Below are 55,595 nucleotides of genomic sequence, written 5' to 3'. Positions count from 1 at the left end.
CCGCTAGCGGGGGAGCCAGGCGTCGGGGGAGGCGGCCATTTTGCGGACGTGGGGTGGGAGGCGGCCGCTGAGGACCTGGGCGAGGGTGGTCTCGTCCAGGACGCGGCGCAGGCTGGCGCGGGCGGCGACCCAGACCTCGGGGAGGTGCTCGGCGGCGCCGGCGTAGGCGGTCTCGTGCGGTCGCAGGCCGCGGACCTCGGCGAGCGGGCCGTCGACGGCGCGGATCACCGCGCCGAGGGTGATCGTGGTGGCCGGCTTCGCCAGGGTGTAGCCGCCCTCGGCGCCGCGGTGGCTGCGCACCAGGCCGGCGTGGCGCAGCTCGACCAGGATGGTCTCGACGAACTTGCGCGGCAGTCCCTGATGGTCGATCAGGACAGTGGCCTTGACCAGCTCCGGACCGTGGGCGGCCAGCTCCAGCATCGCCCGTACCGCGTAGTCCGCCTTGGCCGAAATCTGCACGGTCGATGTTAACAGCCGGGCGGTCCGCCCTCGGGTCCTGCCGCTCCGCCGGTCGCCCGCTACCCGGCTACGCGCCTGCGGATCTGCTCCAGGTCCTTCGCCGGCAGCGCGTCCGCGACCAGCAGCCGGGGGAGCAGTTCGGGTTCGAGGGTCATCGCGCGGAAGGAGAGGGCGATCGACACGTCGTGATCGGGCCGTTGCTGGATCTCGACCCGGTCACCGGCGCGGATCTCTCCGGGCTCGATCACGCGCAGGTACGCGCCGGGCACTGCGGCTTGGGTGAACCGCTTGATCCAGCCCTCGCGCTCCAGCCACCCCTGGAACGTCTGACAGGGGATCCGGGGGCAGGACACCTCCAGCACCAGCCGCGGTCCGATCCGCCAGCGCTCGCCGATCAGGGCGCCGTTGACGTCCACGCCGAGGGTGGTGAGGTTCTCGCCGAAGGCGCCGCCGGGCAGGTCCCGGTCCAACTCGGCCTCCCAGCTGTCGAGATCCTCCCGGGCATAGGCGTACACGGCCTGGTCGTCACCGCCGTGGTGCTTCACGTCGTACACCCGGTCGCCGGCCAGCCCGACCGCCCCGGTGCCCTTGGGGCCAGGGGCGGTGACCGCGACCGGGCCGTCCACGGGCCGCTTGTCGATCCCGGTGTCGTCGAGGCCCTTCCACGGATTGGGGCGGGGGCGGCCGACATTGACGGATAGCAGTTCCATGCGCGCGAGAGTACGGGCTGCGATAAGCCGCGTCGACACCATTTAGCTGCGCCTAGACTGCTCCGATGCTCTCTGATGCCGACGTCGCTGCCCTCTACGACCTGATGAACCCCTGGGATCCCGACCGTTTCCCCAGTGACGCCTTCTACGACCGGCTGGTCCTGGCTGCGGACTCGGTCCTGGACGTGGGCTGCGGGACGGGCTCCATGCTGCGGACGGCGCGCGAGTCCGGGCACCGCGGGCGGCTGGTCGGGATCGACCCCGACCGCGCGGCACTGGACCGGGCCCGGCGGTGCGCCGACGTCGAATGGGTACTGGGGACCGCCGCCGATGCCGCAGCCTGGGACGGTGAGTTCGAGCTGGCCACGATGGTCAGCCATGCGTTCCAGTGCCTGGTCGGCGACGAGGAGCTGCGGGCCTCGCTGACCGCGGTCCGGACCGCTCTGCGCGACGGCGGCCGGTTCGCGTTCGAGACCCGCCATCCGCAGGCCCGGGCCTGGGAGGACTGGAGCTCCGCCGACACCGGCGACGCCTCCGAGGTGGTGGACCCGAGCGGGCGGGTGCTGCGCTCCGCGCACCATGTCGAGTCGGTCGTCGGCGACGTGGTGACCTTCACGGAGACCACCAGCGACCTGGACGGCGCCGTCCTGCGGGTGGACCGCACCAGCCTGCGGTTCCTGGACGTCCCGGACCTCGCGGACTTCCTCCACGGGTCGGGTTTCGCGATCGAGTCCCAGTACGGCGACTGGCACGGCGGCCCGGTGACCGCGGCCAGCCGTGAGATCGTCACGATCGCGCGCCGGGTCTGAGGCCGCCGGCTCTGGCATGATCTCCCCCGTGGCCGGCCGGTTCACCGGCCGGTCGACCGGCCGGTCGCTCGGATCGAGGGGAGCTCCAGTGCAGCACTTCACCCGTCCTGAGGGGATGCCTCCGGTGAACGGCTACAGCCACGCGGTGGTCGCGTCCGGGACGCTGGTCGCCGTCTCCGGGCAGGTGCCGGTGGACGCGGACGGGAAGTCGGTGGGCGCGGACGACGCCGCGGCCCAGGTCCGGCAGGTGTTCCGCAACCTGCGGGCCGCGCTCGTGGCGGCCGGCGCCGGACTGGAGCATGCGGTCAAGCTGACGGTCTTCCTCACCGACCTGGCCGACCTCCCTGCCTTCCGCCAGGCCCGTGACGAGTTCCTCGACCCGCAGCGGCTGCCCGCCTGCTCGCTGGTCCAGGTCTCCGGCCTGGTCCACCCGGCGTTCAAGGTCGAGATCGACGCTCTCGCCGTCGTCCCCGCGGCGGACTGACCGCCCGGCCGCTCAGGCGCCGGCGTCCGCGGCCAGACCGTCGGCGACGGCGGCCACCGCGTCGTCGACCAGGCGGCGGCGGTCGTCCTCGGCGAGGCCGCGGATCGGGTCGTCGGGACAGGACAGGGGCAGGGCCAGTCCAGGACCCCGCCGTTCACACCCCGGTCGCGTAGCGCCAGAAGTCCCGCATGATCTCCGGCGGGATCGGGCTGCCCATCGACAGTTGGGTGAACAGCAGGGCGACCGTGCCGGTGGCGGGGGTGAGGTGCGCGGTCGTGCCGGTGCCGCCGACCCAGCCGTAGCGGCCGGGCACGATCCAGGGGTTGACCGGGTCGACGTCCACCGAGCCGCCGTAGCCCCAGCCCTGTCCCTCCAGGAACAGGTCCCCGGCCTTACGTTGACCCTGTGTCAGCTGATCGGTCGTCATCCGCCGTACCGCCGCTGCTGACAGCAGCCGCCGGTCTCCCACCGTCCCCTCGGCCAGCAGCATCCGGGCGAAGGCGAGCCAGTCGTCGACCGTGCCGACGAGGCCGCCGGCCGCGGACGGGAAGGCCGGCGGCCTGCTCCACTGGCCTTCGGGGGCGTCGGCGAGGACCGGAGTGCCGGCGGCGTCCGGCTGGTAGTAGCTGGTGAACCGGCCGAGCTTGGCAGGCGGCACCTCGAAGGCGGTGTCCGCCATGCCGAGCGGCTCGAACAGCCGCTCGGCCAGGAACTCGGGCAGGGACCGGCCGGTGACCCGGGCGATCAGCACGCCCTGCAGGTCCGAGCAGGTGTTGTAGAGCCAGGCCTGGCCCGGCTGGTGCAGCAGCGGGACCGCCGCCAGCTTCGCCATCCACTCGTCCGGGGCCGGTGCGGGCTGCGGAAACGGCGGTGCCGGTGGCACCTGGTTGAACAGCAGGGTGACCGCCGGCTGGCTGAAGTCGGAGGAGAAGCCGTACCCGGCGCGGGAGCTGAGCAGGTCCTCCACGGTGATCGGGCGGTTCGCCGGGACCACGTCGTCGACCGGGCTGTCCGGGGTGCGGACGACGGAGGGGGACGCCAGTTCGGGCAGCCAGGGTGCGATCGGGTCGTCCAGGCCGATCCGGCCCTCGTCGACCAGCACCATCACCGCTGCCGCGACGATCGGCTTGGTGATGGAGGCGATGCGGAAGATCGTGTCCCTGGCCATCGGGGCGCTGCCCTCGGCGTCGACCGAGCCGACCGCCGCCACTTCGATCCGGTCGCCACGGGCCACCAGGCCCACCGCACCGGGCGCCCGGCCCTCGCCGACATGGTCCTGCAGTACGCCGTTCAGATCGGTCATCGCTCAGCCTCGCCACTCTCGTCGGATGTGTCGGTCGGAGTGGGGACTGCCTCCGGCGCCGCGACTCATCGGTGTCCGCGGCCTGAATCGGCGGCGCCCACCGGCTCAGTGGCAGAGGTCCACCTGGCGGGACGCCAGCACCGCCGCAGCGGCAGACAGCAGCCGGCTGCGCGGCAGCTGTCCGCTCGCCACCGCGCCGACCACGGCCGTGGCGATGGCCGAGGTCTGCGCCTGGGTCTTCGAGCTGAGGTCGAACATCACCATGTCCGCCCCGGCCCGCAGCGCCTGCACGGCGGCCTGCGGAATGCTGTATCCGGCCGCCGAGACGGCGCCGGCGCTGAGCGAGTCGGTGAGGACCAGCCCGTGGAAGCCGAGCTGCCCCCGCAGGACGGTGGTGATCGCGGTGGGCGAGAGCCCTGCCGGGAGGGTGGTGAGGCCGGGGACGGTGTCGTTGGCCGCCATCACCGCGGGTGCGCCGGCGGCGATCGCGGCGTTGAACGGGGTCAGCCCGGTCCTGGACTCGGCGGCCCAGGGCACGGTCTTCGCCGGGCCGAAGTCGGAGTTGACCGAGGTTCCGCCGAGCCCCGGGAAGTGCTTCAGCACCGGGATGACGCCCGCGGAGCGCAGCCCGTCCATGAAGGCGACGGTGTCCCGGGCCGCGACGGCAGGATCCCCGCTGAAGGAGCGCAGCCCGTCCGGGTTGCCGTGGCCGGGGACGGTGGTCGCGCCGTCGACGTCGGCCACCGGGGCGAGGTCCATGTTGACCTGCGCCGCCGCCATCTTCGCGCCGACCTGCGCCGCCGCCTGCCGGATCTGGTCGGTGGTCCAGTGCGCCCCCATCCACCCCGGCCAGGGCAGCGAGCCGACCAGGTTGTCCATCCGCTGGATCCCCCCGCCCTCCTCGTCGGTCATCACCAGCAGCCCGGTCCGGCCGGGGACGTGCGACTTCAAGGCGGTGAGGTCGGCGCCCAGGCCGGACGGGGCGGAGGAGCCGAACAGCAGCACGCCGCCGGCGCCTGCGGCGACCTCGGGGGCGACGCTGCCGACGTCGTTCTCGTCCGCGGGCACGGCGATGGTCTGCATCGCCAGCCGCCGGTCGGACCAGCCCGCGAGCTGGGACGCGGTGCTGCAGGAGGCGGCGGACCGGGCGGACGGCGAGGCCGACGGCGCCGCTGCCGGGGCCCCCGCCGTCCCGGACGGCTTGGCGGGCGTCGACGACGGGGACGGGGCGGAGGCGGACGGGCTGCCCGTGCCGGCGGAGCCGGCGGCAGCAGGGGCGGAGGACCTGGAGTCCGCGCTGACGTGCTGGGCCGGGCTGCTCCCTGTTCCGCAGCCGGTCAGCACCAGCGCCGCGCAGGCGGTGAGCGCCCCGCCGCTCACCGCGGCCCGGCCCGCGACGGTGCGCAGACGCCGGGAACGTGGGGAGCGAGGGGACAAACCGGTGGATGTGGAGCTTTGGGACATACCTTCACGGTAATGGTCGAGACCGCCGAGAGGGCCCGACACGGCGGAAGGCCGCCACGTGCCTCCGGTCACGTTCCGCCGAGCAGGTCCGCCAGGACCCGGGCGTAGCGGCCCGCGGCGGCCGGTGCGGTCGGCAGGAACAGCTCTGGTTCGATCAGCTCCAGCTCCATCACCGCCGGGCCGTCCGGCAGCCGGACCAGGTCCACCCGCGCGTAGGCGGTCGCGGCCGGGGCGGCGGCCAGGGCGGTCCCGGCCACCGCCAGCTCGTCGGCGTCCGGCCGGTACGGCTGCACCGACCCGCCGTGGTGCAGATGGATCCGGTACTCCCCGGCCGCGGGGACCTTGCGCACGGCGTGGCTGAACACACCGTCGAAGAAGACCAGCGAGGTCTCCCCGCGGGCGAGCACGGACTCCGCGAACGGCTGCACCAGGGCGTCGCCGCGTCCGGTGAGCTCGGCCAGGTGGGCCGCGGAGGCGTCGTCGTCGGCCAGGGCGCGCAGCGCGCCGCGCGCCCCCGCCGACACGGCGGGCTTGAGCACCACCTCGCCGCCCCCGAACCCGCCGAGCGCGCCGGACCGCTCCGCGTCGGACGCGCCCTGCGGCACCAGCCGGGTCGGCACCACCGGGACGCCGGCCGCCGCCAGTTCGACCAGGTAGCCCTTGTGGCTGTTCCAGAGCAGCACCTCGACCGGATTGCGCAGCGCGGTCAGCTTCGCCGTCCGCTCGGCCCAGGCGGTGAACTCCTCGCGCCGGGCCCAGTAGCCCCAGGTGGTCCGCACCACGGCGAGGCCGAACCCGGCCCAGTCCAGCGGCTCGTCCCAGGGGTGGATCTCCGCGGTGACGCCGAGCCCGGCCAGTTCGTCGACCAGCAGGCCGTTCTCCGGCACCTCGCGGGGCATGGTCCGACCTGTCAGCAGTGCTATATCAACCATGCGGCCATCCTAGGGATCAGTGGTGTCACGGCAGGAGCGCCCGGATCACGTCCCGGATCCGTTGGCGCGGGTCCGGGTCCCCGGGCCCGCTGGTCATCAGCAGATGGTGGGTGGTGCCGGCCACGGCGAGGGCGACCGCGGGCGCCGACCAGCCGGGGTCGGCCGGCAGTCGGCCGGTCCGCTGCTCGGCGCGGAGATAGTCGGCCAGGGCCGCCTCGACGCTGTCGAAGCCGGGTTCGCCCCGCTCCCAGGCGTCGCGGATCCGCGCCGAGGCGCCGGGGCGGGTCAGCGCCAGTGCGGCGAGGGCGGGGCCGGGGGAGTCGAGCAGGGTCTCCGCCGCGGTCGCGAGGTTGTCCTCGACCGTCCCGGTCCCGGCCCGGCCCGGCAACGCCTCGACCTGGCGCGCGAGCAGGCCGAAGCGGTGCAGCACCAGCTGGGCCACGAAGTCGTCCAGGTCCGCGAAGTGCAGGTGCAGCACACCCTTGGCGCAGCCTGCCTCGCCGGTGACGGCCCGGGTGGTGAGCCCGCCGGGGCCCTCGCGGGCGAGGATGCGCTCGGCGGCGTCGAAGAGCCGCTCGCGCACTCCGGTGATGGCGACACCTCTCGGCGACATTCGGTGCTCCCTTGCCAGTATGGGCGGGCGCCCATACTCTGGAGATATGGGCGCGTGCCCATTCTAGGGCCCGTGCAGACCCGACCGCCAGGAGGCGATCTCCATGAGCGCGACAGCCAACACCGAACAGGACCGGGCCTGGAACGGCGACGAGGGGCGGTACTGGGCCGAGCACGACGACCGCTGGAACGCCGTCAACGGCGGCTTCAACGAACCGCTGCTGCGGGCGGCGGCCATCGGCCCCGGCGACCGGGTGCTCGACGTCGGCTGCGGGGCCGGTCAGACCAGCAGGCTGGCCGCCCGCCGGTCCGGAACGGGCCGGGTGCTCGGGCTGGACCTGTCGGAGCCGGAGCTGGAACGGGCCCGCGAGCGCGCCGCCCTGGAGGGGCTGGCCGCGTTGCGCTTCGAGCGCGGCGACGCCCAGGTCCATCCGCTCCCGACGGCCGGCTTCGACGTCGCGATGAGCCGGTTCGGCATCATGTTCTTCGCCGACCCGGTCGCCGCCTTCGGCAACATCGGCCGCGCGCTGCGTCCGGGCGGCCGGATCGCCCTGCTCGCGCTGGCCGACCCGGACCGGGTCGGCTGGGTGCAGGTGTTCTCCGCACTGCGGGCCGTCGGCCCGGTGCCGGACTTCTCGGTCGGCGCGCCGGGGATGTTCTCGCTGGCCGACCCGGAGACCTTCCGCCGCACCGTCGCCGACGCCGGCTTCGAGCAGGTCGGCACCACGCTGGTCGAGGCGCCGATGGACTTCGGCAAGGACGCCGAGGACGCGGCCGGCTTCCTGATGGGCTCCGGTCCGCTGCGGTACCTGGTGGAACAGGCCGGCGAGGATTCCGCCGCCGGGGTGCGCGCCGCCCTCACCGACGCCCTGCGTCCGCACCAGCAGCCGGACGGGGTGCTGCTGGACGGCGTTGCCTGGCTGCTCACCGCGGTGCGCGCGGGCTGACCGGAGGATGACCGGCAGTTGAGAGATCCCTTGATTTGACGCGATGTCACCTCGACCAGTGGTGTCAGACCGTACGCTGGTCCGGGCGATCGATACGCGGTGGCCAGGACACAGGGCGGGGGAGCCGAGTGGCCGAGGACAGCGACTGGATGGCGACGGCGACCGGTGCGGAGGCGGCGGGTGGCGGGCGACCGCCGTCCGCCGAACTGCACCCCGAGATAGCGCACCCGGCCCGGATCTACAACGCGCTGATCGGCGGCAAGGACAACTTCGCCGCCGATCGGCTGGTCGCCGCGCAGTTGACCGCCGCGGTTCCGGAGGCGGCCGCAGGGGCCCTGGCCAACCGGGCCTTCCTGGGCCGGGCGGTGCGCACCGCGGCCGCGCTCGGGGTGCGCCAGTTCCTGGACATCGGCACCGGCATCCCGACCGCCGGCAACACCCACGAGGTCGCCCAGTCCGTCGACCCCAGCGCGCGGATCGCCTACGTCGACAACGACCCGATCGTGCTGGCCCACGCCCGCGCGCTGATGAGCGGCTGCGGCCACGGCGCGACCAGTGTCACCCGGGCCGACCTGCGCGACACCGAGGCGGTGCTGGCCGCCCCCGGGGTACGGGACCTGCTGGACTTCTCCGAACCCGTGGCGCTGATGCTGGTGGCGATCCTGCACTTCGTCAGCGACGACGAGGACCCCTTCGGCATCGTCAAACGGCTGCTCGCCGCGCTGCCCACCGGCAGCCTGCTGGTGCTCAGCCACGGCAGCGGCGACCTGGTCACCCCGGAGCAGGCGGAGCTCGCCGAACGCAGCTACGACCCGGCCGCCGCCGGGATCCACCTGCGGACCAGGGACGACATCGCCCGCTTCTTCGACGGCCTGACCCTGCTGGAGCCCGGACTGGTGACCGCCCCGCGCTGGCGCCCCGACACGGCGCCCGGCCCGGACGCCGACCGGCTGGGCATCTACACCGGCGTGGCCCGGCTCTGACGGACAGGCACCTACGCACGGACAGGCACGGAAGGGCACGAACCCGCACGACCGGTCCGGACGCGGTTTGACCCCTTTGCCCGGCGGAGAGCAACATGATCCAGGAGACGGTCACGACACCAATCCAGGGGATCGTATGCGAGCGGCCCGCCGGGCGTGGGACGAGCTGTGGGACCGCTACAGCGCGTCCGACCCGGGCCTGATCCGGCTGCTCAACGCGCTCACCACGGTGGGCGCCATCCTGCTCACCCTCTCCGTGCTGGCCGGTCTGGGCGCCGCGGTCACACTGCTCGTGGCCGGGGCGATGAGCGGCATGGTGGCCTCGTTCGCGGTCAGCGACCCCACACCGCGGGAGCAGCGGACCACGCTGGCCCTCGGCTATCTGGTCGCGCTGGCGGTGGTCGGCCTCGGCGCCGAGCTCTACCGCTACCGGGTCGCCTCCGACCTGGTGTTCCTGGTGCTGATCTTCACGGCCGTCTACGTCCGCCGGTTCGGGCCGCGCGGCACCGGGACGGGACTGATCGGCTTCCAGCTGTTCTTCGTCTCCCAGTTCACCCGGACCACCCCGGCCGTGCTGCCGCAGATGTACGGGGCGATCACGGTCGCCTTCTGCTCGGCCGCGCTGGTCCGGTTCGGGCTGGTCAGGGCCACTCCGCAGCGCACCCTGCAACGGCTGCGGCGGGCCTTCCGGGCCCGTCTGGCCGACCTGGTGGACGCCCTGTCCGAGGTCGTCGGCGCCGCCCCCGGTTCCCGCGTCGAGGCCCAGGCGGCGCAGCGGCTGCACACCCGTACCGCCCGGCTGCACCAGTGCGCGCTGATGATCCAGGCCCGGCTGGAGAACGGCGCCGCCGACCCGCGCGGCGCCTCGCTGATCCAGCGCCGGGTGGCCGAGGCCGAGATCGCCGCCGAGCGGTTGAGCGTGCTGCTGCTGAGGGCGCTGCTGCAGCAGCCCCGGACCCAGGACATCACCCTGGGCCTGCATCTGCCGATGATGCTGCCGGTCGCGCCGGCGCCGGGAGCCGGCGACCGCCGGGACCGGCCGGAGGCGGTCGACGAGACCGGCCCGCTGCCGCGCGACCTGGGCGCGCTGCGCCGGCTGGTGGTACGTCAGCTGCCGGGCGAGCCCGTCGGGCCGGTCCCCGGCGACGCCACCGAACGGCTGCTGAAGTACCGCGACGGAGTCGGCCTGCCCGACGCCGAACCGGCCGACCAGGACGTCTACCGGGCCATGGGCGAGCTGGCCCGCGCGGTGCTCGGGCTGCGCCTGGTGCTGGACGCCTCCGCCGACCCCGAGCCCGACGACCCCCCGTCGCCCGACCCCGTTCCCGGGACCGGGCGGGGCGACGAGTCGGAGACCACGCGCTCCACCGAGGAGATGGAGGCCGAGGACCTCTCGCTCCAGGCCGACGAGGAGGGCGGCGAGGACCGGACCGGGCTCAGGCGTCCCACCACCCGGGCCGCCTTCCAGGTCACCGCGGGCTCCGCACTGGCGATCCTCGGCGGCGAACTGCTCTCCCCGCAGCGCTGGTACTGGGCCGTGCTCACCTGCTGGGTGGTGTTCCTGAACACCTCCTCCACCGGCGAGATCCTGGTGAAGGGCTACCGGCGGCTGGCCGGCACCATCGGCGGGGTGGTGGCCGGCATCGGCCTGGCCGAGCTGGTCGGCGGAAACACCTGGGTCGCGTTCGCCCTGGTCATCCTGTTCATCTTCGGCATGTTCTTCACCGCGCCGCTGTCCTACATGCTGATGTCGTTCTTCGTCACGGCCATGCTCGGACTGCTCTACACCCTGCTGCACACCTACAGCACCTCGGTACTGTTGCTGCGGATCGAGGAGACCCTGCTGGGGGCGGCCTGCGGGCTGATCGCCGCCGTGCTGATCCTGCCCACCGACACCCGCAGCCGCACCGACGACCTGCTGCTCGGTGTGTTCGAACGGCTGAGGGCCACCCTGTCGCTGAGCGTCGCGGCTCTGAGCGGTCACGCTCCGGAGGGCGAACTGCTGGACTCCGCACGTGAGTTGGACACCTCGCTGGACGCGCTGCGGGGCTCGCTGCAACCACTGACCCACCCGGCCAGCCCGCTGCGCAACCGCCGCCGACAGGCCCGCTACGTACTGGGCCTGCTGGAGACCTGCGCCTACCACGCCCGCAGCCTGGCCGCGACGGCCGGATTCGTCCCCACTGTGCTGAGCGGAGACCCCCGGCTGAAGGAGGTGGGCGAGCAACTCGACGCCAACCTCGCCGTCCTGGCGGAATTCGTCCGCAGCGAGGGCCGCACCCGCGGCCGGCTAACCAGCGCGGCGGCGGGCCTCAAGCCGACGGCGTCGCCCGCGCCGCCGGGACCGCGGGACGACGTGGTCACCGCGCGGGTGCTGCGCCACCTCCAGCGGCTGGACGAGAACATTCTGGCGCTGGGCCGTCCGCTGGGCCTCGGCACCGCGAGCGCGAGGCGCAGCGGAAGCGCCCAGCGCACCGGGGGCGCCCAGCGCACCCGGAGCTGATTTCGGGCAAGAGCCGCGCGCCCCCTCCCGTCGGGGCCGCCGGCTGCCGATAGTGGGGACATACGCGGTCGCCGCCCCGCTCTGCGAAGGAGTCCCGCCCATGGCCACCGAGACCTGGAGCCCGGCCCAACTCCCCGACCTCTACGGCAGGACCGCCGTGGTCACGGGCGCCTCCGGCGGGCTCGGCGCGGACACCGCCCGGGCGCTGGCCGGGGCCGGGGCCTCGGTCGTGCTGGCGGTGCGCGACCCGGCCAAGGGCCGGGCGGTCGCGGACCGGATCGACGGCGCGACCGAGGTGGGTGTCCTGGACCTCGGCGACCTGGCCTCGGTACGCGCCTTCGCCGGCGCCTGGAGCGGACCGCTGGACCTGCTGGTCAACAACGCCGGGATCATGGCCGTTCCGAAGGGCCGTACCGCTGACGGCTTCGAGCTGCACATCGGCACCAACCACCTGGGCCACTTCGCGCTCACCAACCTGCTGCTGCCGCACATCACCGGACGGGTCGTCACGGTCTCCTCCGGGCTGGCCCGGATCGGCCGGATCGACCTGGCCGACCTCAACTGGGAGCGCCGCGGCTACCGGCCGATGCGCGCCTACGGGCAGTCCAAGCTGGCCAACCTGCTGTTCACGCTGGAACTCCAGCGCCGGCTGGAGGCCTCCGGCAGCGCGGTACGGGCGTTCAGCGCCCACCCCGGCGTCGCCGCCACCGGGCTGACCCGCTCCATGGGCCGGGTGCAGTCGCTGTTCGTCGGGCTGGGCACCCGGCTGGTCGGCCAGCGCGAACCCGCGTACGGCGCGCTGCCCACCCTCTACGCCGCCACCCAGGACCTGCCCGGCGGCGCCTACATCGGCCCGGGCGGCCGTGGCGGCGAACGCCCGCGCGAGGAGCAGCCCACCCCGGCCGCAGCCGACCCGGACCTCGCCCACCGGCTCTGGGACCTCTCCGAGAAGCTGACCGGGGTGGTGTTCCCGGAATAGAACCTGCTCGCCACGCAGAAGACCCATAACGGTAGGCGTACGACATGTCCTGGCAGCGTTCCCGTAACGGGCGCAGTGCAGAGTGGTTCCCGGCGGCAGGCGCAGGAGTGAGGAGCGGCTCCCTGACTGCTTCGCAGTCGCCACGGACCGCAGTCGCTGCGGTCAGCCCTGTGCGGCTCCCGGGTGGGGGAGCCCCAGCGCAGACCGGTAGGGCCGGCCCCGGGTGGGGGACCGGCCCTATCGGCACGCCCTGTGCGGTTGCGGTCCCGGAGCCGCCGGCTACCGGCCCGGGCGGGTGGGGGTCAGCAGGCCGCGGTTGTACGCCTCGGCCACGGCGGCGGCGCGGTCGCCGACGCCGAGCTTGCCGTAGATGTTCAGCAGATGCGTCTTCACGGTGGCCTCGGTGATGAACAGCCCGGCCGCCGCCTGCCGGTTGGTCCTTCCGGCCGCCACCAGCTGCAGCACCTCCAGCTCGCGCTGGCTCAGCGGCCCGGCCTCGGGGGTGCGCACCCGGTTCATCAGCCGGGCGGCCACCGCCGGGGAGAGCACCGCCTGGCCGGCCGCGGCCGCCCGGACCGCCCGCAGCAGTTCCTCCCGGGGGGCGTCCTTGAGCAGGTAGCCGGTGGCGCCGGCCTCGATGGCGGGCAGCACATAGCTGTCGGTGTCATAGGTCGTCAGCACCAGGACGCGGACCGGGATGCCGCGCCGGGCCAGCTCGGTGATGGCGGTCAGGCCGTCCGTGCCGGGCATCCGAAGGTCCATCAGCACAACGTCAGGGACCAGCTCCTGGGCCAGCCGCACCGCCTCGGCGCCGTCCCCGGCCTCGCCCAGCACCTCGAAGCCGGGATCGGCGGCGAACATCCCGCTCAGCCCGTCCCGCACCACCGGGTGGTCGTCCACGATCAGCAGGCGGATCGGGGGTGCGGTGCGGTTCTCGGCGGGGCTCATGCGCGGACCTCCACAGGTACGACCGGGACGCAGGCGGAGACTCCGGTGCCCGCCCCCGGTTCCGATTCGATCTCCAGGTTTCCCTGCAGGGCCTCGATCCGCTGCCGCATGGCGACCAGGCCGAAGCCGCCCTGTGCGGTGTCGGCCGGATCGAGGTCCAGCCCGGCCGGGTCGAAGCCGACACCGTCGTCGCGTACGTCGAGGGCGACCTGCCGCCCCAGGTAGGACAGCGTTACCCCGACCCGGGACGCCCTGGCGTGCTTGGCGATGTTCGCCAGCGCCTCCTGTGCGGTGCGCAGCAGGGTCAGTTCGGCCTCCGGCGTCAGCGTCAGCGGGTCCCCGGTGGTGGTGACCACGGCGGTGACCCCGTTCAGCTCGGACCAGTGCCCGGCGACCTCGGCCAGCGCGCCGCTGAGCCGAGCGGTCTCCAGCGACTCCGGCCGCAGGGCGTCCACCGAGCGCCGGGCCTCGGTCAGGCTCTCCCGGGCCAGCCCGGTCGCGGCGGAGAGGTGCCGGCCGCGGGCCGTCAGGTCGCCCTCGGCCTCGGCGTGCTCGGCGGCCTGCAGCTGGGTGATGATGCCGGTGAGCCCCTGGGCCAGGGTGTCGTGGATCTCCCTGGCCATCCGCCGCCGCTCGTCGCGGACCCCGTCCTCCCGGGCCCGGGCCAGCAGCTGGGCGTGCAGGCCCTCGTTGTCGGCCAGAGTAGCCTCCAACCGGCGGTTGGCCGCGGCCAGTTCCTCCAGCGCGCGGCGGCGCTGCTCCGACTGCTCGCTGCTGCTCTGGTCGCTCCAGGCGAGTCCGCACATGGCCAGCACGTTCACTGCGACGATCAGCAGGTAGGCGATCACGCCCAGCGCGCTGCCTTTGGGGACGCCGGCCGCCTGCGCGGTCCCGGCCAGCACCGCCACCGCCCCCACTCCGACCAGCCGTCCCGGCCAGGGCAGCAGCACGAACGCGTACGGGTAGCCGATCAGGGCGAAGACCCCGAACGAGGCGTTCCGTGACACCAGAGCCCCCATGACCAGGACCAGTCCGGTGAAGAACACCGTCATCGTCCGGGGCCGATCGGTCCACTGCGGATGCAGGGTGAACATCCACAGGATCCAGGCCGCGGCCAGCCCGCACAGGGCCAGGTCGATCCGCAGCGCCCCGGCCGGCGGCCGGGCCGCCACGATCCGGAACACGGCCAGCACGGCCAGCACGACATACGGCCCCACGGTCAGCAGGGGGGACCAGCGCGGCTCACGCGGATAGGCCCGGGAGCCAGTCCTGGGACTGCTCATCCGGGCCCTCCGATCCGAGGTCTGACGCTGTGTGGACTGACGCTGTGTGGACTGACGCTGTGTGGACTGCGTGGACAATCTAACCGCCGATCAGACGCGGTCGGCGGCACTGTCGGAGAACAGCGAGCGCATCCGAGCCCCGTTGGCGACCGCGGCCACCCCGATCAGGACGAGTCCGCACACGGCCTGGTCGGCCTTCATCCACAGCGGGAACGGGCCGGGGGCGGCGATGATGGCGACGATCGCCACAACCGTGACCGCGGAGATGATCCGCAGCCTGCGGTACGCCCCGCGCGAGCCGCGCGCGGTCCGGGCGGCGAGTGCGGTGGTGACCATGGCACTGATCACCACGATGGTGCCGCGGATCCAGACCGCCGAGTTGACCACACCGCTGTGGTTGCGCAGCAGTGCGACGGCGGCCAGGGTGACCACGCTGACGGCCAGGTAGCCGCGGACCAGCAGGGTCAGCCGGCGCAGTGCGGTGCGGGTCTCCGGGTGGGCCAGCTCGGCGGAGTCGGGGATGGAGCGAGAGGCTGCGGCGTTCATGTCGATCCCTCGTTTCGGTGTCGGGCACTTCGGTGTCGATCGGATGCCTTCAGCCTGGCCTCGGCACCCCCGCCCGCACATCGACCGATCCCCCGGTGCAGCGGCTGATCCGTGCACCCCGTCAGCCGGTCGACCCCGCTCAACCGATCGGTTGAGCGACCGGGCGTCGGCGGCGGGCAACTGTGCGAAGCGTAGGCGGCGCATGCGGAACTGGATGCTTGCCCGTGGTCATTTTGATGACGACTTGGTGAACACATTCGCCGTGCTTTTACGGTCGGAAAGCCGTGCCGCCCGGCCGCAACTGGCCGATCTGTCCCCGCGGCGCCGGAACAGACGTGCGCAGTTGGGCAGTTGGGCTGGTCCGGGAGCTCTGGCAAACACCTTGCGCAGTCATCCGATACCGGCGAGAAGAGCGTGGAAAAAGGTGGTTTGCACCGCCGAAAAGCAGGCCCAGGTAACGACTTGACCTTGAACCGATGCATGCCCTACGTTCTGCATCCACTTGCATGATCGACATGTTCATGCACTGGTCGGAGTTGCGAGAGGAACGCTGTGAACTGGTACGTGGATGTTCTCAAGAATTACGTCGGCTTCGGCGGGCGGGCGCGTCGCAAGGAATACTGGATGTTCACGCTGATCAATCTGATCATTGTTGCTGTCCTCTTCGGGATCGATCTCGCCATCCACTCCCAGATCCCGTATTTCCTCTACGCCCTCGCCGTCCTGCTCCCGGCGCTGGCCGTGGCTTTTCGGCGTATGCACGACACCGGCCGGTCCGCGTGGTGGTTCTTCATAGGGCTGGTGCCGCTCATCGGCAGCATCGTCATCCTGGTCTTCCTGGCCTCTGACGGTCAGGCCGGGGAGAACAAGTACGGAGCGAACCCCAAGCTCAACCCTGCGGTGAGCTGAACCGGAAGCTGCATCACGCACTGCCTGAGAAGCCCGTCCGCGACAGCGGACGGGCTTCGCCCTTTTCGTCGGTCCTAAAAGGTCGAGTAATTCTGCCAGGCGGTCGTCTCCGGTGAAGACCCTGCATGAGGATCTCACCGGCCAGCAGCTCTGCGCGCACGCCCTCCGGCGGTTCGAAGGTTTCCCAGATGCGCGCCACCCCTCCGACGGTCTCGATACTATCGCCGTTGCTCGGGGGCGGAGCGCACATCGACGCAGGCGGCCAGTACGGCGTCGGCGACGGTGCTGAGGTGGTGCGAGCCCTCGCGGCCACGGGGGAGGACGTCGGTCAGGTAGCCGAAGACCAGGCGCCGGGTCGGATCGGCCCAGCCGATGCAGCAGCTGCTGCCGTTGTGGCCGAAGGTCTCCGGCGTGCTCAGCCGCCCCATCACCGGCCGTCCGCCGGGATACGTGCCGAGGCCGCCGAGCTGGAATCCCTGCGCCCAGCGCACCGGCCGCTTGATGCGGAGGTCGATCTCGCCCTCGGCGGTCGAGCGCCGCCGGGCCTCCAGCACGGTCGCCGGATCCAGGACGCGCACCCCGTCGCGCACGCCCCCGTCCAGCAGCACCTGGTAGAACCGGGCCAGGTCGCGGGCGGTGGTGGAGACCCCGGCGGCCGGGATCACCGCGCGGCGGGTCGCCCTGCGGTTGACGATCCCCTGGGTGATCCTCCCGGCCGAACCGCTGCCGCGCAGCGGCACATGACGGTGCCACAGCTCGTCCGGCAGCCCCAGGTGCAGATCGGCGAGCCCGAGCGGGTCGAGGAACTCCCGGCGCAGCAGCTGGTCCGGTGGCGCTCCGGCCACCCGGCGGACCACCTCGCCCAGGATGAAGCCGTAGGCGATGGGCTGGTAGGCGGGGGCGCTGCCGGGGGCCCGCTGCAGTCCGGCCCGTTCCAGGGCCCGCAGTGACCGGTCCCAGTCCGCCATCACCAGGGCGTCGACCAGCATGCCGCGGGCCGAGGACAGTCCCGAGCGGTGCTGCAGCACCTGCCGCACGGTGACGCCGTCCTTGCCCCGGGCGCCGAAGCCGGGCCAGCTGCGGGCCACCGGGTCGTCCAGCGACAGCTCGCCGCGCTGCGCCAGCAGATGGACCAGCAGGGCGATGAAGGGCTTGGTGGCGGAGAAGGTCCAGAACAGGGCGTCGGGGGCGCAGCCGAAGCTGCGGTCCAGCAGCACCCGGCCGTCCTTGAGCACCACCAGCTGCGCGGTACCGCCGCGTGAGCGGACCAGCTCCAGCGCCGCGGCGAGGCGGTCCGGCGCCACGCCCAACTCCTGTGGCGGGCACTCCGTCCAGTCGAACACGGGCCCATGCTAACGCGGGCGGAGCAGCCGCCGACCGGCGCCGGGAACCGCGCGGCCGGCCATGCGGACGCCGCGCCCGCGAACCCCCGTTACGCGAGCTCCGCGGGGAACCCGCCGGTCGCGACGGGGCTCCACCGTTCCGGGGTGATCCGGACCAGGGCTTTGCCCTGCTTCAGCATGGCCGCACGGTACTCGTCCCAGTCCGGGTGCTCACCCGCGATGCAGCGGTAGTAGTCCACCAGCGGTTCGACGTCCTCGGTCGCGTCGATCACCTCGGCGCTGCCGTCGACCTGGACCCAGGGGCCATCGAAGTCCTCGGAGAGCACCACGATCGAGGCCCTCGGGTCGCGCCGGGCGTTCTTCGCCTTGGCCCGCTGCGGATACGTCGAGACGACGATGCGTCCCTCCTGGTCCACCCCGCAGGACACCGGAGAGGCTTGCGGGCCCCCGTCCGCGCGGGTGGTGATCAGCAGCCCGCGGTGGCGCGGACGCAGGAAGTCGAGCAGGGCCTCGCGGTCGACCGCGGTGTTGGTGGCGATTCGTCGGGTCATGCCCCACAGTCTAGAAGCGCCGCCGGTCCGGAACCGCCGCACCGGAAGCGCCGCAGTCTAAGGTCGTGGCGAGGAGACCGGAAAGATCGTCAGGGGAGCGGCGGAGATGGCGAAGAAGGCGAAGCGCGGCGGGCAGGGCACTCCGGCGACGGTGGCGCTGGATGCGGCGGGGGTGCCCTTCACCGTCCACGCCTACGAGCACGACCCGGCCGCCGCCTCCTACGGCGAGGAGGCCGCCGAGGCGATGGGGATGAGCCAGGACCGGGTCTTCAAGACCCTGCTCGCCGAGGTGGACGGGGTGCTCACCGTCGCCGTGGTCCCGGTGGCCGCCAAGCTCGACCTCAAGGCCCTGGCCGCCGCCGTCGGTGGCAAGCACGCCGCGATGGCCGAACCGCTCGCCGCGGAGCGGGCCACCGGCTACGTCCTCGGCGGGATCTCGCCGCTGGGGCAGCGCCGCCGGCTGCGCACCGTGGTGGACGACAGCGCGCTGGCCCACGACACCGTCTACGTCTCGGCCGGACGCCGCGGCCTGGAGGTGGAGCTGGCCGCCGCCGATCTGGTGGCGCTCACCTCGGCGGTCGCCGCCCCGGTCGCGCGGCGCAAGCAGGGCTGATCCGGGTCGGCCGTTACTCCCCGCGCCGCCCGCCCGGCTACCGTGAGTGCATGCACTCCACCTACCTACGCTGCCGCGACTTCGTGCGCAGGCACCCGTACTGGGCCGACGGGGCGCTGGCTGTGGTGCTGTACCTGATCACCATCCTGTGGCCGATCTCCGACCACCACCCCGAGGAGTGGTCGGACATGGACCCCTCCCTGGTGCTCATGATCGCCGGGATTCCGGTCTTCGCCCCGCTGGCCTGGCGCCGCCGCTACCCGGTGGCGGTGCTGGGCGCTTCCGCGCTGGGCACCTTGGGCTTCATGATCGTGGGCCCGGTGCGCGGCCCGATCCTGCTGGGCTCGGCCCTGGCCGTCTACACGGTCTCCTCCGTGGTCGAGCGCAGGCTGGCGCTCGGCATCGGCGCGATCACGGTGCTGATCCTCGGCGGCACCAGCATGCGGCTCTCGGTCGAGGCCTGGGACGAACCGGTCAACGCCATAGCCTTCGTCTGGACCGCGCTGGCGATCGCGGTCGGCGAGGCGGTGCGCAACCGAAGGGCCTTCGTGGCCGCGATAGAGGAGCGTGCCCGCAGGGCCGAGCACACCCGCGAGGAGGAGGCCCGCCGCCGGGTCGCCGAGGAGCGGATGCGGATCGCCCGTGAGCTGCACGACATCGTCGGGCACCACATCGCCCTGATCAACGTCCAGGCCGGGGTCGCCTCGCACCTGCTCACCAGCAGCCCGGACCAGGCCCGGCAGGCGCTGGCCCACGTCAGGGAGGCCGGACGCTCCGCGCTGGCCGAGCTGAGCGCCACGGTGACGGTGCTGCGCCAGGGCGACGAGACCGACGACGACGCCCCGCACGAGCCGACGCCCGGTCTGGACCGGCTGCCGGAGCTGCTGGACAGCTTCGACCGGGCCGGCCTGCGGGTCAGCAGACGGGACGAGGGCCAGCCCAGGAGCCTGCCGGCCACCGTGGACCTCACCGCCTACCGGGTGGTCCAGGAGTCGCTGACCAATGTCCGCAAGCACGCCGGGACCTCGGTGGCCCGGCTGCACCTCGCCTACCGCAGGGACCTGTTGCACATCGAGGTCGAGGACGACGGCCCGGGGCCCGGCGATCCCGGTCCCGGCACCGGCCACGGGCTGATCGGGATGCGCGAGCGGGCCGCGTCGGTGGGCGGCAGTTTCCGCGCCGGCCGAGGCCCCGACGGCGGCTTCCGGGTCAGCGTGGACCTGCCGCTGCCCCGCTCCGCGGTCGGCCGCAGGGCCGGAGGCGCCGGTGCCGCCGCGCCGTTCAGCAACAGCAGCCATGGAGCGACATGACGATCAAGGTACTGCTCGCCGACGACCAGGTCCTGGTCCGGGCCGGACTCAAGGTGCTGGTCGACTCGGCACCCGACCTGGAGGTGGTGGCCGAGGCCGCGACCGGCCGCCAGGCCGTCGCACTGGCCCGCGAGGCCCGCGCCGACGTGGTCCTGATGGACATCCGGATGCCCGACATGGACGGCCTGGCCGCGACCCGGGCGATCACCGCCGACGAGGACCTGGCCGGAGTCCGGGTGCTGGTGCTGACCACCTTCGAGGTCAACGAGTACGTCTTCCAGGCGTTGCGGGCCGGCGCCAGCGGGTTCCTGGGCAAGGGCACCGAGCCGGAGGACCTGCTGGACGCGATCCGGGTGGTGGCGAGGGGCGAGGCGCTGCTGTCGCCGGTGGCGACGCAGGGGCTGATCGCCCGCTTCCTGGAGCAGCCGGACCGCAGGCCCACCCCCAGCCCGGCCACGTTGTCGGCACTGACCGAGCGGGAGCGGGAAATCGTCGCGCTGGTGGCCCGGGGCGGCTCCAACGACGACATCGCCGAGGAGCTGGCTGTCAGCCCGCTCACCGTGAAGACCCACGTGAGCCGGGCCCTGCTGAAGCTGGGGGCGCGGGATCGGGCCCAACTGGTGGTGCTGGCATACGAGTCGGGGCTGGTCCGGCCGGGGGAGCGGTAGCCCTTTCGGCCGCCGACCGTAGGTGGCTGGTCGCGCAGGTCCCCGCGCCCCTGAGCGAGTGCAACTGGCCCGCTTGCAATCAGCTGGGGGCGCGGGGACCTGCGCGACCAGCCGTGCAACCGCCGCAGTCCGAAAACTAGCTCAGCACCCGCCGGGCGAACGCTCTCACGTCGGCGTCGGGGTCCTGAACCGCTGCGTCGGCCAACGCCGCCGCCAGCGCAGGCTGACGCCCGGCCCGGGGTACCGCCGCGATCACTGCGGCCTTGCGGACGTCCGGGTGGGCGTCGGCCAGGAGCCCCAGCAGGGCCGCCGAGCCGGCGTCGCCCTCCACCCGCGCCATAGCCGCCGCCGCGCCCTTCCGTACCTGCCAGGCGGCGTCGCCCACGGCGGCCAGCGCCGCCGACGACAATGCCGGGCTGCTGCCGCCGGGCATGCTCCCCGCGGCCTCCAGCGCCGCAGCCCGGACCAGTGGGTCGTCGTCCCCGCTCAGCCGGACGAGTTCTGCGGCGGTCTCGGCGAGCCGGGGTCGGGAGATCCGGCCGAGCCCCTGGGCCAGTGCGATCCGCACCTCGCGGACCGGGTCGCCGACGGCGGCCCGTAGGACGTCCACGGCGTCCAGGGAGACCAGCGCCCGTACCGCCTGCACCCGCACCGATGCCTCCGGGTCGTCCAGCCCGGCGGCGAAAACGGCGGCCGAGCCCAACCGCAACGCGCGCAGCAGGTCCAGGGCGGTTGCCCGGACCACCGGGTCGGCCGAGGCCAGGGCCGCCAGCAGCGGGGCCTCCAACGGGGACGGGGAACCGGGTTCGGCGGCCAGCACCTCCACCAGCTCGCGGAGTCCGGCCGCGGCGGTGCCCCGCACCTCGGCGTCCGGGTCGGCCAGGGCCCGGGCCAGCTCAGGGCCCGTGCCCTCGGGGACGGACTCGGTGAGCACGGACACGGCGGTCCGCCGGACCGCGGGGTCCGGGTCGGCCAGATAGCGGCGCAGCCGGTCGAGGTCCGGCTGCGACTCGGCCAGCCCCAGCAGTTCCAGCAGCCTGGGGCCGGCGGCAGCGGCCGGCCCCGCTGCCGCGGTCGGCTGTGCCACCGGGGTGAACGGGCGCGGCGCCGCGCCGATCGATCCGGCCACCGCCACCTGCTCGCCGTGCACCTCGCCGATCAGCTCCACCGGCAGCCCGGGATCGGGCTCGAAGCCCTCCACCGGGACCAGGTACGGGGAGACCGGCCGCAGCAGGAACTCCATCGCGCCGTCGCCGCTGCGCTTGCGCAGGTTGAGGTGGCGCAGCCAGTCCTTGTCGTCGCGCTCGGGGACGTCCAGGCGCTGGTGGTAGAGGCCCCAGCGGCTCTCCTCGCGGGCCAATGAGGAGCGGGCCGCCATCTCCGCGCAGTCCCGGATGAAGCCGACCTCGGCGCAGCGCATCAGCTCGTGCGGGGTGGTGGCGCCCATCGCGGCGATCTCGCCGCGCATCCGCTCGAAGTGCTCCAGCGCCAGCGACAGCCGGGCGCCGGTCTTGGGCGGAGCCACGTAGTCGTTGACGAAGCGCCGGAGCTTGTACTCGACCTGGGGCTGCGGCGGCCCCTCCGGGTTCAGCAGTGGACGGTAGACCAGCTCGTGGGCGGCCCGCAGCTGCTCCTGCGACAGCTCGGCCGACCGGGCCGGGCGGTCGGGGTCCGCGGCCCGTGCAGCGGCGGTACGGGCCGCGTCGGCGCCGGCCAAGTCGCCGTAGACGAAGGCGCCGATCATGTAGTTGTGGGGGACGCAGGCCAGGTCGCCGGCCGCGTAGAGGCCCGGCACGGTGGTCCTGGCATGTTCGTCCACCCAGACCCCGGAGGCCGAGTGGCCGCCGCACAGGCCGATCTCGGAGATGTGCATCTCCACGTCGTGGGTGCGGTAGTCGTGCCCGCGACCGGCGTGGAAGGTGCCGCGGGTGGGGCGCTCGGTGGAGTGCAGGATGCCCTCGAGCGCGGCCACCGACTCCTCCGGGAGGTGGCTCAGTTTGAGGTAGACCGGACCGCGGGCGGAGTCCACCTCGGCGGCGAACTCCGCCATCATCTGGCCGGACCAGTAGTCCGAGTCGACAAAGCGCTCGCCCTCCCGGTTGACCTGGTATCCGCCGAAGGGGTTGGCGACGTAGGCGCAGGCGGGACCGTTGTAGTCCTTGATCAGCGGGTTGACCTGGAAGCACTCGATGCCGCTGAGCTCCGCCCCGGCGTGGTAGGCCATCGAGTGGCCGTCCCCGGCGTTGGTGGGATTCTCGTAGGTGCCGTAGAGATAGCCGCTGGCGGGCAGGCCCAGCCGCCCGGCGGCCCCGGTGGCCAGGATCACCGCGCCGGCCCGGACCACGGTGAACTGCCCGGTGCGGGTGTGGAAGCCGGCCGCGCCGACGGCGCGGCCCGACTCCGGGTCGGTGAGCACCCGCACCGGCATCACCCGGTTCTCGATGGTGATCCGCTCGCGCATGTGCCGCTGCCGCAGCACTCGGTAGAGCACCTTCTTGACGTCCTTGCCCTCCGGCATCGGCAGTACATAGCTGCCGGAGCGGTGCACCTGGCGCACCGCGTACTCGCCGTGCTCGTCCTTCTCGAACTTCACCCCGTAGCGCTCCAGCCGTTGCACCATGGCGAAGCCCAGTTCGGCGGTCTGCCGCACGGTGCGCTGGTTGACCACGCCGTCGTTGGCGCGGGTGATCTCGGCGATGTAGTCCTCCGGGGTGGCCCGGCCGGGCACCACCGCGTTGTTGACCCCGTCCATGCCCATGGCCAGCGCCCCGGAGTGGCGGACATGGGCCTTCTCCAGCAGCAGGACCTGGGCGCCGTGCTCGGCTGCGGTGAGGGCGGCCATGGTGCCCGCCGTGCCGCCGCCGATCACCAGCACGTCGCAGCTCAGCTCGGCCGCGTCGGCCAGTGCGGGGACGGCCATGGCGATGCCGGCCGGGGGAGTGCTGGGCACGGTGAATTCCCTTCGGAGCAAGGCATGTTGACGATAAGTTAGGAGAATGCGGTCAGGACTGCCGCAGTGAGGCGAGGATCTGCTCACGCAGGGACAGGGTCTCCGGCAGCGCTGCGGCGTCCGGGTCCCGCGGGCTCGGGACGTCCAGGGTGCGGACCGGGCCGCCGCCCAGCAGTGCCACCCGGTCGCCCAGCAGCAGCGCCTCGTCCACGTCGTGGGTGACGAAGACGACGGTGGCCCTGGTCTCGCCGAGCACATCGACCAGCAGCAGCTGCATCTCGCCCCTGGTCCTGGCGTCCAGGGCGCCGAAGGGCTCGTCCATCAGCACCGCCCTGGGGGAGCCGACCAGCGCCCGGGCCAGCTGCACCCGCTGGCGCTGGCCGCCGGAGAGCCGCTGCGGCAGGTCGCGGGCGCGGTCCGGCAGTCCGACCCGGGCCAGCCAGCCGGCGGCCTGGTCTCGGCGCTCGGCCCGGCCCAGGCCCCGGATGGCGAGCGGGAGTTCGACATTGCCGCGGACGCTGCGCCAGGGCAGCAGGCCGTCCTCCTGGAAGACCAGGGCCCGGTCGGCGTCGGGGCCGGTGATCGCCGCGCCGTCGGCGGTGGCCTCTCCGGACAGCGTCGGGAGCAGCCCGGCCAGGGTGCGCAGCAGGGTCGACTTGCCGCAGCCGGACCGGCCGACCACGGTCAGCAGTTCGCCCGGGCGGACGTCGAGGTCGACGCCGCGCAGCACGGGTGCGCCGGGGCGGCCCAGCTCGGCCCGGCGCAGACCGAGGGCAAGCCCGGGGCGCGGGTCGGTGACCGGAGCGGAGGCGGCGGTCAGGGTGTCCATGCGGTGCTCCGTTCGGTGCGGGGCGGCAGCCAGCGGGTGAGGCGGCGCCCGACGAGTTCGACCGCCCCGGCGGTGATCCGGCCGAGCAGCCCGATGCTGACCATGCCGACCAGGACTCCCGGGTAGTCGACGACGGTGTAGTCCTGCCAGGTGCGGTAGCCGATGCCGTACTGGCCGGAGAGCATCTCGGCCGAGATGACGCAGATCCAGGCCACGCCCATGCCGACCGAAAGCCCGCCGAGGATGCCTGGCAGCGCACCGGGCAGCACCACCTGGGCCAGCACCCGCAGCCGGCCGCCGCCCAGGGTGAGCACCGCCTCCTCCCAGACCGGCGACAGCGCCCGCACCGCGTGCCGGGTGCTGACCACGACCGGGAAGTAGGCGGCGGTGGCGGTGATGAAGACGATGCCCTGCTCGGTCCCGGGGAACAACAGGATCGCCACTGGGACCAGGGCGATCGCCGGGATCGGCCGTAGCAGCTCCAGCACCGGTCCGAGCAGGTCCTCGGCGGTCCTGGACCGCGCCACCAGCACCCCGGTGGCGGTGCCGAGCACGGCGGCGAGCAGGAAGCCGAGCAGAATCCGGCGCAGGCTGTCGCCCAGGTCCTCCCAGTACAGCGCGGTGCCGACCTGCTGCCGCAGCGAGTCGGCGACCTGCAGGGTGGTCGGCAGCTGGGAGAAGTCCAGCCAGAGCCGCACCTGCAGTCCGGTCAGCAGCTGCCACAGTCCGAGCGCGGCCAGCACCGAGCCGGTGCGCAGCAGTCGTCGCCGCCATCCGAGTCGGCGACCGGCGGCGCCCGGCGCCGGTGCGGGCCCGCTCTCGGGCCGGTTGGTCCGGGAACCGCCTGCGGCGTCCAGGGTCTGCACGGTCATCAGGCACCCGCCAGGGCCTGCTGGTAGCCGACGGTGCGGCTGCCCGGGTGGGTGGCGGACCACTGCTGCGCGGCGGCGGGGGTGGTGAACGGCAGCCATCGGGCGGTCGCGGCGGCCGAGGGGTTCTCCACCCAGGCGTCGTCCTCGGCGAACCAGCGGGTGCCGGTGGCCGCGTCCGGGACGTAGGCGGCGCGTACGGACCTGCCCACGGCCTGCTGCTGCCTGAGGTACTTCAGCAGGCAGGTCGGGGTGGTGAAGGGCACGGTGGCCCCGGCCCCGGCCCCGGCCGGCCACGCCTCGCTGGCCGTCGCCGGGTCGTCGGCGGAGCCGCCGCAGACCGGGTCGGTGCCGCTGATCGGCGCCGGGTTGGCGGTCCGGGCGACGGCGGCCTGGTAGCCGGAGCCCAGCGCCTGCTTCAGGAAGCTGTCGTTGACGAAGCCGTCCACGTCGACGTCCTTGACCGAGCCCTCGCTGCGCAGCACCGGGACGTCCTGCTTCAGCGCGGCCAGCAGCTGCGGCTTCAGCGTCGTGTCGAAGCTGACCAGGCCGCCGGCACCGTTGTAGAGGTAGACCACCTCGGGCGGCAGCCCGGTGGCCTTGGCCACCGACTCCGCTGCGGCCAGCGGGTGGGCGTGCAGATAGTCGGTGGCCTGGATCTGGGCCTTCAGGAAGGTGTCGACCAGGTCGCTGTGGGACTTGGCGAAGTTGCTGCGCACGGTGACGCCGTGGAAGGTGGGGATGTCCAGCGCTGAGCCGTCGTAGACCAGCTTGGCCTGCTTCTGGAAGACCAGCAGCCCAGGCCAGGCAACGAACTGCGCCAGCGCGTCGGCGGAGCCGGCCTGCAGGGCCGAGGCGCCCACCGCAGGCTGCTGGTTGAGCTTGCTGATACCGGAGTTCGGGTCGACGCCGATCCGCTGCAGCGCCTGCACCAGGGTGCCGTCGGCGGCCGAGCCGATGCTGGTGGAGACCTTGTGCCCGGCCAGCGAGGCCGGCCCGGTGAGCGGGGAGTCGGGTTTGGCGACCACCATGTTGAGGGCGCCGCGCAGGTTGTAGCCGGTGACCGAGACCAGCTCGGTCGGCTGCTTCAACTGCTTGCCCCTGGCCGCGTTGAGCAGCAGCGGGTAGTCGCCCATCGAACCGATGTCGATCTTTCCGGCGACCATGCCCGCGGTGATCGGCGCGCCGGTGGAGTAGTCCTGCCAGTCGACCTTGTAGCTGACCCCGGTCCGTCTGCCCAGCGCGGCCAGGTCCTGCTCGAAGTAGCCGAGGGAGCGCAGTAGGGTCCCGGCGGTGACCGTGTTGATGGTCCGCGACTGGTAGCCGACGGTAATGGTGACGGTGTGGGCGGAGCCTGCGGCCGCCTGCCCCCCGCAGGCGGACAGCGGAATCAGGAGCAGGGCGGCGGCCGTGGCGGCCAGGTGTCCGGTCTTCATCGGTGGTCCCCTCAGCGCAGCAGGTAGGGCATGTTGACGGTGACGGCGCCGGTGGGGCAGCGCAGGGCGCAGGGGCCGCAGTACCAGCACTCGTCCACGTGCATGTGGGCCTTTCCGGTGTCCGGGTCGATGGCCAGGGAATCCAGCGGGCAGACGTCCACGCAGAGCGTGCAGCCGGTGATGCAGAGGGACTCGTCGATGGTCACGGGCACATCGGAGCGCTGCGGGACAAGGGGCATGAGGGTCTCCCGGGCGTGGCTGTACATGGCAGGGGCGGGACGGGGGAACGGACGGGGAGTCAGGCCCGGGACGGGTCGTCCCGGTGCAGCACCCCGGTCATGGCGATGCGGTCGCCGCGGAACCGGATGAACTCCAGGTCCACCGGACGGCCGTCGTCGAGACGGGTGAGCCGCTCCAGCATCAGCAGGGCGGCTCCGCACGGAGCCTCCAGCACCGCCGCGGAGTGCGCGTCGGCGCTGACGGCCTCCAGGGTGATCTCGGCGGAGCCCAGGGCACGGCCGCTGAACCGCTCCAGCAGCCGGAACACGTCGGTGTGCTCCAGGTCGGCCTCCAGCAGCGGCAGGCCGAGGTCGATGGGGACATAGGTCAGGTCCAGCGACAGCGGCAGACCGTCCAGCCGGCGCAGCCGCTCCACGTAGAGCACCTCGGTGCCCGGCGTCAGCCCGAGCCGGTGGGCCACCGGCCCTGGCGCGGCCACCGGCGCGGCGGTGCGCACCTCGTTGGTGACCCGGCCGTGCCGGTGCAGCGTCTCGGCCAGACCCATCAGCCGGTCCAGTCCGTGCGGCACCTTGGCGCAGCGGACCACGGTGCCCAGCCCCGGCACCCGTTCCACCAGCGCCTCGTCGCGCAGCAGGTCCAGCGCCTGGCGCACGGTGTTCCTGGACGCCCCGTACTCGGTGGCGAGCCGATCCTCGTGCGGGAGCGCCCCGGTGCCGAAGGCGCCGGAGAGCACCTGCCGCCGCAGTAGGTCGGCCAGCTGCCTGGCCCGGTCGGCCCGCAGCCGGCGTCCGGCCGCGGCGGCCACCGCGCTGCGGCGGGGGAACTCGACGGGGGCTGCCATCGGGGTCTCCTCTCGCCGCGGTCCGGATGCCCGGTGTCTGCCGTCTGCTGTTGGCGAGGACCCTAGCGACGCATCGGCCACTGTGGTGTTGCGGCAGTGTTGCGCCATCGGGCGGCCCCGGCCCCACTGCTCCGACCTGCTGATTCGTCAGCGGGGCGACAGAGATCCGCCACCGAGCCGTCCAGGGATTGAAACGCAGGGCCGGGGTGACAGAGGCCACATGTCCAGCCGGCGGTCGGTCTTGCCAAAAAGTGGTCGGGCCGTGGCAGACTGATGACACAAGTTACGACGTTTGCGCACTCCGGGGTCGGTGTAATTCCGAACCGGCGGTTACAGTCCGCGACCCGGCCGCTTCCAGCGGTCGGTTGACCAGGTGAAACTCCTGGACCGACGGTGAAAGTCCGGATGGGAGGCAGTGCGCTGCGGGCGTCGGGCTCGTGCTGCGCACCAGTGCAGGCGTCCGGGGTTCTCCCGGTTCCTCCACTGCCTCCCGCGCCGCCCCTGCCCGTTGCTTCTGCCCGCATTCTCTCCCTCAGTGCCCCCGGAGCCCGCGCCAGACAGCGCGAGGAGGAACCGGTGGGCATTTTCTTTGTCGATCAGCTGTTCTCCGTGGACGTCCGCGCGCTGCGCCTGCCGGTCCGTGTCGAGGAGAGCTGACAATGTTCACGGGAATCATCGAAGAGCTGGGTGAGGTCCTCTCGGTGGAGGACCTGGGGGACTCCTCGCGCATTCGCCTGCGCGGCCCGGTGACCACCCAGGACGCCCGCGAGGGCCAGTCCATCGCCGTCAACGGCGTCTGCCTCACCGTCCTCGACACCGACGCTCAACTCGCTTCCGCGCCAGGCGAGTTCAGCGCCGATGTGATGGCCGAGACGCTGCACAGGTCCAGCCTGGGGGCGCTGGCGCCGGGCTCCCGGGTGAACCTGGAGCGCGCCATGGCGCTGGGCGCCCGGCTGGGCGGCCACCTGGTCCAGGGGCATGTGGACGGCACCGCGGTGCTGCTCTCCCGCAGCCCCGGCGAGTCCGGCGCCGACGGCGCCCCGCAGTGGGAGGTGCTGCGCTTCAGCCTCCCCGCCGCGCTCTCCCGCTACTTGGTGGACAAGGGTTCGATCACCGTGGACGGCGTCAGCCTGACCGTGGTCGAGGCCGCCGCCGACAGCTTCACCGTCAGCCTGATCCCGGCCACGCTCAGCCACACCACGCTGGGCGCCAAGGAGATCGGCGAAACGGTCAACCTGGAGGTGGACGTGCTCGCCAAGTACGTGGAGCGGCTGCTGGGCGACCGGGTCGTGAATCAGGCGACCCCGCAGGGTGACCCGGCATGAGCAGCTTGATCGACGACCTCAACAGCCAGGCGTTCGTCGTGTTCGGCGAGCACATCAAGTGGTCCGACATGATCGGCAACCTGCTCGGGCTGGGCGCGCTGGCCCTCGGCTGGCGCCGCTCGGTGCTGAGCTGGCCGGTGCAACTGCTGTCCGGCCTGGTGCTGGTCGCCGCGTACGCCTCGGCGCACCTCAGCGGCGGTGTGGGCAAGCAGGCCGTGGTCATCGTGGTGTCGCTGTGGGGCTGGCTGCAGTGGCAGCGCGGCCGGCGCGACAGCGGCGACCTGGTGATCCGCTTCGCGACCTGGACCGAGCGGGCCTGGCTGGTGGTCGGGACCGCCGTCGGCACCATCGGCATCGCCCTGCTGTTCCAGGCCTACAACCTGTCCTGGTCCCCCTGGGAGGACGCCTACCTGTTCACCGGCACCCTGGCGGCGATGGTCGCCCAGGGCCGGGGCTGGGTGGAGTTCTGGTTCGCCTGGCTCGCGGTGGACCTGGTCGGCGTGCCGCTGGCCTTCAACAGCGGGTTGGCCTTCTCCGGCCTGATCTACGTCGTCTACTTCGTCCTCGTCATCGCCGGCATGCGGTCCTGGTGGCTGCGCACCCGGACTCCGCAGCAGCCGACCCCGGTCCTGGAAGGGGCAACAGCATGAGTGCCACCACGGAACTGACCCTGCACCACGGCGAGCTCTACGAGGACCTGACGCTGGACTCGGTCGAGTTCGCCATCAAGGAGATCGCCGCCGGCCGCCCGGTGGTGGTCGTCGACGACGAGGACCGGGAGAACGAGGGCGACATCGTCTTCGCCGCCAGCGCGGCCACCCCGGAGGTGATGGCCTTCACCGTCCGCTACAGCTCCGGCGTGGTGTGCGTGCCGATGACCGGGAGCGAGCTGGACCGGCTGCACCTGCCGCCGATGACCGCCGTCAACGAGGACCGCAAGGGCACCGCCTACGCGGTCTCGGTGGACGCCAGGGACGGGGTCAGCACCGGCATCTCGGCCGCCGACCGGGCCCGCACCGTGCGGCTGCTGGCCACCGCGGGCACCCGGCCCGGCGACCTGACCCGCCCCGGCCACGTCTTCCCACTGCGCGCCAAGGACGGCGGCGTGCTGGAGCGCCCCGGCCACACCGAGGCGGCGGTCGACCTGGCCCGGCTGGCCGGGCTGCCGCCGGCCGGCGGCATCGCCGAGGTGGTCAACGACGACGGCACCATGGCGCGGCTGCCCGACCTGGTCCCGTTCGCCCGCCGGCACGGCCTGGCGATCATCTCCATCGAGGACCTGATCGCCTACCGGCGCCGGACCGAGCGCACGGTCACCCGCGACTCGGCCACCGCGCTGCCCACCGCCCACGGCGACTTCACCGCGCTCGGCTACCGCAGCGAGCCCGACGGCATCGAGCACATCGCCCTGGTCGCCGGCGGTCTCGGCCCGGACGGACGGCTGCCGGACGGTGAGGACGTGCTGGTCCGGGTCCACTCCGAGTGCCTGACCGGTGATGTCTTCGGCTCGCAGCGCTGCGACTGCGGCCCGCAGCTGAACGCCGCGCTCGACCGGATAAGCGCCGAGGGCCGCGGGGTGCTGATCTACCTGCGCGGGCACGAGGGCCGCGGCATCGGGCTGCTGCCCAAGCTGCGCGCCTACCAGCTCCAGGAGGCGGGCCGGGACACCGTCGACGCCAACCTGGACCTCGGCCTGCCGGCCGACGCCCGCGACTACGCGGCCGCCGCGCGGATGCTGGAGGACCTGGGGGTGGGCTCGCTGCGGCTGCTCACCAACAACCCGGACAAGCACACCGCGCTGGAGGGCTTCGGACTGACCGTCAGCGGCCGTGAGGCCGTGGCGATCCAGGCCGGGGAGCACAATCTGCGGTATCTCACCACCAAGCGCGACCGGATGGGGCACGAGCTGCCCTGGCTCGCGTAACAGCCGTATCCCCACCAACCACACGCAACAGAGGAGCACCAGGAACATGAGCGGCGAGGGCGCACCCGTACTGAAGGTCCAGGACAGCCGTGGGCTGCGGGTCGCGGTGATCGCGTCGCTGTGGCACGAGAGGGTCATGGACGGCCTGATCGACGGCGCACAGCGGGCCCTGAAGGAGGCCGGCGTCGAGGAGCCGGCGCTGTACCGGGTCCCCGGCAGCTACGAGCTGCCAGTGGTGGCCAGGGGCCTGGCCGCGCGCGGCTACCACGCGGTGGTCGCCCTGGGCGTCGTCATCAGGGGCGGCACCCCCCACTTCGACTATGTGTGCGAGGCGGCGACGATGGGCCTCACCCAGGTCTCCGTGGACACCGGCGTCCCCATCGGCTTCGGCCTGCTGACCTGCGACGACGACCAGCAGGCGCTGGACCGCGCCGGGCTGCCCGGGTCCAAGGAGGACAAGGGCTACGAGGCGGCCACCGCGGCCCTGGCGACGGCGGCGCTGCTGCGCGAGATCAACACGGTGAAGCACTGATCCGGAGCAGATGCGCGTCGGTCGGATGATGTCATCCGGGGTTGGCCGTCCGTTCCCTGGACGGCGGAGCGGAGCGGTCGGCCGACCCCGTAGGGTGGAGCCCATCATGGCGCAGAAGACATTCGAGGAGCTCTTCACCGAGCTCCAGCAGAAGGCCGTATCCGGCGAGCCGGGCTCGCGTACCGCGGAGCTGGTGGGCCTGGGCGTGCACGCGATCGGCAAGAAGGTGGTCGAGGAGGCCGCCGAGGTGTGGATGGCGGCCGAGCACGAGTCCGACGAGCGGACCGCTGAGGAGATCTCCCAGCTGCTCTACCACCTGCAGGTGATGATGGTCGCCCGCGGCCTCACCCTGCAGGACGTCTACGCCCATCTGTAACCCCCGCCCTTGAGCAGTACGGGAGCGGGGCACCGAGCACATCCGGTGCCCCGCTTCTTGTATGTCCGGAACCGAAGAACCCACTGATCCGAAAGGCACCGTTCCCATGCTGCGTATCGCCGTTCCCAACAAGGGGTCCCTCTCCGAGCCGGCGTCCGCGATGCTGCATGAGGCGGGCTACCGGCAGCGCAAGGACTCCAAGGAACTCGTCCTGGTCGACCCGGAGAACCAGGTCGAGTTCTTCTTCCTGCGCCCCCGCGACATCGCCATCTACGTCGGCTCGGGCCGTCTCGACATCGGCATCACCGGCCGCGACCTGCTGCTGGACTCCGGCGCGGACGCCGAGGAGGTGCTGGCGCTGGGCTTCGCCGGTTCGACGTTCCGCTTCGCCGGACCGGCCGGGGTGGCCACCGGCGTCAAGGACCTGGAGGGCCGCCGGATCGCCACCTCCTACACCGGCCTGGTCGCCCAGCACCTCGCCGACAACGGGGTCACCCCCGGCGCGCTCACCAAGCTGGACGGCGCGGTCGAGACCGCCGTGCAGCTCGGCGTCGCCGATGTGATCGCCGACGTGGTGGAGACCGGCACCAGCCTGCGCAACGCCGGCATGGAGGTGTTCGGTGAGCCGATCCTGGTCTCCGACGCCGTGGTGATCCGGCCCACCGGCGCGGGCGAGGACCCGCGCGCCGAGCAGTTCCTGCGGCGTCTGCAGGGTGTGCTGGTGGCCCGTCGATACGTGATGATGGACTACGACATCCGTGCCGAGCACGTCGCGGAAGCGGTCGCGCTCACCCCCGGCCTGGAGTCGCCCACGGTCTCGCCGCTGCACAGCGAGGGCTGGGTCGCCGTGCGGTCGATGGTGCTCCGCAAGGAGGCTCAGCGCATCATGGACGACCTGTGGGCCATCGGCGCCCGCGCCATCCTGGTCACCAACATCCACGCCTGCCGGCTCTAGGCCCGGCCCGGCAGGCGCAGCCCCGTCCGGTCGCATCGAGGGGGTCCGTATGACCGCCCACCCCAGCCGCACCCTGGAGATCCCGCCCCGACTGCCCACCGTCTGGCGGCCGGTGCTGACCCGAGTGGTGCTGCTGGGGCTGGCGTTGCTCAGCCTGGGATTCTTCTGCACGGTCGCCGCGCTCGGCCCGGACGACTGGCACCGCCACGACCGGGTCGGGCTGGCCGGCTGCGGACTGCTGTTCGCCCTGGTCCTCGTGGTGCTGGCGCGGCCGGCGGCCAGGGCCGACCCGCAGGGCCTGACCGTGGTCAACTTCGTCCGCCGGCGCCGACTCGACTGGGCCGAGATCCTCGGCGTCAACCTGCGCCGCGGCGACCCGTGGGTGCTGCTGGACCTCTCCGACGGCAGCACCCTGGCGGTGGTGGCGATCCAGCCGGGCTCCGGGCTGCGCCAGGCCGTGCGGGCCGCCCGGGAGCTGCGGGCCTGCGTCGACCTCTACGGGACCGCCCGTCGCGTCGAATAGGTGCGCACCGCTCGATCGGGCATCCTTGTTGCACGCATCCGCGTTGCACCCATCCGCGTTGTACCCATCCGACCGCTCGCAAGCCTGGAGACGATCCCTCCCCGATGGAACCCCCCAGTACGTACGCCCCTACGGCCGTTGACAACCGAAGGGGCGCAACGCTGTGACCTCCGCCTGGCTGCTGCTGGGCGTGGCCCTGCTGCTGATCCTCGCCAACGGCCTCTTCGTCGCCGCCGAGTTCGCCCTGGTCACTGTGGACCGCGGGGAGGTCTCCCGGGCCGCGGCGGGCGGTGACCGCAGGGCGCAGGGCGTCCAGCGGTCACTGCGGACCCTCTCCTTCGAGCTGTCCGGCGCCCAGCTCGGCATCACCGTCACCTCGCTGCTGGTCGGCATGCTGGCCAACCCGTCGCTGGCCGAGCTGCTCGGCCCGCCGCTGCGCGCGATCGGCCTGCCGGGCGGCGCGGTGCGCCCCACCGCCGCGGTGGTCGGCCTGCTGCTGGCGACCGTGGTGCAGATGGTCGTCGGCGAGCTGGTCCCGAAGAACTGGGCCATCTCCCGCCCGGTGCAGGTCGCCCGGGCCGTCGCCGGACCGCAGCGGCTGTTCTCCATCGTCTGCCGGCCCGTCATCCTGCTGCTCAACGGCGCCGCCAACCGGCTGGTCCGGGCCATGGGCATGGAGCCGGCCGAGGAGCTGGCCTCCGCCCGCAGCGCCGAGGAGCTGGTGGCGCTGGCCCGGCACTCGGCCAGCGAGGGCGCGCTGGAGGAGGACACCGCCGACCTGTTCGTGCGCACCCTGGGCCTGGGCGAGCTGACCGCCGAGAGCGTGATGACCCCGCGGGTCGACGTCGCCGCGCTGCAGGAGTCGGCCACCGCCGCCGACGTGCTCAACCTCACCAGGATCACCGGGCAGTCCCGCTTCCCCGTGTACCAGCACAGCATCGACGAGGTCACCGGCATCGTCACGCTCAAGGACGCGCTGGCGGTCCCGGTCGAGCGCCGCCCGGACACCCCGGTGGCCGGACTGATGGCGGCCCCGCTGCTGGTCCCCGAGACGCTCCCGGCCGAGCGGCTGCTGGAGCTGCTGCGCAGGCAGCACCCGATGGCCGTGGTGGTCGACGAGTACGGCGGCACCGCCGGGGTGGCCACCCTGGAGGACGTGGTCGAGGAGATGGTCGGCGAGGTGCTGGACGAGCACGACACCGGCGAGCACCCGGAGCTGCGCCCGCTGCCGCCGGTCGACGGTCACCCCGCCTGGGAGGTCGACGGCCGCTGCCGGGTGGACCAGCTGGAGGGGATCGGCCTGGCCGCCCCCGGGGGCCCCTACGAGACCATCGCCGGTCTGGTCGCCGACCTGCTGGGACGGCTGCCGGAGCAGGGCGACAGTGCGGAGCTGCCGGGCTGGCGGCTCAGTGTGCTGGGCATGGACCGGCACCGCACCGAGGCGGTGCTGCTGGTCCGCACCGGCGACGGCACCGAGTGGACCGGCCGCAGGCGGGAGGAGCAGCGATGAGCGGCGTACTGCAGATCGGCTTCTCCATCCTGCTGCTGCTCGGCAACGCCTTCTTCGTCGGCGCCGAGTTCGCCCTGGTCTCGGTGCGCCGCAGCCAGGTCCAGCCGCTGGCCGAGGCCGGCGACCGGCGGGCCCGCACCGTGGTGTACGCGCTGGAGCATGTCTCGGCGATGATGGCGGCGGCCCAACTGGGCATCACCGTCTGCTCGCTGCTGCTGGGCGCGCTCGCCGAACCGGTGATCGCCCACCTGCTGGAGGGCCCCTTCCACACCCTGGGCGTGCCGGACGGGCTGACCCACCCGCTGGCCTACGTCATCGCGCTGGCCGTGGTGGTGTTCCTGCACATGGTGGTCGGCGAGATGGTGCCCAAGAACATCGCCCTGGCCGGTCCCGAGCGGGCCGCGCTGTGGCTGGGGCCGCCGCTGGCCGGGCTGGCCCGGCTGCTGCGCCCGGTGATCCGCTTCCTGAACGCCTTCGCCAACCTGCTGCTGCGGCTGCTCGGGGTCGAGGCCAAGGACGAGGTCGAATCGGTGTTCACCAGCGAGCAGTTGGCGCATCTGCTGCAGGACTCGCGCGAGGCCGGACTGCTGGGCCGCACCGCGCAGGAGCGGCTGGAGGACGCCCTGGAGCTGGGCCGCCGGCCGGTCAGCGAGGTGCTGATGGAGCCGGACCGGGTGGTCACCGTGGACTCCGGGGTGACCGCGCGGCACCTGGAGGAGCTGGCGGTGCGCACCGGCTTCTCCCGCTTCCCGGTGGTCGGCGGCGGTGCGGCCGGCGGCGGTGCGGTTGACGACGGTGCGGCCGGCGGCGGTGCAGTCGACGGGGGTGCCGCGTTCCTGGGATACCTGCACGTCAAGGACGCGCTGGAGCTGGAGGACCGGGAGGCGCCGGTGCCCCGGGAGCTGTGGCGTCCGCTGATCACGCTGTCGGACCGCACCCCGCTGGACGACGCGCTCGCCGCTATGCGCCGGGCCACCTCGCACCTGGCCGGCGTGGTCGGCCGGGACGGGACGCCGCTGGGGCTGGTCACGATGGAGGACGTGCTGGAGGAACTGGTCGGCGAGGTCAGGGTCTGACGGACCGACAAGCTCAACTTGCACTCAAATGTGCTGCCACCCTGCCACGGGGTGGTGAATGATCAGTTCATCGGTACGGGGGAAAGGAACGTCATGAGTGACCGAAGGCTGGAAGTGGACGGGGTGTCCAAGCGCTACGGGGACACCGTCGCGCTGAGCGGGATGACCTTCGAGGTGAGGGCCGGGGAGATCTTCGGCTTCGTCGGCAGCAACGGCGCCGGCAAGACCACCACCATGCGGATCGCGCTGGGCGTGCTCGCGGCGGACGCGGGCGAGGTGCGCTGGGACGGCACGCCGGTGACGCTGGAGACCCGCAGCAGGATCGGCTACATGCCGGAGGAGCGCGGCCTCTACCCGCGGATGAAGGTCGGCGAGCAGTTGGAGTACCTGGCCAGGCTGCACGGCCTGACCAGGGTCGACGCGGTGCGGGCCACCGCCGAGTGGACCGAGCGGCTCGGCGTGGCCGGCCGTCTGGGCGACGAGGTGCAGAAGCTCAGCCTCGGTAACCAGCAGCGGGTTCAGCTGGCCGCGGCGCTGGTGCACCACCCGGAGATCCTGGTGCTGGACGAGCCCTTCTCCGGGCTGGACCCGGTCGCGGTGGACGTGATGAGCGAGGTGCTGCGGGAGAAGTGCGCCGACGGCGTCCCGGTGATCTTCTCCAGCCACCAGCTGGACCTGGTCGAACGGATCTCCGACCGGGTCGGCATCGTCCGGGCCGGCCGTATGGTCGCCGTCGGCACCGTGGCCGAACTGCGGTCCGGTGGGACCGAGGAACTGGTCGTCGAGGCCCCGCAGGCCGCTCAGGGCTGGGCGGACGCGCTGCCCGGCGTCACCGTGCTCACCCAGGACGGCGGCCGGACGGTGCTGAGCCTGGGCACGGACGCCGACGACCAGGCGGTGCTGCGCGCCGCGCTGGCCACCGGGCCGGTACGGGAGTTCGCGCGTCGGCAGCCGTCGCTGACGGAGCTGTTCCGGCATGTGGTCAGTGCGCAGGACAAGCCCGAGGAGGCGGCGGCATGACGACCCCCGACAAGCTGAGGATCGGGTCGCGCGAGGCGATCAGGCTGGTGGCGGTGCGCGAGATCACCGTCCGGATCCGCAGCAAGGCCTTCCTGGTCCTGCTGGCGATCACCGCGGCCGCCGCCGTCGCCATCCCGCTGATCTCCCACTACGCCAACCTCTCCAGCGGCCCCACCAGGATCGCCGTGGTGCAGCAGGACGCCTCGCTCGCCCCCGCCCTGCAGGCCACCGCGGCGCAGTTGGGCCAGAAGGTCACCGTCAGCACCGTCGCCGACCGGGCGACCGGGGTGGACCAGGTGAGGAGCGGCGACGTCGCCGTGCTGGCCGAGAGCGGTCCGCAGGGGATCCGGGCCACGGTGAAGAAGAGCCTCAGCACCCCGCTGAACCAGCTCTTCCAGGTGGTGGACCAGCAGGCGGCGCTGAACGCCCAGATCACCAAGCTGGGCGGCGATCCGGCCACGGTCGGCCAGGCCGTGGCCTCGGCCAAGGTTCAGGTCACCGAGTTGCAGCCGGCCAAGGCGCGGAACGGGCAGCGGCTCACCATCGCCATCGTCGCGGCCCTGCTGCTCTACATGACGCTGATGTTCGTCGGGCAGTCGGTGGCCCAAGGGGTGGTCGAGGAGAAGTCCAGCCGGGTGGTCGAGCTGCTGCTCTCCACGTTGCGCCCGTGGCAGCTGCTGGCCGGCAAGGTGTTCGGCACCGGGCTGTTGGGGCTGATCCAGATGCTGGTCCCGGCGGTGCTCGGGGTGGGCGTGGGCCTGTTCACCGGGGCGCTCAGCCTGTCGCTGGGCAGCTCGATCGGCACCGTGGCCTGGGCGCTGGCCTGGTACGGGGTCGGCTTCGCGCTCTACGCGCTGGTGTTCGCCGCGTTGGGAGCCACGGTCTCCCGGCAGGAGGACGTCGGCGGGTTGGTGCTGCCGGCCACCGCGCCGCTGATCCTGGCCTGGGTGGTGGGGATCTCGGTGGTGCCCTCCAACCCGGAGAGTTCGCTGGTGGAGTGGCTGTCCATGGTCCCGCCGTGCGCGCCGGTGCTGATGCCCATGCGGATCGCGATGGGGGTCGCTCCGCTGTGGGAGATGCTGCTGTCGCTGGTACTGGCGCTGGCCTTCAGCGGGGTGCTGCTGCGGTTCGCGGGGCGGATCTATCGCAATGCGGTGCTGCGGAGCGGGGCCCGGATTCCGTTGCGGGAAGCGTTGAAAGCGGCGTAGGAGGAGCCTCCGGGGAGGGTTGCGTCCGGGGGCGGGGGAGTTGCGGTGGCGGGTGGCCGGCCGCGCAGTTCCCCGCGCCCCTAGGGGTCTGCGGCTGGCTCAGTTGCACGTGCTGGGGGCGCGGGGAACTGCGCGACAAACCGTGCAACGCCCGCACCCTCAGCTCCGCCCCTCGATGAGCTCGCCGTAAGCCTGCAACACATCGGGAAGCCGCAGGGTGGCCAGGTCCTGGCGGGTGGGCGGGTCCGCCAGGACCGACAGGCGCAGGTCGCGGTAGGCGCAGGACTTCTCGTAGAGGGTGCGCATGAAGCGGCCGTTGCCCAGTTCGTCGATCCAGCCCTCGCGGACCACATGGGCGCAGATGGAGCGCAGCTCCTCCAGCGCTTCCTCGTCCCAGAAGTCGCCGTCGCTCTCGGCCAGCGCCTGGCCGATCGCGGCCAGCTCGACCGGGCGGTAGCTGGGGAAGTCCACCCGGCTGGTGAACCGGGAGTTCAGGCCGGGGTTGGCGGCCAGCAGCCGGTTCATCCCCTCCGGGTAGCCGGCCAGGATCACCACCAGCCGGTCCCGGTTGTCCTCGGCGCGCTTCAGCAGCACCTGCAACGCCTCGTCGCCGTAGGCGTCGCCCTTGCTGTAGCCGGAGTTGGCGAGGCTGTAGGCCTCGTCGATGAACAGCACGCCGTCCAGGGCGGAGTCGATCAGCTCATTGGCCTTCACCGCCGTCTGGCCGAGGAATTCGCCGACCAGGTCCGCCCGTTGGGCCTCCACCAGATGGTCGCCGGAGAGCAGCCCCAGGGCGTAGAAGACCCGGCCGAGGATGCGCGCCACCGTGGTCTTGCCGGTGCCGGAGGGGCCGGAGAAGACGAAGTGGCGCTTGGGCGGCTGCACCGGAAGGCCCTGGTCGGACCGGAGCTGGGCCATCCGCAGCTGCGCCGACAGGGCCAGCACCTGGCGCTTGACCGGTTCCATGCCGACCATCCGGTCCAGCTCGGCCAGCGCCGCCTCCAGCCGCGGACGGTCCGGCTGGGCCATCGTCCCCGGCGGCAGCGGGGTGGTGGACTGGGCCGCCCGGTGCCGGGCGCCGGCCTCGGCGTCGCGGTCCTCCCGTCCGTCCTGATCGTCCCCGCGCCGCTCGGGGCCCTGCGGGCCGAGCGGGTCCGTCGGCGGCTGACCGGCTCCGTCGCCGGGGTCGCCGCTGCCGAACCCGCTGCCGCCGAAGCCGTCGCCGCCCAGTTCGCCGCCGCCCAGTTCGCCGCCGCCGAGGTCGCTCTCGCCGAAGCCCCCGTCGACGCCCTCGTCCCCGTCCAGCAGGCCGGCCGAGTACGGGCCGTCGAGCGGGTCGGCGCCCGAGCCGTCCAGGCCGGCCACCACCTCGGGGCCCTCGGCGTAGGCGTCGAAGAAGGCGGCCTCGAACGCCTGGTCGCCCCCGGACGGGCCCGGCTGTCCGGAGCCGCCGCCGCTGGCGTGCCGGGGGCGCTGCGGGGTGGGCGGGGCCGGGGCCTCCAGCAGGGCCGGATCCACCCCGTCCTCGGCGGTGATCGCGGCCAGTCTCGCGGTGGTGTCCATGAACCCCGGGTCGACCCGGTGCACCGCCCGGTACAGCGACAGGGCGGCGGCGCTGCGTCCGCCGCCCTCGTACGCGCGGGCCAGCCAGTACCGCAGCTCCTTGCGCTGCGGCTGTTCCGAGCGGCAACGGGCCAGCGAACCGGAGAGCGGCAGCTCGGCCTGGCCGCACATGTCCAGCCGGACCCTGGCCATCCCGCCGAAGAGGCCGGCTTCGATTCCCAGGAGGGGATCGTCCAGCAGCCCGTCGGTGTCCCGGATCAGCTGCTCCCAGTCCTTCAGCAGATAGGAGCGGCAGGCGTGCAGGAACCGCACCGAGCGGTCCCGCTCCCGGGGCGGGCAGTCGGCGAGAGCCTGCTCCAGTTCGGTCAGGTGCCGGCCGTCGAGCCAGTGCGAGGCATGGGCCAGGGCGAGGTCCCTGGCGTCCTCCAGCACCGGTTGCACCCACCAGCCGAGCCAGTACCAGGAGCTGAGCGGGCGGCGGTGCAGCCGGCGCTGCTCGCCGAAGCGGTCCCGGTGGCGGTGCATGGCCAGCAGGGCGGCCGAGGTCTCGGAGCGCAGGGCGTGCAGCCCGAGCCAGGCGTCGGCCATCCCGGGGTCGATCCGCACGGCGGCGCGGAACTCCTCCTCGGCGCGGGTGTAGGCCCCTGCGATGTAGGCGTCCATGGCGCGAAGCCACGCTCGGTCGGCCAGGCTGCGGGAACGCCTGCCGTCAGTGTCCTCAGTCCCCACCGGTCAGTCCCCCTGCTGTGCGCGGCTGTGCCGGTCACCGAGCGCGGGCCGCGGGCCCTCCCCCCTTTGGAAGACCCATACGGTCAAAGCTCCATGACGATCCGTCGGCGCGTCCAGGTCGCGTCGGCGCCTGTGGGCATCGTACCGGTGGTGTGCTGATCCGGAAGGGTGCCGGAACGGTCGGCGGGGGTTTCCTGTGGCTCAAAACGCTCTGCGCGGCGGCGCCGGATCACTCTGAGTGATCTTTTCAGGGGGATGGGCGGCCGGGGGCGGAAAGACCAATCGCCAACCCTACTGAGCTGCTCGGAAGCCACGGGGGAACGGCTTCCGAGCAACCCAGCAGGGCTGGCGATCATGTTCGGCGACAACCGTCGGGGGAACGGTCGGTGCTCACTGTCAAGGGGCGCAGAGGGGTTGAGCTCTGCGTTGAGAAGAACGTAGTTGCTGTCGAGGCAGCAGGTCAAGAGCCTGTGGAGGCGCCGGCCGGGCCCTGTGCGGCTGTCCCGGCGCCGGGACGGCCGCGGTCGGCCGCAGGTGAATTGGCTGGGAGTCAGGCCATGGCCCCCCGGCTCGCATGATTACCGAACGTTACCGACCGCTCGGTATGGGTTCGGCCGTGGCGACATGTCGACGCCGTCGACCAGCAGGTCGGCGAAGGGGCGGCTCGGATCGGCCGAGAAGTGCGCTGTCTCGGCCTTCCGCCACTCGCGCCAGAAGCCGGCCAGTGCCGGGCCGTCCCTGGCCTCGCCCCGGGCGTGGGCGGCGGCGGCCGGCAGGTCCATCCAGAGCAGCCGGGCCAGCCGCGGGCGCAGCGCCCGCCGTCCGGCACCCACTCCTTCGACCAGCACCACCGGGGCTGCCGGGACCACCCGCTCCTCGGCGAAGCGGCGCGCGGTCCAGTCGTAGGCGCGGAACCGGGCGGTCTCCCCGCGGGAGAGCGGCAGCAGTACCCCGTCGACCAGCCGCACCGTCCACTCGAACAGCTGCTCGTGGGTGGCCAGGTCGTCCAGATGGACGATCGGGGCGCCACCCAGGGCCCGGGTCAGCAGGGCGGCGAAGGTGGTCTTGCCGGAGCCCGCGTGTCCGTCCACGGCCACCAGGCGCACCGGTCCGCAGGACGGCGGCAGGTCGCGCAGCTGTTCGGCGAGTGCGGCGAGGCTCGTGGGGACGGCGTGGCTGCCGTGGGGGTGGTGTGGCATGGCTGGTCAAGCCTACGGGGCGGTGCTGGTGACGGCGGCCCGGGAATGGGGCATACTCACCACGCCACATAGGTTAGCGAGCGTTCACTGAGACCCGGCGGACGCGGCCGATGACGATCGGCGGACCCCCACGACCCCGGGGGCGTCCGGTCGCGGAGTGCAGGATGCAGGAGGCACGATCCCACCATGAGTCAGCCGATCCGTCCGCTGAAGTCGATGGACCGTCAGCTCCCCAGCGAGGAGGCCGCCGACCTGCTGGCGCTGACCCGTGAGCTCGTCGAGCGCGAGCTGGCCCCCAGGGCCGCCGAGGAGGAGGCCGAGGGCCGCTTCCCGCGCGAGGCCATGCGGCTGCTGGGCCGGTCCGGACTGCTCGGCCTGCCCTACCCGGAGGAGTACGGCGGCGGCGAGCAGCCCTACGAGGTGTACCTCCAGGTGCTGGAGGAGCTGGCCGCCGGACGGCTCACCGTCGGCATGGGCGTCAGCGTGCACACCCTGGCCTGCCACGCCCTGGCCACCTTCGGCAGCGAGCGGCAGAAGCAGCAGTGGCTGCCGGAACTGCTGGGCGGCGAGTTGCTCGGCGCCTACTGCCTCTCCGAGCCGCAGTCGGGCTCGGACGCCGCCGCGCTGACCACCCGCGCGGTGCGCGAGGGCGGGGACGGCGACGACGCGCACTACAGCGTCACCGGGACCAAGGCCTGGATCACCCACGGCGGGGTCGCCGACTTCTACAGCACCATGGTCCGCACCGGCGGCCCCGGTCCGACCGGCATCAGCGTGCTGCTGGTCCCCGCGGACACCCCCGGCGTCGCCGCGGACGCCCCCGAGCGCAAGATGGGCCTCAAGGGCTCGCCGACCGCCCAGGTCCGCTTCGAGGCGGCCCGGGTGCCCGCCGAGCGGCTGATCGGCGCCGAGGGGCAGGGCTTCTCGATCGCCCTGTCCGCGCTGGACTCCGGCCGGCTGGGCATCGCCGCCTGCGCGGTGGGAGTGGCCAGGGCCGCCCTGGACTACGCCGTGGAGTACGCCAGGACCAGGACCCAGTTCGGCAGGCCCATCGCCGAGTTCCAGGGGCTGTCCTTCATGCTCGCGGACATGGCGACGGCGGTGGAGGCCGGACGGGCGCTCTACCTGTCGGCGGCCCGGCGCCGGGACGCCGGGCTGGCCTTCGGCAAGGAGGCCGCGATGGCCAAGCTGTTCTGCACCGACGCCGCGATGCGGGTCACCACCGACGCGGTCCAGGTGCTCGGCGGCTACGGCTACACCGCCGACCACCCGGTCGAGCGCTATATGCGCGAGGCGAAGGTGCTGCAGATCCTGGAGGGCACCAACCAGATCCAGCGTGTGGTGATCGGGCGCAAGCTGACCGGCGGCTGAGCCCGGCGGGCGGGCTCAGCGGTACGGGGCCGCAGCGGTGCGGGGTCCCCGGCGGTGCCGGGTCCCCGCGACGGTCTCAGTGGTGGCGGCGCTGGGCCGGGATGCGGATCCGCACCGGGCGCGATCCGGGGCCGCCGACGTGGGAGAAGGGCTGGCGGCGCCAGTCCAGCTCCGGCGGCAGTGCCAGCAGGGCCTCCAGCGAGGGCTCCGGGTCGAAGTCCGGCTCGTCCTCGAGGTCGTCGGCGTCGTCCACGGGGCGGCCCGAGCCGGCGCAGACGGCGGGGGAGAAGGGGTGCCAGGCGGTCGGCAGCGTCGCGTGCTGCGGGAACCGCTCCTCGTCGCCGAGCAGCGCGATCGGGCGGTCGCACTCGGGGCAGCGGAGCCGCAGGATGTCCCAGGTCTCGCCCTCGCCCGGGTCGACCCCCGGCAACTCCTCGGCCTCGGCCAGGACGGGCGCCGGTTCCACGGCAGGACGCAGCTCATCAGTGGCAGACATGTGATCCCCCTCGATGAAGGAAGGCGACGGCCCGGCTGTGAGCGGGGCTTCGATCGCCGACTGGTGCACTCCCCCCACATCTCGTGCGCCGGTGGAACGGAGCACCGACGGAACCACGGAGGAGTCACTGCCAGGACTTCCCACCGGAATCGGCTGCTAATCCTGCGGGCGCCCATCCCTGACACAGCCTCATGTGGCCTTCGTCACACCGGACCCGTCGAGCCCGTCGGCGTTCACCCCCCGGTTCGGATAGCCTCGCGTCTCGTGGAGGAACTGGATCGTCAGATCGTGCAGCTGCTCGTCGCCGACGGGCGGATGAGCTACACCGACCTGGGCAAGGCCACCGGCCTGTCCACCTCGGCCGTGCACCAGCGGGTGCGCCGCCTGGAGCAGCGCGGAGTCATCCGCGGCTACGCCGCGCTGGTGGACCCGGAGGCGGTCGGCCTGCCGCTGACCGCCTTCATCTCGGTGAAGCCGTTCGACCCCAGCGCGCCCGACGACGTCCCGGAGCGGTTGGCCGCCCTGGAGGAGATCGAGGCCTGCCACAGCGTGGCAGGCGACGAGAACTACATCCTCAAGATCCGGGTCTCCGCCCCCGGCGACCTGGAGCACCTGCTGGCCCGGATCCGGTCCGCGGCCGGCGTCTCCACCCGCACCACCGTGGTGCTCAGCACCCCCTACGAGGCCCGCCCGCCGCGGCTGGGGTAGCGGACCGGGGCAGCGGACAAGCCGCACATCCCGGTCGGGCAGACTGGTGCCCATGCACCCTGCCCCCGCCCTCCCCGCCCCCGAAGAGCCCGCCGTACGTACCGTTCTGCTGCGCGGCGGCGACGTCTACACCCCGGCCGACCCGTTCGCCACCGCGCTGCTGGTGCAGGACGGGCAGGTCGCCTGGGTGGGGTCGGACGGCGCGGCGGAGAGCTACGCCGGGGACGCGGACCGGGTGGTGGACCTGGCCGGCGCACTGGTCACCCCGGCCTTCGTGGACGCCCATGTGCACGCCACCTCGACCGGCCTGGCGCTGACCGGGCTGGACCTCACCGGCTGCCCGGACCTGGCCGGGGCGCTGCGCCGGATCACCGCCTTCGTCCGGGCCCAGCCCGCAGCCGACCGCGAGCGCGGGGTGCTGATGGGCCACGGCTGGGACGAGACCGGCTGGCCCGAGGGCCGTCCGCCGACGCTGGAGGAGCTGGACCGTGCCTGCGAGGGCGCCGCCGTGTACCTCTCCCGCACGGATGTCCACTCCGCACTGGCGTCGACGGCGCTGAGAGCACTTGCCGGCGCGGAGCTGGCCGCGCACGCCGGGTACGACCCCGACGCGCCGCTGAGCCGGGACGCGCACCACGTCGTGCGCCGGGCCGCTCTGGCCCGGCAGACCCCGCAGCAGCGGGACGCCGCGCAGCGCGCGATGCTGCGCCGGGCCGCCGAACTGGGCATCGGAGCGGTGCACGAGTGCGCCGGACCGGACATCTCCTCGCCCGAGGACCTGACCGCCCTGCTCGCCCTGGCGGCGGACGGCCGTGATGGCGCCGCCGTGCCCGAGGTCTTCGGCTACTGGGGCGAACTGGGCGCCGTGGACACCGCCCGCCGGCTGGGCGCGGTCGGGGTCGGCGGCGACCTCTTCGTGGACGGCGCGGTCGGCTCGCACACCGCCTGCCTGCACCGGCCCTACGACGACGCCGCAGCGCAGGTGACTGCGGCGCTGTACCTGAGTCCGGCCCGGATCGCCGACCATGTCACCGCCTGCACCGAGGCCGGGATGCAGGCCGGCTTCCACGCCATCGGCGACGCCGCGCTGGCGGCCGTCGCCGAGGGGGTCGCCGCAGCCGCCGCCAAGCTCGGCATCGGCGCGGTCCGGGCGCTGCGGCACCGGGTGGAGCACGCCGAACTGCTGGACGGGCCGACCATCGCCGCCTTCGCCGACCTGGGCCTGACCGCTTCGGTGCAGCCGGCCTTCGACGCGGCCTGGGGCGGCACGGACGGCATGTACGCCACCCGGCTCGGCGTCGGGCGGGCCGCGGCGATGAACCCGTTCGCGGCGATGGTGCGGGCCGGCGTCCCGCTGGCGCTCGGCTCGGACGCGCCGGTCACCCCGCTGGACCCGTGGGGCACGGTGCGCGCCGCCGCGTTCCACCGCACCCCCGGGCACCGGATCTCGGTGCGCGCCGCCTTCACCGCACACACCCGCGGCGGCTGGCGGGCGCTGGGTCGCGACGACGCCGGGGTGCTGGTGCCGGGCGCACCGGCCTCCTACGCCGTCTGGGCGCCGACCGACCTCGTGGTGCAGGCCCCGGACGAGCGGGTCGCCAACTGGTCCACCGACCCCCGTTCGGGTGTGCCCGGCCTGCCCGACCTGACCCCGGGCGGTCCGGTGCCGCACTGCCTGGCGACCGTGGTCCGCGGCCGGACCGCCCACCTGTCCCGCTGATCCGGTCCGCTCGGGCGGCCTCTGCGCCGTCCGAGTGGTCACCGGTGTCCGGATACCGCCGAACGGCGGGTGTCCCGCGCGTCGCAGCGGCCCCGTTAAAACCTCCCTGACCTGCGTATTCACCGTGTTTCGGCAGGTCGGGGGACGGTTGACACCGGACCGGCGTCGGCGAGTAGGTTCGACCGCGTCCACCTTCCGGAATCCTCCGCAGGACCGACCGATCGGAACACCCCCCACGCAAAACCCGGAACCACGGCTGGGCCACAGTGCGGCGTCCCCGGACGTCGACAGGCAGCCAGGTCCAGTGGCTCGGGGACCGGGGAGCGCGGGCGCCGGCAGGCCAACCGGGTCCGGTCGGCAGGTGCGACCCGGGCACGGCCCGGACGCTCAGTAGACAACGGCCTTCGGTCGATCCGCATCCAGCGGGCCCCGGGTCGGACCGAAGAGCGTTCGGGCCGCGCCCGTTGGCATGCCCCGCGCCGGTGACTTCGCCCCCGGCGCCCCGCCGGGAGGGCGAGTGAGCAGGCCGGACGGCGAATTGGGTAGGTAAGAACCGTTACGGCCGACCCGGGGCCCGACCAGGCGCTTCCAGGCGGTACCGTCTTCGCACGCCGTGCGTTCGCCGCGCGGCGCGAAACCGTACCTCCGAGCGTGAGTGAGTGTGGCGCCCGTGGCCCAAGCAGTCGACCCCGGAGGCGCTGTCGCCGTCCCGGACCGGTCCGACGTCGCGGACGGCGGCGCCGCGCCGGCTCCGTCCCGGCTCCGCCGCAGGCTGCGGGTCGTCCGTGCCGGGCTGCCGCGCACCGGGCTGGCCGTGCTCTGCGGCCTGCTGCTGGCGCTTTCCTTCCCGCCGTACGGGCTGTGGCCGCTGTCGGTGCTCGCGGTGGCCGGGCTGGCCCTGCTGACGCACCGCCGGACCGCCCGGCAGGCGGCCTGGACCGGGTTCGCCTTCGGCGCCCCGTTCATGGTCTGGCTGCTGTTCTGGCTGAACGTCATCGGCCCGGACGCCTGGCTGCTGCTGGCGCTGTTCGAGTCGCTGTTCCTCGCGGCGATGGCCGCGGGGCAGGCCGCCACCTCGCGGCTGCCGGTCTGGCCGCTGTGGACCGCCTGCCTGTGGGTGACCCAGGAGTGGGCCAGGGGCCGGATGCCGCTGGGCGGCTTCCCCTGGGGGCGGCTGGCCTTCGCCAACACTTCCACCCCGTACACCCCGCTCGCCGCGATCGGCGGGGCGCCGCTGGTGAGCTTCGCGGTGGCGCTCAGCGGCGCGCTGCTGGCCGCCGCCGTCCTCGCGGTGGCAGGCCGCGCCGACGACGGCCGCCGGCGGCTTCGCGCCGCCGCCGCGGTGGCGCTGGGCGCGGTCGCCGGACTGGTCGGCTACGCCGTGCCGGTCCCCACCGCCGGCACCACCTCCGGCGGTCCGGCGAGTGCCGAGATCGCCGTCATCCAGGGCAATGTGCCGCACGCCGGGATGGACTTCCTGGGCCGTCCGATGCAGGTGCTGCAGAACCATGTGCAGGCCACCCTGGAGCTGGCGCAGCAGGTCGCCGACGGCAGTAAGGCCAAGCCGCAGCTGGTGGTCTGGCCGGAGAACTCCTCCGACGTCAACCCGTACACCACCCCCGAGGCCTATGCGGCGATCCAGCAGGCGGTCGACGCCATCGGCGTCCCGATCCTGGTCGGCGCCCTGGTGGACGGCCCGGACGCACAGCACGTCCAGAACGAGGGCATCGTCTGGGCCCCCTCCTCGGCGGCCAGGCCGGGGCCCGGCGCGCACTACACGAAGCAGCACCCGGTGCCGTTCGGCGAGTACGTCCCGTTCCGCTCAGTTCTCTCGAAGTACATCACCCGGTTGCAGCGGGTTGCCCGCGACTTCGCCAAGGGGACCTCTACCGGTATTCTTCAGGTCGGTCCTGCCAGGATCGGCGACGTGATCTGCTTTGAAGTGGCGTACGACGGCATCGTCGACGACGCGGTCAGCAAGGGCGGCCGGGTCCTCGTGGTGCAGACCAACAACGCCACCTATGAGCACACCGACCAGCCCGCCCAGCAGTTCGCGATGTCGCGGCTGCGGGCGGTGGAGCACGGCCGGGCCGTGGTGATCGCCGCGACCAGCGGGATCAGCGCGGTCATCGAGCCGGACGGCAGCGTCGAGCAGCAGACCGAGCTGGCCACGGCGGCGGAACTGGAGGCGAACGTGCCGCTCCGAGACGATCTGACGGTGGCGGACCGCGTCGGCGCCGCACCCGAGTGGGCCCTCTCCATAGTCGGGCTGCTGGCGATCGGCGCCGCGGTCGGCACCGCCACCGCGCGCAAGCGCCGCAGCACCCGCACCGACTGAGGAACACTCGAACAACTGACGCAGCTGACAAAGGGGCCGGTCCGTGACCGACAGCACCACCCGGGTCCACGAGACCTTCGGTGACCTGGGCAAGATCCTGGTGATCATTCCGACGTACAACGAGATCGAGAACATCGGGCGGATCACCTCCCGGGTGCGCTCCGCCGTGCCCGAGGCGCACATCCTGGTCGCCGACGACAACAGCCCGGACGGTACCGGCCGGGCCGCCGACGAGCTCGCCGCCTCCGACCCCAACCTCCAGGTGCTGCACCGCAAGGGCAAGGAGGGTCTGGGCGCCGCCTATCTGGCCGGCTTCCGCTGGGGCATCGACAACGGCTACGACGTCCTGGTGGAGATGGACGCCGACGGCTCGCACCAGCCGGAGCAGCTGCCGCGGCTGCTGACCGCGCTGCGCGGCGCCGACCTGGTGCTGGGATCGCGCTGGGTGACCGGCGGCGAGGTGGTCAACTGGCCCAAGAGCCGGGAGTTCCTCTCCCGCGGCGGCAGCCTCTACTCCAGGCTGATGCTGCGGGTGCCGATCCGCGACGTCACCGGCGGCTACCGGGCCTTCCGCAAGCAGACCCTGCTGGGTCTGGGCATGAGCGAGGTCGCCTCCCAGGGCTACTGCTTCCAGGTGGACCTCGCGTGGCGCGCGGTGCGGGCCGGCTTCCGGGTCACCGAGGTGCCGATCACCTTCGTGGAGCGGGAGTTCGGCGCCAGCAAGATGAGCAACAAGATCGTCGTCGAGGCACTGGGCCGGGTCACCTCCTGGGGCGTCAACAGCCGCCTCGGCCGCGTCCCGGCCCCCCGGCCGGACCGCGAGGCATAGCGCGGGCGTCGCACGGCGATACCTGGCACCCTGGTCAGCAGTGGGTCGGCGGCGGAACGAGCGCCCGGGCCCGTACGTTGACCAGGGTGATCGCCTTGTCGGCCGGCAGAGAGAGTTGGACAGCGCCGTGAGCCAGGTAGGACCCGACACCGGGACCGTCCGTCCCCGCCCGCGCGGGCTGCGCCGATACCTGCCGCTGGCGGTCGCCGCCTTGGTGGTGCTGGAGATCTGGCTGCTGATCCTGCTGGCCGAGGTGATCGGCGGCTTCGGGGTGCTGTGCTACCTGGTGGCCTCGGCGCTGCTGGGCGGCTGGGTGATCAAGCGGGCCGGGCTCAAGGCGTTCCGGGCCACCACGGCCGGCCTGCGGGGCGGGGCCCACCCCGCGGAGGGCGGGGACCCGATCGCCAAGGAGACCCGCACCGCGGTCACCATCGCCGGCGGCCTGCTGCTGGCCCTCCCGGGGATCCTCTCCGAGCTGCTGGCCCTCGGCTGCCTGTTCCCGCCCACCGCGGGGCTGCTGCGCAGGCTGCCGGAACGGTGGCTGCGGCGGCCCGGCACTCCGCTGGGGGACGCCTTCCGGCTCCAGGAGCAGCTGCGGATCCATCGGCCCGACGGCAAGGTCGTCCAGGGAGAGGTGGTGGACCCGGTCGAGGACCCGCTGCGCAAGCGGGACGACCCCTACGGGTACGGGGGCTCCCGGGACCAGTTGCAGTAGGGCGGGTTTTTCGGCTGCGGCGTGTGCCTGGTTGATGTTCGCGCAGTTCCCCGCGCCCCTGTCGAGTGCAACTGAGCCAGTTGCAGACCCATAGGGGCGCGGGGAACTGCGCCACAAGCCAGGCACACGCCGCACGTTTCCGCTGAAAGAAACACGGCAGGGCCCGGGACACAGCACCTCGTGAAAGCCAGGTGGCGCTGTGACCCGGGCCCTGCCGGGCCGTCCGCCAGGGATCAGGCGGACTTGCGGTTGTCGCGGGGGTGGACGGCGATGTTCATACCGCCGGACCGCAGGACTGCGAGCCGTTCGGCGAGCACCTCCTCCAGTTCCTCGCGGGTACGCCGCTCCATCAGCATGTCCCAATGCGTCCGGGCGGGCTTCGCCTTCTTTTCCTCTGGTTCGTCGCCGTCGAGCAGTAGTGCCTCGCTGCCGCAGAAGCGGCACTCCCACACGGTCGGGATCTCGGCCTCTACGGAGAACGGAACCTCAAAGCGGTGTCCGTTCGTACATGCGTACTCGACGGTCTGGCGCGGGGCCAGGTCGATGCCGCGGTCGGTCTCGTAGCTGGTGGCCCCGAGTCGCGTGCCGCGGAGAGCTCGCTCACTCATGAATCGTGCCTCCCGGGCTTATGGCCCACAGGACTGGATGTCGCTGTCTTCGTCGGTTGGTGCAACGTGCGGCAACCGTCGAAGATTCCCGTTCGGGAGATACGTCTTCCGTCGTGCCGCCCCTGTTTGTACCCACACCCGCCCGAAATGTCACATCTCAACGTGAATATCACCCTGAGTTGCCGACTTTTTGCGTGCCGTCACGGTGCCGGTATTGATTTCCCGGCGTACACTACCGGCCGCCCTGGTCCCCCGGACGGTCACCCCGGCCAGGCGCCGCGCTCGATCAGCACGTCGCGCAGGACGTCCACGCGGTCCGCCATGATGCCGTCCACGCCGAGGTCCAGCAGGGAGTGCATCTCCTCGGCCCGGTCCACCGTCCACACATGGACCTGCAGGCCCAGTCCGTGGGCGGCGCGCAGGAAGGTCCGGTCCACCACCGGGACCCCGGAGGCGGGCCAGCGGACGGGGACCTGGACGCAGACGGTCTGCCGGCGGGCGGCGGCCCCGAGCAGCCGGTCCACCGGCACCGGGCCGCTGAGCGAGCGCAGCCGCAGCCCCAGCACCCCGCGCGGGGACAGCGCGGTGGCCAGCCGGGGCCCGGCGGCGGCGCGGACCGCGGAGAGCCGGCCGTCGGAGAAGGTGCCGACGCAGACCCGGTCCCAGGCGGCGGTCCTGCGGATGGTGTCGGCCAGCGGGCGGACCGCGCCGGACGCCTTGATGTCGATGCTGAAGCGGGCCTCGGGGAAGGCGGCCAGCAGTTCTTCCAGGCGGGGGATCGGCTCGCGGCCGGCGATCCGGGCGGCGGCGACGGTGCGCCAGGGCAGCGAGGCGATGGCGCCGGCGCTGTCGGTGACCCGTTCCAGCCGGCTGTCGTGGAAGGCCACCAGGACGCCGTCGGCGGTGGCGTGGACGTCCGTCTCCAGGTAGCGGTAGCCCAGCCGGACCGAGCGGGCGAACGCCGCCATGGAGTTCTCCGGGCCGCCCAGGGCGCCGCCGCGATGGGCGATGGCGAGCGGTCCCGGATGGTCCAGGAAGGGGTGGCGCGGCAGGCGTCGGCTGGTCACGGGAGCTCCATCGGTCCGGGGCGAAGCTGCCAGCAGTATGCAGCCGGGAGCGCCCGGCCGGGGACCGCTGACGGATCCTCAGCGGACGTTCATCCACCTCATGTCTGTTTGTCAGCCCCGGATGCGAGACTCTGTGCCATGTCGGCGAGCCGCTTCCCGCAGGAGCTTCTCCTGGCCCAGCGTCAGGTCTGGGCCTGCGAGGCCGCCTCGCGCGCGTTCGTGCTGGCGGGACCGGACAGCCCGGTCGCGCGGTGGCCGCTGCCGCGGCAGGAGGAGTACCGCAGGCTGCGTGCGGCGCACGATCAGGCGCTGCGCACCGTGCGGGAGCATCCGCTGATGGCGGACGCCATCGATGACCACCGCTGGGCGGCGACGACAAGGGCGCTGTCGGCGGCGGCGCGGGCCGAGGAGCAGATGGCGGCGGCGTAGCGCGGTCTGCGGCGCGTCCCTGGCTCGTCGCGCTCCTGAGCATCTGCAACTGGCCCGGTCGCACAACCTGGGGGGCGCGGGGAACTGCGCGACGAGCCACGCATGCGCCGCAGCCGAAAGGGATCCTGCAGCCCCGCCCCGCCCCAGCTCAGAGCAGTGGCAGCGACGTGGTGATCGGGCGGGCGATCTCGCCGGTGCGCTCCTCGGGGCTCTCCGGGGTCTGCACCGGACGGTCCTGGGCCGGTCGGTCCTGGTCCAGCGAGGCGGGTACTGGGGGCGGCGCCTTGGTCAGCACGGGCGTGCCCTCGGTGCGGCTGTCGGCGTGCGGGAGCAGGGCGATCACCGCGTCGCGCTGGTCGGCCGGGGTCTCCTCGTCCAGCGGGTCCGGCGCGGCCGGGACCTGGATCCGCACCGGGGGGTTGGTGCCGAGCCGGGCGTAGCCGCGTCCGGCCGGGGTGTGGCTGGAGGGGGTGATGTCCAGCGGCACGCCGAGCGCCTCCGGGGCCAGGTCCGGGTCCAGCGCGCCCAGCACCACCCGGGCGCGGGTGGCCGAGCGCACCGTGGGCTTGATCCGGTCCAGCGCGTCCAGATGGTCCGCGACCACGACGGTGATGTGCGCGGTGCGGCCGTGCCGCAGCGGGAACTCCAGCAGGTCCTGGGGGTCGGGGCGGTCCTCGGCCTGGGCCAGCTCGCTGAGCTCGGCCGGGTGGTCCAGCAGCAGCCACAGCGGACGGACGGTGTCGGCGGGCGGCGCCTCGCCGGTGCGCTTGGCCAGGTTGTGGGCGTCCAGGCGGCGCTGGGTCTCGTGCATGGCCCACTCCAGCGCGGCCAGCGCGCCGTGCAGGCTGGTCTCCACGGTGTGCACGCCGGGGCGGCCGACCAGGCAGGCGTGCTCGCCGGTGCCCGCGCCGTCGATGACCACGATGTCGCCGTGCGGCAGCGCCTGCAGCGCCAGCGAGCGCAGCAGGGTGGAGGTGCCGTGGCCGTGGGTGCCCAGCGCCAGCAGGTGCGGTTCGCTCGCGCGGGGCCCGGTCCGCCACAGCACCGGGGGCTGGTGCGCGGTGCCGGAGCCCTGGCGCACCGGGATCATCCGGTTGGTGCTGCTGGTGTCGGTGAAGCCGAGGACGACCTCGCCGTGGGCGGTGACATAGGGCTGGGCGGTGATGTCGTTGGGCAGCGGGGTCAGCGCGGCGACCCGGAGGTGGTTGGTCTCCTCGTCCCAGGTGAAGCGGTACTCACGGCTGCGGCCGGCCTTGCTGTGCACCACGTGCTCGATCCGGGCCCTGGCGTGCGGCTCGGTGTCGGTGAAGTAGGCGGGGTAGCGCAGCTCCAGCGAGGCAAGCCGTCCCTCGGCGTCGAACTCCCAGGAGTTGAAGGCGGTCTTGAAATCGCCGCCGTGGCTGTACATCGGGCTGGGGTCGGACTCGTGCACCAGATAGGGGGTGAGCGCGGTGTAGATGGCGCCCAGCTTCAGCAGGCTGGTGTCGGGGGCCGGCTCGGGGGCCGGGGAACGGTCGCGGCCCGCCCAGGCCGCGCTGCCCATCAGGGTCAGCAGGGCCAGCAGCGGGCCGTAGGGGAGCAGGGCGACGGCGGCGAGAACGGCGATGACCAGGAGTACGGCCGGGCCGCGGCGGTCCTTGGGCAGGTTGCCCCACCAGTTCCTGGTCCAGCGGCCGTGGCAGCGCAGGCCGCGGCCGATGGTGATCAGCGGACCGAACATGTCGGCGGCGTGGTCGCCGGCGGTGCGTGCGAACTCGCGCCCCCGGGTGAGGTGTTCGTTCAGGGTCATCGGTGTCTCTCCGGCAAGGGGCAGGCAGGGGCGCGGTTCGGCGGTGGGAAGGGGGCGGCGGTAGGGGCGGCGCGGGCCGCGGGTCAGAACTTGATGCCGCCGAGCAGGCTGGCCAGGCTCTGGCCGCCGGCCTTGATGCTGGGGGCGATGGCGGTCCCTGCCAGGTAGAAGCCGAACAGCGCGCAGACCACTGCATGCGAGATCTTCATGCCGTCCTTGCGGAAGAACAGGAAGGCGATGGTGCCGAGCAGGACGACTCCGGAGATGGAGAGGATCACGGTGGGCTCCTCGAAGTGCGGGGACGGGTGTCGGGACGACGACGCCGTGGGACGGCGGGGTGTCAGTCAGAATCCGATCACATTGCGCACCCTTATGGTGACAAAAAGTAATAGATGATGGATAGGCGCAAATGGGTGGATTTTCCCTGAGGCCGCAACCAAACGGGCCGCTGAGCTGCGCATTGCCGCTCAGAAGCTGATGCTGTCCGCCCCCGCGGCAGGGTTATGTGCGGCGCGCTGGATGTTCGCCCGTTCGGGTGTCGGCGCTCCGGGATCCGACCGCATGGTGGACGGCACGAGGGGCGTGCGCCGAGCCCGGACCCGGCAGAATGGCGTCGCTCGCACTCTCGTGCGCGACCGGAGCGTTGACCGAAGCCGATGGACCGAGGAGTAGCGGTATGAACGAGCCTGTTGACCCTGAACTGGTCGAGCTGGCGGCGAAGGTCTTCGACGCCGCCAGGGCCGGGGACGCCCCCGCGCTCGCGGCGTATGTGGACGCCGGGGCGCCCGCGGACCTCTGCAACGACCGGGGCGACACCCTGGTGATGCTCGCGGCCTACCACGGCCATGCCGAGGCGGTGCGGACCCTGCTGGAACGGGGTGCGGACGCCAACCGCGCCAACGACCGCGGTCAGACCCCGCTGGCCGGCGCGGTGTTCAAGGGCGAGGACGCGGTGATAGAGGCGCTGCTGGCCGGCGGCGCCGACCCGCACGCGGGCCAGCCCTCGGCGGCGGCGACGGCGGAGATGTTCGGGCGGACGGCGCTGGTGGAGCGGTTCACGGCGCTCTGAAGGCCCCCGTTAGGATCGCCGAATGGACATTCGAGTCGTGGGCTACGCCCACCCCGACGCGCAGCGACTGATCGCCGAGGTCCAGCAGGAGTACGTGCGCCGCTACGGGGACGTCGACCTGACCCCCGTCGAACCCGGTGAGTTCGACCCGCCGCAGGGCCTGTTCGCGGTGGTCTACGACGACCGCGGCGAGCCGGTCGGCACCGGTGCCTGGCGGGCCCGCGACGCCGAGGCCGACGAGCCCGGGCTCGCCGACGGCGACGCCGAGCTGAAGCGGATGTACACCGTGCCCTCCGCCCGCGGCCGGGGTGTGGCCAGGGCCGTGCTGCGGTTCCTGGAGGCGGAGGCGTACCGGGCCGGGCGGCTGCGGCTGGTCCTGGAGACCGGCACCGAGCAGCCCGAGGCGCTGGCGCTCTACGCCTCGGAGGGCTACCTGCCGATCGAGAAGTTCGGGATCTACCGCGGGAGCCCGCTGAGCGTCTGCCTGGCCAAGGGGGCCTCCGAACTGTCCTTGCCGACCCGGTAGTCGGGCGGCGGCACCGGGCGGAGGCATCGGACGCGCGTGGGCGGCCGGGCCGCCGCAGACTGAGGAACGACTCCTCCGTCCACCGGAAAGGCCGCTCCATGCACCTCATCGACCGTAAGGACCTCGGACTGCTCGCCCTGCGCCTGGGCACCGGCGGGGTGCTCTTCGCCCACGGCTCGCAGAAGCTGCTCGGCTGGTTCGGCGGCGGCGGGATCGAGGGCACCGGCAAGGCCATGGAGCACATGGGCTTCACCCCCGGACGGCCGAGCGCGATCGCCGCCGGGCTGGGCGAGGCCGGCGGCGGCGCGCTGCTCGCGCTGGGCCTGGCCACCCCCGTCGCGGGGGCGGCGGCGGCCGGGGCGATGGCGGGAGCGGTCGCGGTGCACGCGCCGGCGGGCTTCTTCGCCCACAGCGGCGGCTTCGAGTACCCGGCCTTCCTCGGCTTCGCGGCCGCGGGACTGGGGCTGGC

Annotated in this window: 55 protein-coding genes and 1 riboswitch; of the genes, 31 read left to right on the top strand and 24 right to left on the bottom strand. The window is 73.0% G+C overall.

Going from position 1 to position 55,595, the window contains the following annotated elements; all coding sequences use genetic code 11:
- Positions 1–3: 3 nt before the first annotated feature.
- Both TR46_RS25190 and TR46_RS25185 read right to left on the bottom strand, forming a co-directional pair.
- Positions 4–459, bottom strand: a complete 456-nt coding sequence (locus tag TR46_RS25190; protein ID WP_042405244.1) for an RrF2 family transcriptional regulator — start codon at positions 457–459, stop codon at positions 4–6.
- Between the two features lie 59 nt (positions 460–518).
- Positions 519–1,169, bottom strand: coding sequence for an MOSC domain-containing protein (locus TR46_RS25185; RefSeq protein ID WP_042405242.1), 651 nt, complete (start codon positions 1,167–1,169; stop codon positions 519–521).
- Between the two features lie 65 nt (positions 1,170–1,234).
- Between TR46_RS25185 and TR46_RS25180 the strand changes: the two genes are divergently transcribed.
- Positions 1,235–1,978 (top strand): class I SAM-dependent methyltransferase, encoded by a 744-nt coding sequence (locus TR46_RS25180; RefSeq protein ID WP_042405240.1) that lies wholly within the window; start codon positions 1,235–1,237, stop codon positions 1,976–1,978.
- Between the two features lie 115 nt (positions 1,979–2,093).
- Positions 2,094–2,462 (top strand): RidA family protein, encoded by a 369-nt coding sequence (locus tag TR46_RS25175; RefSeq protein WP_042405290.1) that lies wholly within the window; start codon positions 2,094–2,096, stop codon positions 2,460–2,462.
- Between the two features lie 154 nt (positions 2,463–2,616).
- On the opposite strand, the gene TR46_RS25170 is transcribed toward TR46_RS25175, so the two are convergent.
- From TR46_RS25170 to TR46_RS25150, 4 genes are all read right to left on the bottom strand, one after another.
- Entirely contained in the window at positions 2,617–3,765 is a 1,149-nt protein-coding gene (locus TR46_RS25170) for a serine hydrolase domain-containing protein (RefSeq protein WP_042405238.1), read from the bottom strand.
- A 105-nt stretch (positions 3,766–3,870) separates the two neighbouring features.
- Positions 3,871–5,202, bottom strand: coding sequence for a glycoside hydrolase family 3 N-terminal domain-containing protein (locus TR46_RS25165; RefSeq protein WP_161790191.1), 1,332 nt, complete (start codon positions 5,200–5,202; stop codon positions 3,871–3,873).
- A gap of 95 nt (positions 5,203–5,297) precedes the next feature.
- Positions 5,298–6,161, bottom strand: a complete 864-nt coding sequence (locus TR46_RS25155) for an ATP-grasp domain-containing protein (RefSeq protein ID WP_042405234.1) — start codon at positions 6,159–6,161, stop codon at positions 5,298–5,300.
- Positions 6,162–6,186: 25 nt separating this feature from the next.
- Entirely contained in the window at positions 6,187–6,774 is a 588-nt protein-coding gene (locus TR46_RS25150) for a TetR/AcrR family transcriptional regulator (RefSeq protein WP_042405233.1), read from the bottom strand.
- Between the two features lie 103 nt (positions 6,775–6,877).
- Between TR46_RS25150 and TR46_RS25145 the strand changes: the two genes are divergently transcribed.
- From TR46_RS25145 to TR46_RS25130, 4 genes are all read left to right on the top strand, one after another.
- Positions 6,878–7,720, top strand: coding sequence for a class I SAM-dependent methyltransferase (locus TR46_RS25145; RefSeq protein WP_042405232.1), 843 nt, complete (start codon positions 6,878–6,880; stop codon positions 7,718–7,720).
- Between the two features lie 128 nt (positions 7,721–7,848).
- Entirely contained in the window at positions 7,849–8,703 is an 855-nt protein-coding gene (locus TR46_RS25140; protein ID WP_236655489.1) for an SAM-dependent methyltransferase, read from the top strand.
- A 136-nt stretch (positions 8,704–8,839) separates the two neighbouring features.
- Positions 8,840–11,206 carry an FUSC family protein gene (locus tag TR46_RS25135; protein WP_042405230.1) on the top strand — a complete coding sequence of 789 codons (2,367 nt, stop codon included), beginning with the start codon at positions 8,840–8,842 and terminating at the stop codon, positions 11,204–11,206.
- Between the two features lie 100 nt (positions 11,207–11,306).
- Positions 11,307–12,185 (top strand): oxidoreductase, encoded by an 879-nt coding sequence (locus tag TR46_RS25130; protein WP_042405228.1) that lies wholly within the window; start codon positions 11,307–11,309, stop codon positions 12,183–12,185.
- 279 nt (positions 12,186–12,464) lie between these two features.
- Here the strand turns inward: TR46_RS25130 and TR46_RS25125 are convergent, their stop codons facing one another.
- From TR46_RS25125 to TR46_RS25115, 3 genes are all read right to left on the bottom strand, one after another.
- Positions 12,465–13,133, bottom strand: coding sequence for a response regulator transcription factor (locus TR46_RS25125; protein ID WP_042405227.1), 669 nt, complete (start codon positions 13,131–13,133; stop codon positions 12,465–12,467).
- The gene (locus TR46_RS25120) at positions 13,130–14,416 is read right to left on the bottom strand and encodes a sensor histidine kinase (protein WP_042405225.1); all 1,287 of its coding nucleotides are present in this window, start codon (positions 14,414–14,416) and stop codon (positions 13,130–13,132) included. The genes TR46_RS25125 and TR46_RS25120 overlap by 4 nt, the downstream gene beginning before the upstream one ends.
- Positions 14,417–14,506: 90 nt before the next feature.
- Positions 14,507–14,962 (bottom strand): hypothetical protein, encoded by a 456-nt coding sequence (locus TR46_RS25115; RefSeq protein WP_042405222.1) that lies wholly within the window; start codon positions 14,960–14,962, stop codon positions 14,507–14,509.
- A 552-nt stretch (positions 14,963–15,514) separates the two neighbouring features.
- On the opposite strand from TR46_RS25115, the gene TR46_RS25110 reads away from it, so the two are divergent.
- Complete coding sequence (locus TR46_RS25110) at positions 15,515–15,871, top strand: DUF805 domain-containing protein (protein ID WP_042405220.1); 357 nt, start codon at positions 15,515–15,517, stop codon at positions 15,869–15,871.
- Between the two features lie 218 nt (positions 15,872–16,089).
- Here the strand turns inward: TR46_RS25110 and TR46_RS25105 are convergent, their stop codons facing one another.
- Both TR46_RS25105 and TR46_RS25100 read right to left on the bottom strand, forming a co-directional pair.
- Positions 16,090–17,214, bottom strand: coding sequence for a serine hydrolase domain-containing protein (locus tag TR46_RS25105; protein ID WP_084718904.1), 1,125 nt, complete (start codon positions 17,212–17,214; stop codon positions 16,090–16,092).
- Between the two features lie 89 nt (positions 17,215–17,303).
- A complete protein-coding gene (locus TR46_RS25100; RefSeq protein ID WP_042405216.1) occupies positions 17,304–17,765 on the bottom strand; it encodes a PPOX class F420-dependent oxidoreductase in 462 nt (153 codons plus the stop codon).
- 106 nt (positions 17,766–17,871) lie between these two features.
- Between TR46_RS25100 and ybaK the strand changes: the two genes are divergently transcribed.
- The 3 genes from ybaK to TR46_RS25085 are packed head-to-tail and all read left to right on the top strand — an operon-like array spanning position 17,872 to position 20,356.
- On the top strand, positions 17,872–18,378 hold the full coding sequence (ybaK, locus tag TR46_RS25095; protein ID WP_042405214.1) for a Cys-tRNA(Pro) deacylase: 507 nt from the start codon (positions 17,872–17,874) through the stop codon (positions 18,376–18,378).
- Positions 18,379–18,428: 50 nt separating this feature from the next.
- Positions 18,429–19,688 (top strand): sensor histidine kinase, encoded by a 1,260-nt coding sequence (locus tag TR46_RS25090; protein WP_042405212.1) that lies wholly within the window; start codon positions 18,429–18,431, stop codon positions 19,686–19,688.
- On the top strand, positions 19,685–20,356 hold the full coding sequence (locus TR46_RS25085; protein ID WP_042405210.1) for a response regulator: 672 nt from the start codon (positions 19,685–19,687) through the stop codon (positions 20,354–20,356). Before TR46_RS25090 ends, TR46_RS25085 begins: the two co-directional genes overlap by 4 nt.
- Before the next feature lie 136 nt (positions 20,357–20,492).
- Here TR46_RS25085 and TR46_RS25080 read toward each other — a convergent pair whose 3' ends face one another.
- From TR46_RS25080 to TR46_RS25055, 6 genes are all read right to left on the bottom strand, one after another.
- Positions 20,493–23,276 (bottom strand): fumarate reductase/succinate dehydrogenase flavoprotein subunit, encoded by a 2,784-nt coding sequence (locus TR46_RS25080; protein ID WP_042405283.1) that lies wholly within the window; start codon positions 23,274–23,276, stop codon positions 20,493–20,495.
- 82 nt (positions 23,277–23,358) lie between these two features.
- On the bottom strand, positions 23,359–24,135 hold the full coding sequence (locus tag TR46_RS25075) for an ABC transporter ATP-binding protein (RefSeq protein WP_152626664.1): 777 nt from the start codon (positions 24,133–24,135) through the stop codon (positions 23,359–23,361).
- Positions 24,123–25,007: an ABC transporter permease gene (locus TR46_RS25070; RefSeq protein ID WP_084718903.1), complete on the bottom strand. Its 885-nt coding sequence runs from the start codon at positions 25,005–25,007 to the stop codon at positions 24,123–24,125. The genes TR46_RS25075 and TR46_RS25070 overlap by 13 nt, the downstream gene beginning before the upstream one ends.
- Entirely contained in the window at positions 25,007–26,440 is a 1,434-nt protein-coding gene (locus TR46_RS25065) for an ABC transporter substrate-binding protein (protein WP_042405208.1), read from the bottom strand. Before TR46_RS25065 ends, TR46_RS25070 begins: the two co-directional genes overlap by 1 nt.
- Positions 26,441–26,451: 11 nt before the next feature.
- Positions 26,452–26,679: a 4Fe-4S dicluster domain-containing protein gene (locus tag TR46_RS25060; RefSeq protein ID WP_042405278.1), complete on the bottom strand. Its 228-nt coding sequence runs from the start codon at positions 26,677–26,679 to the stop codon at positions 26,452–26,454.
- Positions 26,680–26,738: 59 nt separating this feature from the next.
- Positions 26,739–27,521: a GntR family transcriptional regulator gene (locus TR46_RS25055; protein ID WP_042405206.1), complete on the bottom strand. Its 783-nt coding sequence runs from the start codon at positions 27,519–27,521 to the stop codon at positions 26,739–26,741.
- Between the two features lie 292 nt (positions 27,522–27,813).
- Positions 27,814–27,944: riboswitch (FMN riboswitch) on the top strand.
- Positions 27,945–28,180: 236 nt separating this feature from the next.
- On the opposite strand from TR46_RS25055, the gene TR46_RS25050 reads away from it, so the two are divergent.
- From TR46_RS25050 to TR46_RS25000, 11 genes are all read left to right on the top strand, one after another.
- Positions 28,181–28,846: a riboflavin synthase gene (locus TR46_RS25050; protein ID WP_042405204.1), complete on the top strand. Its 666-nt coding sequence runs from the start codon at positions 28,181–28,183 to the stop codon at positions 28,844–28,846.
- Entirely contained in the window at positions 28,843–29,496 is a 654-nt protein-coding gene (locus TR46_RS25045) for a nicotinamide mononucleotide transporter family protein (RefSeq protein WP_042405202.1), read from the top strand. The genes TR46_RS25050 and TR46_RS25045 overlap by 4 nt, the downstream gene beginning before the upstream one ends.
- Complete coding sequence (locus TR46_RS25040) at positions 29,493–30,770, top strand: bifunctional 3,4-dihydroxy-2-butanone-4-phosphate synthase/GTP cyclohydrolase II (protein WP_042405199.1); 1,278 nt, start codon at positions 29,493–29,495, stop codon at positions 30,768–30,770. The genes TR46_RS25045 and TR46_RS25040 overlap by 4 nt, the downstream gene beginning before the upstream one ends.
- Positions 30,771–30,816: 46 nt before the next feature.
- Positions 30,817–31,302: a 6,7-dimethyl-8-ribityllumazine synthase gene (gene ribH / locus TR46_RS25035; protein ID WP_042405197.1), complete on the top strand. Its 486-nt coding sequence runs from the start codon at positions 30,817–30,819 to the stop codon at positions 31,300–31,302.
- Between the two features lie 106 nt (positions 31,303–31,408).
- Positions 31,409–31,678, top strand: a complete 270-nt coding sequence (locus TR46_RS25030) for a phosphoribosyl-ATP diphosphatase (RefSeq protein WP_030249077.1) — start codon at positions 31,409–31,411, stop codon at positions 31,676–31,678.
- 106 nt (positions 31,679–31,784) lie between these two features.
- Positions 31,785–32,633, top strand: coding sequence for an ATP phosphoribosyltransferase (gene hisG, locus TR46_RS25025; protein WP_042405195.1), 849 nt, complete (start codon positions 31,785–31,787; stop codon positions 32,631–32,633).
- Between the two features lie 49 nt (positions 32,634–32,682).
- Positions 32,683–33,156 (top strand): PH domain-containing protein, encoded by a 474-nt coding sequence (locus tag TR46_RS25020; RefSeq protein ID WP_042405193.1) that lies wholly within the window; start codon positions 32,683–32,685, stop codon positions 33,154–33,156.
- A 163-nt stretch (positions 33,157–33,319) separates the two neighbouring features.
- Positions 33,320–34,666, top strand: a complete 1,347-nt coding sequence (locus TR46_RS25015; protein WP_042405191.1) for a hemolysin family protein — start codon at positions 33,320–33,322, stop codon at positions 34,664–34,666.
- On the top strand, positions 34,663–35,742 hold the full coding sequence (locus tag TR46_RS25010; protein ID WP_042405189.1) for a hemolysin family protein: 1,080 nt from the start codon (positions 34,663–34,665) through the stop codon (positions 35,740–35,742). Before TR46_RS25015 ends, TR46_RS25010 begins: the two co-directional genes overlap by 4 nt.
- 93 nt (positions 35,743–35,835) lie before the next feature.
- On the top strand, positions 35,836–36,762 hold the full coding sequence (locus TR46_RS25005) for an ABC transporter ATP-binding protein (protein ID WP_042405188.1): 927 nt from the start codon (positions 35,836–35,838) through the stop codon (positions 36,760–36,762).
- Entirely contained in the window at positions 36,759–37,970 is a 1,212-nt protein-coding gene (locus TR46_RS25000; RefSeq protein ID WP_042405186.1) for an ABC transporter permease, read from the top strand. The genes TR46_RS25005 and TR46_RS25000 overlap by 4 nt, the downstream gene beginning before the upstream one ends.
- Positions 37,971–38,129: 159 nt before the next feature.
- Here TR46_RS25000 and TR46_RS24995 read toward each other — a convergent pair whose 3' ends face one another.
- Both TR46_RS24995 and TR46_RS24990 read right to left on the bottom strand, forming a co-directional pair.
- The gene (locus tag TR46_RS24995) at positions 38,130–40,196 is read right to left on the bottom strand and encodes an AAA family ATPase (protein ID WP_152626663.1); all 2,067 of its coding nucleotides are present in this window, start codon (positions 40,194–40,196) and stop codon (positions 38,130–38,132) included.
- Positions 40,197–40,840: 644 nt separating this feature from the next.
- Positions 40,841–41,461, bottom strand: a complete 621-nt coding sequence (locus TR46_RS24990) for a nucleoside/nucleotide kinase family protein (protein WP_042405183.1) — start codon at positions 41,459–41,461, stop codon at positions 40,841–40,843.
- A 186-nt stretch (positions 41,462–41,647) separates the two neighbouring features.
- Between TR46_RS24990 and TR46_RS24985 the strand changes: the two genes are divergently transcribed.
- The gene (locus TR46_RS24985; RefSeq protein WP_042405181.1) at positions 41,648–42,832 is read left to right on the top strand and encodes an acyl-CoA dehydrogenase family protein; all 1,185 of its coding nucleotides are present in this window, start codon (positions 41,648–41,650) and stop codon (positions 42,830–42,832) included.
- 76 nt (positions 42,833–42,908) lie between these two features.
- On the opposite strand, the gene TR46_RS24980 is transcribed toward TR46_RS24985, so the two are convergent.
- Positions 42,909–43,328 carry a hypothetical protein gene (locus tag TR46_RS24980; RefSeq protein WP_042405179.1) on the bottom strand — a complete coding sequence of 140 codons (420 nt, stop codon included), beginning with the start codon at positions 43,326–43,328 and terminating at the stop codon, positions 42,909–42,911.
- Between the two features lie 264 nt (positions 43,329–43,592).
- On the opposite strand from TR46_RS24980, the gene TR46_RS24975 reads away from it, so the two are divergent.
- The 5 genes from TR46_RS24975 to fxsA all read left to right on the top strand — a co-directional run bounded on the left by TR46_RS24975 (position 43,593) and on the right by fxsA (position 49,638).
- Positions 43,593–44,036: an Lrp/AsnC family transcriptional regulator gene (locus TR46_RS24975; RefSeq protein WP_042405177.1), complete on the top strand. Its 444-nt coding sequence runs from the start codon at positions 43,593–43,595 to the stop codon at positions 44,034–44,036.
- A gap of 52 nt (positions 44,037–44,088) precedes the next feature.
- Entirely contained in the window at positions 44,089–45,756 is a 1,668-nt protein-coding gene (locus TR46_RS24970) for an amidohydrolase (RefSeq protein WP_042405175.1), read from the top strand.
- A 670-nt stretch (positions 45,757–46,426) separates the two neighbouring features.
- Positions 46,427–48,094 carry an apolipoprotein N-acyltransferase gene (gene lnt, locus TR46_RS24965; protein ID WP_042405174.1) on the top strand — a complete coding sequence of 556 codons (1,668 nt, stop codon included), beginning with the start codon at positions 46,427–46,429 and terminating at the stop codon, positions 48,092–48,094.
- A 43-nt stretch (positions 48,095–48,137) separates the two neighbouring features.
- Positions 48,138–48,923, top strand: coding sequence for a polyprenol monophosphomannose synthase (locus TR46_RS24960; RefSeq protein ID WP_042405173.1), 786 nt, complete (start codon positions 48,138–48,140; stop codon positions 48,921–48,923).
- 127 nt (positions 48,924–49,050) lie between these two features.
- The gene (fxsA, locus tag TR46_RS24955) at positions 49,051–49,638 is read left to right on the top strand and encodes an FxsA family membrane protein (RefSeq protein WP_042405172.1); all 588 of its coding nucleotides are present in this window, start codon (positions 49,051–49,053) and stop codon (positions 49,636–49,638) included.
- Positions 49,639–49,871: 233 nt separating this feature from the next.
- Here the strand turns inward: fxsA and TR46_RS24950 are convergent, their stop codons facing one another.
- Complete coding sequence (locus tag TR46_RS24950) at positions 49,872–50,246, bottom strand: RNA polymerase-binding protein RbpA (RefSeq protein ID WP_030249115.1); 375 nt, start codon at positions 50,244–50,246, stop codon at positions 49,872–49,874.
- Positions 50,247–50,506: 260 nt separating this feature from the next.
- Positions 50,507–51,313: a glycerophosphodiester phosphodiesterase family protein gene (locus TR46_RS24945; protein WP_439654389.1), complete on the bottom strand. Its 807-nt coding sequence runs from the start codon at positions 51,311–51,313 to the stop codon at positions 50,507–50,509.
- 138 nt (positions 51,314–51,451) lie between these two features.
- On the opposite strand from TR46_RS24945, the gene TR46_RS24940 reads away from it, so the two are divergent.
- The gene (locus TR46_RS24940) at positions 51,452–51,742 is read left to right on the top strand and encodes a hypothetical protein (RefSeq protein ID WP_042405169.1); all 291 of its coding nucleotides are present in this window, start codon (positions 51,452–51,454) and stop codon (positions 51,740–51,742) included.
- 148 nt (positions 51,743–51,890) lie between these two features.
- On the opposite strand, the gene TR46_RS24935 is transcribed toward TR46_RS24940, so the two are convergent.
- Together TR46_RS24935 and TR46_RS24930 are read right to left on the bottom strand one after the other, a co-directional pair.
- Positions 51,891–53,531 (bottom strand): membrane protein, encoded by a 1,641-nt coding sequence (locus tag TR46_RS24935; protein ID WP_042405167.1) that lies wholly within the window; start codon positions 53,529–53,531, stop codon positions 51,891–51,893.
- Positions 53,532–53,614: 83 nt separating this feature from the next.
- Positions 53,615–53,809 (bottom strand): hypothetical protein, encoded by a 195-nt coding sequence (locus TR46_RS24930; RefSeq protein WP_042405165.1) that lies wholly within the window; start codon positions 53,807–53,809, stop codon positions 53,615–53,617.
- 398 nt (positions 53,810–54,207) lie between these two features.
- Between TR46_RS24930 and TR46_RS24925 the strand changes: the two genes are divergently transcribed.
- The 3 genes from TR46_RS24925 to TR46_RS24915 all read left to right on the top strand — a co-directional run.
- The gene (locus TR46_RS24925) at positions 54,208–54,600 is read left to right on the top strand and encodes an ankyrin repeat domain-containing protein (RefSeq protein ID WP_042405162.1); all 393 of its coding nucleotides are present in this window, start codon (positions 54,208–54,210) and stop codon (positions 54,598–54,600) included.
- Positions 54,601–54,622: 22 nt separating this feature from the next.
- Complete coding sequence (locus TR46_RS24920; protein WP_042405161.1) at positions 54,623–55,126, top strand: GNAT family N-acetyltransferase; 504 nt, start codon at positions 54,623–54,625, stop codon at positions 55,124–55,126.
- A gap of 98 nt (positions 55,127–55,224) precedes the next feature.
- On the top strand, positions 55,225–55,595 hold a 371-nt coding region (locus TR46_RS24915), incomplete at its 3' end, for a DoxX family membrane protein (RefSeq protein ID WP_042405273.1).

Source organism: Streptacidiphilus carbonis (assembly GCF_000787775.1).
GTDB lineage: Bacteria > Actinomycetota > Actinomycetes > Streptomycetales > Streptomycetaceae > Streptacidiphilus > Streptacidiphilus carbonis.
Note: the sequence above shows the minus strand (reverse complement) of the source record. Positions and strands in the feature narration are given on the sequence as shown.

Bases quoted from the DNA above. Each gene is read 5' to 3' on its own strand.
- TR46_RS25185 (WP_042405242.1), bottom strand. From the start codon at position 1,169: ATGGAACTGCTATCCGTCAATGTCGGCCGCCCCCGCCCCAATCCGTGG.
- TR46_RS25180 (WP_042405240.1), top strand. From the start codon at position 1,235: ATGCTCTCTGATGCCGACGTCGCTGCCCTCTACGACCTGATGAACCCC.
- TR46_RS25175 (WP_042405290.1), top strand. From the start codon at position 2,094: ATGCCTCCGGTGAACGGCTACAGCCACGCGGTGGTCGCGTCCGGGACG.
- TR46_RS25170 (WP_042405238.1), bottom strand. From the start codon at position 3,765: ATGACCGATCTGAACGGCGTACTGCAGGACCATGTCGGCGAGGGCCGG.
- TR46_RS25155 (WP_042405234.1), bottom strand. From the start codon at position 6,161: ATGGTTGATATAGCACTGCTGACAGGTCGGACCATGCCCCGCGAGGTG.
- TR46_RS25150 (WP_042405233.1), bottom strand. From the start codon at position 6,774: ATGTCGCCGAGAGGTGTCGCCATCACCGGAGTGCGCGAGCGGCTCTTC.
- TR46_RS25145 (WP_042405232.1), top strand. From the start codon at position 6,878: ATGAGCGCGACAGCCAACACCGAACAGGACCGGGCCTGGAACGGCGAC.
- TR46_RS25135 (WP_042405230.1), top strand. From the start codon at position 8,840: ATGCGAGCGGCCCGCCGGGCGTGGGACGAGCTGTGGGACCGCTACAGC.
- TR46_RS25130 (WP_042405228.1), top strand. From the start codon at position 11,307: ATGGCCACCGAGACCTGGAGCCCGGCCCAACTCCCCGACCTCTACGGC.
- TR46_RS25125 (WP_042405227.1), bottom strand. From the start codon at position 13,133: ATGAGCCCCGCCGAGAACCGCACCGCACCCCCGATCCGCCTGCTGATC.
- TR46_RS25120 (WP_042405225.1), bottom strand. From the start codon at position 14,416: ATGAGCAGTCCCAGGACTGGCTCCCGGGCCTATCCGCGTGAGCCGCGC.
- TR46_RS25115 (WP_042405222.1), bottom strand. From the start codon at position 14,962: ATGAACGCCGCAGCCTCTCGCTCCATCCCCGACTCCGCCGAGCTGGCC.
- TR46_RS25100 (WP_042405216.1), bottom strand. From the start codon at position 17,765: ATGACCCGACGAATCGCCACCAACACCGCGGTCGACCGCGAGGCCCTG.
- ybaK (WP_042405214.1), top strand. From the start codon at position 17,872: ATGGCGAAGAAGGCGAAGCGCGGCGGGCAGGGCACTCCGGCGACGGTG.
- TR46_RS25090 (WP_042405212.1), top strand. From the start codon at position 18,429: ATGCACTCCACCTACCTACGCTGCCGCGACTTCGTGCGCAGGCACCCG.
- TR46_RS25085 (WP_042405210.1), top strand. From the start codon at position 19,685: ATGACGATCAAGGTACTGCTCGCCGACGACCAGGTCCTGGTCCGGGCC.
- TR46_RS25080 (WP_042405283.1), bottom strand. From the start codon at position 23,276: ATGGCCGTCCCCGCACTGGCCGACGCGGCCGAGCTGAGCTGCGACGTG.
- TR46_RS25075 (WP_152626664.1), bottom strand. From the start codon at position 24,135: ATGGACACCCTGACCGCCGCCTCCGCTCCGGTCACCGACCCGCGCCCC.
- TR46_RS25070 (WP_084718903.1), bottom strand. From the start codon at position 25,007: ATGACCGTGCAGACCCTGGACGCCGCAGGCGGTTCCCGGACCAACCGG.
- TR46_RS25065 (WP_042405208.1), bottom strand. From the start codon at position 26,440: ATGAAGACCGGACACCTGGCCGCCACGGCCGCCGCCCTGCTCCTGATT.
- TR46_RS25060 (WP_042405278.1), bottom strand. From the start codon at position 26,679: ATGCCCCTTGTCCCGCAGCGCTCCGATGTGCCCGTGACCATCGACGAG.
- TR46_RS25055 (WP_042405206.1), bottom strand. From the start codon at position 27,521: ATGGCAGCCCCCGTCGAGTTCCCCCGCCGCAGCGCGGTGGCCGCCGCG.
- TR46_RS25050 (WP_042405204.1), top strand. From the start codon at position 28,181: ATGTTCACGGGAATCATCGAAGAGCTGGGTGAGGTCCTCTCGGTGGAG.
- TR46_RS25045 (WP_042405202.1), top strand. From the start codon at position 28,843: ATGAGCAGCTTGATCGACGACCTCAACAGCCAGGCGTTCGTCGTGTTC.
- TR46_RS25040 (WP_042405199.1), top strand. From the start codon at position 29,493: ATGAGTGCCACCACGGAACTGACCCTGCACCACGGCGAGCTCTACGAG.
- ribH (WP_042405197.1), top strand. From the start codon at position 30,817: ATGAGCGGCGAGGGCGCACCCGTACTGAAGGTCCAGGACAGCCGTGGG.
- TR46_RS25030 (WP_030249077.1), top strand. From the start codon at position 31,409: ATGGCGCAGAAGACATTCGAGGAGCTCTTCACCGAGCTCCAGCAGAAG.
- hisG (WP_042405195.1), top strand. From the start codon at position 31,785: ATGCTGCGTATCGCCGTTCCCAACAAGGGGTCCCTCTCCGAGCCGGCG.
- TR46_RS25020 (WP_042405193.1), top strand. From the start codon at position 32,683: ATGACCGCCCACCCCAGCCGCACCCTGGAGATCCCGCCCCGACTGCCC.
- TR46_RS25010 (WP_042405189.1), top strand. From the start codon at position 34,663: ATGAGCGGCGTACTGCAGATCGGCTTCTCCATCCTGCTGCTGCTCGGC.
- TR46_RS25005 (WP_042405188.1), top strand. From the start codon at position 35,836: ATGAGTGACCGAAGGCTGGAAGTGGACGGGGTGTCCAAGCGCTACGGG.
- TR46_RS25000 (WP_042405186.1), top strand. From the start codon at position 36,759: ATGACGACCCCCGACAAGCTGAGGATCGGGTCGCGCGAGGCGATCAGG.
- TR46_RS24995 (WP_152626663.1), bottom strand. From the start codon at position 40,196: ATGGACGCCTACATCGCAGGGGCCTACACCCGCGCCGAGGAGGAGTTC.
- TR46_RS24990 (WP_042405183.1), bottom strand. From the start codon at position 41,461: ATGCCACACCACCCCCACGGCAGCCACGCCGTCCCCACGAGCCTCGCC.
- TR46_RS24985 (WP_042405181.1), top strand. From the start codon at position 41,648: ATGAGTCAGCCGATCCGTCCGCTGAAGTCGATGGACCGTCAGCTCCCC.
- TR46_RS24980 (WP_042405179.1), bottom strand. From the start codon at position 43,328: ATGTCTGCCACTGATGAGCTGCGTCCTGCCGTGGAACCGGCGCCCGTC.
- TR46_RS24970 (WP_042405175.1), top strand. From the start codon at position 44,089: ATGCACCCTGCCCCCGCCCTCCCCGCCCCCGAAGAGCCCGCCGTACGT.
- TR46_RS24950 (WP_030249115.1), bottom strand. From the start codon at position 50,246: ATGAGTGAGCGAGCTCTCCGCGGCACGCGACTCGGGGCCACCAGCTAC.
- TR46_RS24940 (WP_042405169.1), top strand. From the start codon at position 51,452: ATGTCGGCGAGCCGCTTCCCGCAGGAGCTTCTCCTGGCCCAGCGTCAG.
- TR46_RS24935 (WP_042405167.1), bottom strand. From the start codon at position 53,531: ATGACCCTGAACGAACACCTCACCCGGGGGCGCGAGTTCGCACGCACC.
- TR46_RS24925 (WP_042405162.1), top strand. From the start codon at position 54,208: ATGAACGAGCCTGTTGACCCTGAACTGGTCGAGCTGGCGGCGAAGGTC.
- TR46_RS24920 (WP_042405161.1), top strand. From the start codon at position 54,623: ATGGACATTCGAGTCGTGGGCTACGCCCACCCCGACGCGCAGCGACTG.